The sequence below is a fragment of the Paenibacillus wuxiensis genome (assembly GCF_040195695.1).
GTDB lineage: Bacteria > Bacillota > Bacilli > Paenibacillales > Paenibacillaceae > Paenibacillus_B > Paenibacillus_B suaedae.
In genome coordinates, this window is record NZ_JBEFZI010000003.1 from 555813 (window position 1) to 600237 (window position 44425).

Sequence of the window (44425 nt, forward strand, 5' to 3'; positions counted from 1 at the left end):
CTTGCCAAGCTTTCCTTCGCATAATCCTGAATTTCACGGTAATCTGTAAACGCCTGAAGCGCATCTGCATCCCCTGTCGAGCTCAACTTGCTGAATTGTACAAGTGCACGCGCCGTAATCGTGAACATTTCCTGCCGTGTAATCTTATCGCTCGGGCCAAATGTCCGTGCGTCCCTACCTTGTACAATTCCATGTTCTTTCGCAGCAGCTACGGCATCTGCATAATAGGCATTCGTAGGAACATCCTCAAAGCCGCTCATCGACTGCACAGATTGCAGATTCAACACGCGTGTCAGCAGGACAATGAAGTCTGCACGTGTGACTTGCGTATTCGGAGCAAAGCGATCCGCTCCAAGACCCTGAATGATTCCTCTGGCAGCTAACGACTCAATAGCTGTTTTCGCCCATTCCAGCTTATTGATGTCATGGAACGTTACCGCAGAGAAGCCAACTGCATACGTACCGAGCTGCTTCACCGCAAATTGCACCGTTCCTGTCTTTGCATCATACTTTGCATTTGAAATGATAGTAGGACGTCCTTGCTCATCTACACCCCATACAACGATTGCTTGTGGACGAGCCAACTCGTCTGCGCTTGGCTGATACGGAATTGCTACCTGCACAGCTGTTCCGACTGCGATGTCTTTCAGCGCTTTTCCATCTACTCGTAGTTCCAACTGCACGGCCGGATGATTTGCAGTACGTCCAAGCAACTCTGTTCCCCATGCACTGCGATCCGGTTGAACGATGGCGACATCAATCGTCTTAGCTCCTTGAGGAGTTTTCCCATTCGTCACATTCGAAGGAAGCGTCACACCCGCATGAGGTGTAACGATCTCATATTGCTGCTTTAGAGAAGCATCTGTCAGTGACGAAGATGGCATGGATACGAGAATATCCCGTACCTCTTTGTCTGCCGATACTTCAATCCGAACCATCTTCACACCATTCGAGTCCGGCTTCAAGCCGTCTTCAGCCTTCTTAAGCACATCAGCAGGGATGACTGCCGTAGCTGTTGTACTGCCTGCATCCCGCTTCGCTTGTACCACAATCTTGCCATTCTCCAGCTTCGCTGCTCCTGGATCTGGCTTCGGCGGCTCTGGACGCTTGTTCTCTTCTTTGGAACTGTTCGAACTCGAATTGTCCGTTGACGGATCCGGAATATTTGGCTTATCTTCTAGTTCTACCTTCAGTTGGAAGTCTGCATACTTCGTTGCATCCGCCGCACTCATCGCTCGAATGACGGCTGTGCCCGGCTTCAATGCCTTCACAAGCCCATTCAACGTTACACTTGCAACTCCTTCTGAAGAAGAACTATACACAGACCATACAACAGATTTATTGCTTGCGTTGTCCGGCAATACCGTTGCATTCAATTTCAAGGTGTCTCCGACTTTCAGCGTTCCCTCGTTACGGTCAATTCGAACTTCCTCAATACGAACCTCTGGCAAACGATCGACCGTAATAAGACTATCTGCATACACCGATTCTACGACGCTCGTCGCCCGCACGATTGCAGTTCCCAGCTTAAGTCCGGTTACCACTCCATCTGCGCTTACCGCCGCAACGCCATCCTCTGACGATCCATAGACCGACCACGTAACAGAACGATCATACGCTTGGTCTGGCAGAACCGTTGCATTCAGCTTAACGCTTTCGTTCACAGCCAAATTTACACTCGGCTGATCAAGCACTACCGAAGTAGGAGGATTACGCTCCAGCTTCCGAATCGAAAACTCATCAATGACTACATCATTACTATTCTTCACGAGGAACTTCATCTCGTTGCCAACAACCTCAACGGCTACATAGATTTGCGCCTTCGTTCCATCTATTTTGTACTGCCAATCTTGTGGGACAACTTCATAGAACTTCGGCCCGGAAGAGCCTGCGACGATGTAAGTGGTGCCCTCTCCCTCACCGACGGGTTTGCCACCGCGGAGTGGATACGTACGCAGGTAAACATGATCATGGCCATTCAAGGCTACGTCCACATTAAGTTCATCAAATGCGGATGTCCAAGCTTCGCGAATACGCTTCTCATTATTCTTGCTGCCATATGGACCACGATGGAACGTGACGATTTTCCACGTTTTATCCGTTGCAGCCAAGTCACGGCGCAGCCATTCCTTCTGCTCCTCGAAGTCGTACTCACTATTCAGCACTGCAATATGAGCGTTATGATAATCAAATGAATAATTGCTGCCCTTTAAGCTGTCTATTCCATTCTGAGGATTGTTGAAATGGGCAAGGAAATCATCATTTTTCCGAGTACCCGTTACCTCGTGGTTGCCGACCACCGATACAACTGTCGTCTTCAAGAACGTATCCTGTACGGCCTTGAACCACATATTCCACTCGGCCTCTTTAAATCCGTTCTCTACCATATCGCCAGCCTGAAGGATAAAGTCATAATCAGGTTGATCGGTCACTGCTTTTCGTACAATATTGCTCCATAGTTTGAATCCTGCCTCATCTTCGGATTGGGAATCGCCGAAGAAGAGGAATTTTGTACGTGTACCGTCAAGCTCAGCCGTCTTGAATGCGCCCTGCTCACTCACTTTATCGCTGCCGTTGCCAACACGGTATACATATTCCGTTCCCGGCTCAAGTCCTTGCACAACTGCCTTGTGTACACGAACCGTACCGATATCCCACGTATGGAACATATTGCTCGTACCGTTCACACGAATGACATTCGCATTGTTAAAATCGACGAAGTCTTTCTTCTTCACGAGCTCTACTACTGAAGCATCCACGTTAATCTTCGAATGCCATGTAAATCCGCGAGAGGTTGCAGGATCCTCTCCCATCGACACACTGATGTTGTAAGGCAATTCGCTGCCCGCTAGCGGGGATACCTTGAACTTCACAACCGGACTGAAGCGTACTCCCTCGTTCGCTTGCAGCTCGTATTCGCGTACCGTCCCCGTCAGTTTATTCGTGGTAAGCCTGCCGTCAGCGCCCGTTACACTTAACTCTATTCCATCACGTGTCACGATACGCGCTCCCTGCACCGGAGCACCAGCCTCATCTACAACCCCAAGCACAGTGTCTTGCCCCTCAGCTACACCGTCTGCATTCCAATTCAAGCGTAAATGATACTGAATAGCTGCGTGCATAGGCAGGCCGAAGAAGCTAAAATCGGTATTTCCCTTATCTGCCAATGCAATGCTTCCGGATTTAAATTCAACCTTAAATGTGCCCGACACATCCGATTTCAGGTGATATTCAATCCGCGCAAGCGCTTCGTCATCCTTCAAGTTCAACTGATTCACATCAGACAGCTTCAGGTTCACTTTCCCATCTGGGGCAATATGATGCTCGATATTAGCAGGAGCAAGTTTATCGCCTGCAACTACTTCTATCTTCTCTATCAAACTTGGATCAACCTCAAATCCAATTTCAGCACGTTTAATATTGGAAGGCTTGAATCCTTTAACCTCCACCTTGTAAACATTGCCTGCATAAGCATTGTCTGCTCCCGTATATACCAGCCTCGATGCGCCAGTATCGACTGTGAACATCCATTCTTTCTCTGCTCGATTCCCGTTTAGGTCACGAATTTTGACCATCACGACATGAACCCCGTCTGCCAAAGGTACACTTGGTGTGTAGTGAATTTCGCCCTTAGGTGGATAAAATCCATGCTGCACCAGCTGTCCGTCCACATACATGCGTACCTTATCAGGATCAATTAATGTTGTTCCCGGATGCTTAATCGGATCATATCCGAAATCTTCCCCGTACACATGAATTCTTGGAGTCGAGGTATGAATCGTGCTGCCGTCAACTGGAGAGAAGTCCTTTAGCACTGGAGGATCCATGTCATCCGTGTTCGGGCCATACAGCGCTCGAATTTGATCGATATAGAGAGTCCCATCGTTCTTGTTTGTATTTTTCGTCTCCATATATCGAATCGGCATGGAAATTTGAAGCGGAAGAGGTCTTCCCTTTGGAACCGCTGCCTCGATATACTTCCATCCTTTGAAATCAAGACCCGTCTTCTCATCCGTATAATCAATATCTACTGCAGCCCCATTGCCGTCTCGCAGCTGGCCGCGCAGCCAGTGCTTTTGACCGTCACCATACACCCATACGCTGATTTTTTCCGGATAGCCAGGAATCTCAATATATTGATCCTTACTTTTTGTATTGATGTATGCGCCTGATATCCCCACTGTATCCGTGAAGTCATACTTCAGCTTTGCTGCTTTGCTGCCGAATCGAACATATTCCTCATCCGTCGTCTCGCTGAGCTCCACGAGCTTGTATCTTGCACCACTTTCTACAAAGTAACGATCCAGACCATTCTCGAAGTCTTCCAACACGATGGGCTTCAGCCCTATATTTACATCCATTGATGCCTCGACATTACCGTACTTGACGATAATCCTGCCGTTCTTATCCGTTTCCGACGTCGCGGTAAATAAACCGTTAGCATCAATAGAACCAATCGGGCCCTCGACCTTCCACTCAAACTGGCGATTATCAGAGACTACGACTTGCCCATCTCGAACAGCCGTGACCTGCATGCTTACTTGTTCGCCAGAAGAGAAAGCCTTTACCTTGTCAGGCAGTATGAGGTCTGTCAAATCCTTCACAACCTCGACTTGACCTTGCCCCCTCACGTTACCTGTTGCTGCTTCCACATTTGCGATCCCTGCAGTAGATCCAGCAGTAAACTTGCCATCCCCTGCTATCACTCCAAGTGAAGGATCAACTGTCCACTGCAATGCACCTGCATAGGGAGCAGGATGTCCATTTGCATCTACCCCAGCTGCTGCGAATTTGAACGTTGAACCAACGAGCACTCGCTCCATATTCGGCTGTACGAACAGCTTCGATGCAGTACCTTGCTCTGGTGCCTTATTTACGAGCAGCAATCCGTTTGCCGTCTTGCGCTCACTGCCGTCAGATGGACGATTTAGCACCTTGCGAGTTAGTTCACCCGGCAGCTTCGCTACGAACGTGGACGAGCCGCCACCATCTAGGCATAGCGCATTGACGACACCCATGTCCTTCAGCACCTTGCCGAAGTCATCATAGGATACACCTTCGCTAAATCCAGGTGCACGACCGTCGATCACCATCATAATAATGGAACCGTCAGCCTTCGTTCCGATTGCTACTCGTGGATAGAGCGCCTTATCTGTATGCTCTTGTGCCACGCCGTCCTTGACCAGCATGAACACACCGCCGACTGCCATTTTAACGTCTTTCCACTCATCCTCCAGCTCGAAGCTTGCGGAGATTTCATCTCCTACCTTCAGCTGACCGAGGATTTTGCGGTTCTCTGTTCCGGAAGCAGACAACACAACCTTGCCCGAGGCAAGCGGGGAGTCCCCTTTGTCTTTGCGTATTTCCGCGACCTTGAGTTTTAAAGTGCTGCCACTCTTCACTTCTCCCGACAACACATCGAGGATAACTTCGTCGCCTATATTATTTGTTTTGGTTGAAGTATGGAATGCGGATGTGAATAAGGACAGCTTGTCCGCATTTTCCCTCATCCGATTAATTTCTGATATTTCATAGTCTTTGCCGCCAATGTGGAGGGTACGCTTCAACTCAGGACTCAGTCCATATATGGACGTTCCGTCCTTCTTCAATCCATAAGCATACCAATCCCATTTAGGCGGCGGGCTCACTAATATTTCACCGTCTCCCATGAATAATCCAAGAGGCACGCCTGTCGTCATATCATAGAAGTCGCCGTTAATGGCTGCGATGACCCGATTGCCTGCCTTGTCGGCATTATCGGCCATCTTCGTAACACCCGTCATACCGTACACTTTTCCGTCCGTCATTCCAGGCTGCAAATCCAAGGAAGGATTCTTCGGATTGAACTCCACGTAATGAACCTTCTCTTGCCCTTGTGGAAGCTCCATATTGTTCCACGTGTAGTTCGCCCCTGGCGCAAGTTCCATCTTGCGCTCATCCGTAACTTTGGCGAAGCTCCCCGAAGCAGCGCTAGACGCCATCGCCATACTAGTCCCTGTCGAGGCAATCGTGGACCAGATCATACATAGTGATAGAACAACCGCCAATCGTTGTCGAATTTGTTTCATACGTAATGCGTTCCTCCTACCATTGAAATGTTCGAGAGGCCTTGTCCTCTCTATAACATGACCTAGTATAGTCGGCTGTCTCTGCAAAGTAATGAAACATATTTATCATTTCTTCGCCGATTCTACTCTTTACGGAATATCAAAAATTGCTAGATACCGAACTGCTTCCGATACTCAAGCGGCGTCATATTTACGATCTGCTTAAATACCCGATTGAAATACTGCAGTGTTGTATATCCAGCAGCATGTGCAACCTCATAGACCTTGAGATGTGGGTTCAATAGAAGTTCCTTCGACTTCTGTATACGAACCCGATTCACATAATCAACGAAGGAATAGCCATATCCGCGCTTGAACTGAGCACTGAAATAAGAGATGCTCATCCCGTACCGCTCACTCAATTCAGATAGTGTCAGTTCCTTATAGTAATAGCTTTGAATATATTCGCCTGCCCGTTGTATAAGCAGCCCCGCATTGTTCCTCCGCAACATATTCGTACGAGCCGCCCAATGCTCAGCCATACGCTGAAAATGGGGCACAATATCCGCTTCCCGCTCCGGCAGCAGATCCGAATAAGTGATTTCATGCTTGCGGAACAAGCACCGCCACTGGGCATCCAGTTCCCGTAAACATTGGAATCCAGCTCATCTGCGGTACGAGCATTTCGCATTAAACCCTGTACCAGTTGCTGCTGCTCCTGCAGCATGTCGACAGCTGTGAGGCTTCCGAGTCGGTGGAAGAACCGATAGATGTGCCCATATTGGGTGTGATATACACGATAATATCCTGCCAGCTTGCTGGCTCTTCGGAGCGCATCACTAACCTCATCACGCTTCCAAGGCTTCGGCAAGAACGCAATGGCGCCATATCGCATCGCTTGAAGCACGAGCTGGTGATCCGACGAGCGCCCTGTGAGCACCACCACAATCGGATGCTCCCTCTCAGATAACCCTCTAGCAAGAGTCAGACCGTCTATCCCGAATCCTGACGTATCAGCGATTACGACTTCAGGCCATAATTTCTCAACCTGTTCCCACGCTTCCGGCTGGCTCCCCGCTTGTCCGACGACTGTATATCCTCCCTCTTCCACCATCTGCACGGCTTGCCTGCGCTCAATAACATCTTGATCCGCCAGCATGACCCGCAACATCAATATCAATGTCCCTCCTTCGCTACTTCTACTTGGTAATCAACGTTAGCATAGTCCGTTGCAATCTGGTCATGTTCACCCCAATCTTATCCAAATCTTAATAGTTTGAGACGAACCACCAGGAGCGCAAATTCCCAGCACCAAGCTAATAGGCCCAGTCCTCCTCCATCCAATTGACTCACATGACTTTACCGATAATCCTCGGATCCCCGGTTTGCAAGCGCTTACTTAATTGTTGAAATTGAAGTCTGCTGCTTGCACCAACGTTGACTAATCGCCATTTCATCAGTTCCTCCTGTCCTTAATTTTGGGGCATCACCTCCTTTATCGCATGTTTCCTGCCCGAACTACGCACAATGATAGCAATGCTGTCAATTTTAGAAATGAACGGGAGAACAGCCTTCTATGAAATCCATCATCAACCTGTATGTAACTGATTTGAAACGCATTACGAGTAACTGGGCTGCCGCCATTGTCATCACTGGCCTTATCGCCCTGCCATCCCTATATGCATGGTTCAATATCCTGGCATCCTGGGATCCGTACAGCAACACCAAGGGGATATCCATTGCTGTCGCCAATAACGATACCGGCGATACACTCCTCGATAAGCCTATTAACATTGGCAAACAAATCATCGAATCGTTAAAGACAAACGAGGCCATCGGCTGGACATTCATGGATGAAAAAGAAGCACTGCGCCGTGCCGAGCGCGGACAGGTGTATGCCGCCATCATCATTCCAGCCGATTTCTCTGCGCGTATCGGTACCGTACTAACAGACAATCCCCAGAAGGCCGAGATCGTCTATTATGTAAATGAGAAAATCAATGCCATCTCGCCCAAAATTACGGGCAAGGGAGCCTCGGGCGTGATCCAGCAAGTCAGCTCCAACTTCGTTCGCGAAGCGAATCGAACCATTTTCAAAATATTTAACGAGGTTGGCGTAGAGCTGAAGAATGAGCTGCCCACCATTGAGAAGGTCAAGAACCTTGTCTTCAAGTTGGAAAAAGGATTCCCCGAACTCATACATGTGGTCGATGTGGCACTTCGCGATACGGCAAAAGCAAATGACATTGTCGCTTCGGCCCAGCGCAATCTTCCACTGGTATCCCAAGTTGCCGAGGAAGGCGCCCGCTTCTCTCGAAGTGTCGGCGATCTGCTCAATTACAGCGAGCAAGGGATTGATACGATTTCTCCCTTTATCAAGCAGGATCTTAACTCCATCCATCAGACTGCACTGGCTATCCAAGACCTGACCTCCATTCTGCAGGATGCGGGCAGTGATCCTTCTATCGTGAAGGAGGCACTTAATCGTGCAGAAGGACGGCTGGATACGGCCGTCACCCTTGTGAATGGTCTGAACAACTGGTTCAATCGGCTCAACGGGCTTGTCCCAGGCGATCGCTTCGGCAGCACCATAGACCGTCTGCAATCTATACGTGACAAGCTGGAGCGACAGTTAGCGATTGTTCGACAGATCTCAGGCGCGGTGGAGCGCGGTGAACAGGTATCGGCAGACCTGATCAATCAATTGAATCGAATATCCAAGGAAACAGCAGATGCCACCGGCAGCTTACTGAATCGATATGATGATGAGATTAAGCCAAATATCGTTCAGGGCATCCAGACAGCCAAGCGTACCGTAGGCAATGCCCAAACCGTCCTTCAGGATGCGTTGAAGCATATGCCTGACGTGAAGACGATCCTGAACGATGCAGCCAAGCTGATTACAGTCGGCAGTGAAGAAATTAAGAATATACAGCAAAGTCTGCCTGAAGCACATTCCAAGCTAACTAACATTGCAGATCGAATTCGCGCACTGGAGGCACGCGGTGATATCAACGAGATTATTGATTTGCTGAGAAATAACTTCGAGAAAGAGAGTGAGTTCTTCGCCGAGCCCGTCGTGTTGAAAGAACATAAACTGTTTCCAATACCGAACTATGGTTCGGCCATGTCACCATTCTTCACTACATTATCTTTATGGGTCGGCGCCCTGCTCCTGGTGTCGCTTCTGACGGTGGAGGTACATGAGGAAGGCGCTGCGTATAAGGATTATCAAGTATACTTCGGCCGCTATCTCACCTTTGTAACGATTGCCCTGCTGCAGTCTTTACTTGTGACCTTAGGCGATTGTTACCTGCTGAAGGCATATGTGCTGAATCCATTCTGGTTCGTCATCTTCGGCATGCTGCTTAGCGGCGTATTTATGCTAATAGTATATACGCTCGTATCTGTTTTCGGCAACGTTGGCAAGGCGCTGGCCATTGTGCTGCTTGTCCTCCAGCTTGCGGGATCTGGGGGCACCTTCCCGATTCAAGTAACGCCGCCGTTTTTCCAAGCGATTCATCCGTATTTGCCTTTTACCTATGGCATTAGCATGATGCGTGAGGCTGTTGGTGGGATCCTGTGGGATGTGGTGCAGCGCGACCTGCTCATGATGTGTGTCTATATTGCGATCACGCTCGTCATTGGTTTGTTGTTAAAAACACCTCTCAATCGCTCTAGTGCCAAGTTCGTGCGCAAAGCGAAAGAGAGCAAGCTGATCCACTAGTACATGTCCAACTGCAATCCAACGATCAGTACATTCAGAATGGTCGCCAATAACCCTTTAACCATATTAGCGGTAGCAGTACAATTACTCTCCCCGTGAGTCCTAAATCGAACATTTCACCCCCTTCCTTGTTCATCGAACCATGATACAATGGAAGATGCCAACATGGACAATCGGGGGAACGCTCATGCGCTTATATCAACAAGTATGGACAGACGTGAAGCAATGGGATCGGAACATTAAGCTGTTTTTTGTCGCCAACTTATGCTTCCAAGTGGGCGGTGGCATGTTCATGGTGCTTTATAATTTGTATATTCAATCACTCGGGTATAACGATGATATGAACGGGACGCTCATCAGCCTGCAATCTCTTGCAACGGCTTTAATGTTTGTCCCGATCGGCTTTTTAGGGGATCGCACGAGCCGGAAGAAGGTTCTCATTTTCGGCGCACTGCTGACAGGAATAGGATTCATTGGACGCGCCTATGTCGAATCTGTGATGAGCTTGAACATGCTCGCGATTTTCTCAGGACTTGTCGCTTCGGCTTTCCAAGTCATCGCAGTCCCATTCCTTGCGGAAAATGCGCAGAAAGAACAGCGACTACAGCTCTTCAGCTACCACTTTGCGCTAGGCTTAGCCGCTCAAGTGCTCGGCAGCATGGGGGGCGGCGCATTGGCCGACATACTCCAATCCGTCGGATGGAGCAAGGTTGCAAGCTTGCAGACGGTATTGATGTTAGGAGGAACGGCTACATTAGCCGCCTTTCTACCGCTGCTCGCTGTTAAGGAGGCTCGCAAGCAGGACGTTCCTGGGGTAGAAATAGAGGCTGAAGATATGAATTCAGCACAAGCAGCGGCTTCAGTAGCAGCTCCTGCACAAGCTGAGACATCCCCGATGCCTCAACCGGCTGCAGAATGGCGCGATATCCGCCGCCTCACCTTCTGTCAGCTGCTTGTAGGCTTAGGCTCAGGACTCGTTGTCCCTTACTTGAATTTATATTTCACGAATCGATTTAACGCTTCTATTACCGCTGTCGGCTTCCTGATCTCACTTGGGCAGATCATGACGATTATCTCCATGCTCATTGGACCAACACTGGTGAAGCGGATCGGACAGGTGCCTGCGATCGTCGTGTTCCAGATGCTGTCCCTCCCCTTCCTGCTGCTTACAGGATTTACAAATGCAATCTCCATCGCCATCGTGAGCTTCCTGTTCCGGCAAGCGCTTATGAATGCGGCGAATCCGATTCAATCAGCGGTCATGGTTGACCGTATCTCGGATTCACGTCGTGGAATTGCCAACTCCTTAACACAGACAGCCTTCATGCTTGGCTGGGCGAGTATGGGAACCGTTCAATCGTTTCTGGTCACCACTTACGGTTACTATTGGGGCTATGCGCTAACCTTCAGCATTACCGGTGTCCTGTACGTAACCTCATCCATCTGTTATTTCACGATGTTCCGAGAGAAACGGATTCCAAAGGGTCTTCAGGCAGAGGGAGTCACTACATAAAGCAGGATCAACAGCCTCCTCGCTCTGGACAACATCCGTAACAATAACAAAATCGCTGCCTGATAACCCAGGCAGCGATTTTTATATAATCTATATGATGATTGCATAATACGACTATTTACCATTTACCCTAATAAAACCTCTTACTGTTCCACTACAAGACTATTCGCCTGCAAATCTACAATCTACAAGCCTACAACAGCTTACTTTCCTTCGCTTTCTTCAAGAACTTATCGCTGTTCTTATTAATTGTCTTCTTCAAGCCTATACCAAGTACAAAGGCAATTCCGATATAGATCAGTAGGATAAGTACATGCTTCGTCACAACATCCCATAGAATTCCTCCCACTGCCTCACGCATAATGCCTATCGCATGTGTGAACGGCAGGAACGGATTCAGCTTCTGGAAGAACTTCGGCGTCATTTGAATCGGGAATGTACCACCAGAGGCCGCCAATTGGAACACAAGCAATACAATGGACAACGCCTTACCTACATTACCGAATACCGATACCAACGTATAGACGATGCTGACGAATATGATACTGATGAAAATCCCGAACGCGAAGAACCAGAATTTATGCACGACATAGGTTTTGAGCAGGAACATGTCTCCCAGTGTCACGATCATACTCTGACATATACCGATCGTCACAAAGGTCAGCCAACGTCCGAAGTACACTTGGTAGCTCTTATAGTCATGCTTGTTCTCGATGTCTACAATCAGCATGGAGATGAGCAGCAAGCCCCCGACCCACAATGCCAATGTCGAGAAGAACGGTGACATCGCTGAACCGTAATTCGGTACAGGGAACAGTTCATGCTGATTAAGCAATACCGGCTCCGCGAAGAACTGGCTTTCCTTAGCCGCATCCTTACGAAGCAAGTCAATGACTTGATCCAGATCACCTTTTTCTTCGAATTCACGGATTTTGGATGCAATATCTTTTACTTTCTTTTTGATTTCTGGGAATTTGTCACTGAATTCATCCAGTCCATCTTCCCCCGTGTGAATCTTGCCCTTCATATCAGCCAGTTGGGTCTCGACCTCTGGAATCATTGAGAACATTTCTTTTTTCACGTTCTTAATGAAATCCAAGCCTTTGCGAGAATCTTTGACACCCTTGTCGAAGGCAGGTACAACATCCGAATCGATCTTTCCGATTACTTTATCAATGGACGCGCTCGTATCCTTCGAGGAATCATATATCTTCTGCAGCGCATCCTTCGTCGGTTGATTCGCTTTGCCAGCCGCTTCACTCGCACGCTTCAGCATATCCGACAAATCTGCCAGTTTCCCTTTTACCTTATACATACTATCGACGATGTCTGTAATGGCACCATCATCCACAGTCTGCTTCATTTTCTCTGTTGAGGCGATAATTTTATCCGCCAGGTTCTGCCCGTTACTGATGTGGTTCTTTGCATTATTGATTTGATCGATTACCTTATCCGCCGTATTGCGGTTCATGATCTTATCTGTCATTTCAATGACATTGCGAGTGCTGTTCTGCATCTTATCGATCATCTTCAGAGCATCGCGATTCAATGCCTGCATATCTCCGCGGATTGTATGGAATCGCGGTTTAATTCCATTATCATAATCGCTAACGAGCTGAGCAACGAGTTCACTTGCTCTTGCTGCCGCTTCTGCGCCAATCTGCTTGCCGCCAGCCAAGCGATCCTGCAGCAGTGTGAGCTTCGTCTCCATGCCCTTCAATTGAGCAATCAACAGATCAGTGTCTATGCCTGTCACTTGAGCCAGCTTGTTCAGCTGATCCTTGTACTTCTCTAAGGAGCCTAATGTGAGCTTCAACTGATTCGTCATATCCTCGACAGCTGCATTCAGCTTGTCGGTTAATGATGCATCCGTCTCACTGCCCTGAATAAGCTTGTTGACGCGATCAACTTTCTCCTGCAGCTGACCGAGATGCTCTCGATACGTCTTGCCTAATCGTTCTGCATCATCGAATGCCTTCGCTACCGTCGGCGCAACCTGTGAATTCAAGCTTGTTCTCGCTTTATCCAAAATCGAGTTGACTTCGATTGCCTTATTGCGAATATCCCTCAGCTTATCATCTGCAATCGACTTCGCAGACTCTACGGTTTTTTGTGCTTCATCCAGACGCGTCTTCAGATCCTCCGCGCCCCGCTTCGCGTCATTCAAGGACGTGAGCACATTATCAAATAGACCATTATTCTTCAAATTCCGATCTACATCTTCAACCGTCGTAATGAGGCGCTGTAAGGAATTCATCCCAGACTCCACTTCGACACTCTTCTTGGCCAGCTCTGTCTCTACCTTGCCAAGATCGAAGTCGGAGTTCATGATATTCTCCACGACCTTCGATGTATCCGTTGCGACACCCTGAAGCTTCCGCAGATTGTCTTTGACAACCGGCACTTCCTTATGGAAGGAATCACTGCCCTTATTGAGCATATTCTCCGCATCTGTAATTACCGAATCCGGTCGGTTCTCGTAGCGCTTGATGACACGGATGGCAGACTCTGCCTTGCTAATGAAGTCCTTCGCCTTGATGATGTCAACTTGGCCTGTCTTCATCAGCTTCTCGATCTCCGGCAGCTTCTCCTCCAATTTGAAGATGTTATCTCTAAGCTTCTTAATGTCCGGCTCATTCGTTTCAAGCTTAAGGCCGACATCATTGAAAATATCGAATATCGCTTTGTTCGCTGTTTCTACGAAGTTGCTGCTAATGTTCGACACCAGCGTCGAGGCTCCTGCCCCCGCAACCTTCGGCGAGATCGCATTTATCTTTTCATTAATATAATAATCAAGCTGTGCCTTCTCTGGATGATCCGAGATGACGGATGAGATCTTCTCAGAGAAATCCTCTGGGATAACAATGGCTGCATAATAATCGCCATGATTGACCCCATTGATTGCCTCATCCTTCGTAACAAATCTCCAACCTAACTTCTCATTTTCCTTTAACTGTTCAATAACCTTTTCCCCAACATCAAGATCCTTGCCTTCTACCTTGGCACCCTTATCCAAGTTCGCAACCGCAACCGATACATCCTTCGTATTGGAGTACGGATCCCATGACGGGAGAATGTTGAACCATGCATATAGGGAGGGCAGGATCACTACTGCTAAAATAACAATAATTGCAGCAGGATTTGTAATAATGTTGCGAAGATCCGTTTTATAAATGTGTAAGATGTTCTTCATCCCACTGCCACCACCGTTCTACTTATAATATGTAATGCGTTATCCAATTCGAGCAATACCCTTCTGAGCTGCCCCATTCAGCAAATAAAATTCAAGCAAATGAGGAATTTGATCCTGATGGATAGCCTTCGCACGCTTCGGCCATTCTACGACAAGCGCTGCGTAAGTCTTAATAAATAGGAAAGCAGTCAGCTCAGCATCACAATTCTGCAGCTCGCCTGAATCAATAGCTAGTTCTACCTGCTCTTTCACAAAGTGCTGAAGCGCATCTTCCACCTTGCTCATCTCAGACATCACAATCTCGGTCCCCATCTCCCGCATCTCGTGTGTGAGAATAACCATCATCTCATGCTTTGAGCGGAATTCCAACACATTGTGCAGAGTACGGTGCAAGTTCTCTGTGAAGGTTCTCTCTGGATGAACGGATGACTGTGCAACTTCCAGTATGTCTTGAATGAATCTATTCATAATGGCTTCCAACAGCTCTTCTTTTGTTGGGAAAAAACGATAAATCGTCCCCTTGCCCACATGTGCAAGTCTCGCTATCTGATCCATTGTACTGCCTTTATAACCATATAATGAAAATGACTGTGTTGCTGCCTCTATAATCCTCGTTCTTCGATCTACGATCACACGGATTCCTCCTTTCTGCAAAGAGGCGATTACGAACAGGTTCTAGAACTACAGAACTAAATGTGAATTTCGGTCATTCATTCTTGCTATTATACTTCCAGTAAAATGAATTTGCAAGAAATGACACGTTTTAGACACAAAAAAGCGCCCTATCTCATTGACAGAACGCTTGTAACCGTTTTCTTATGGGTGAATTGCATCCGTTTGTAAGTAGTTCGATAAAACACCACTACCAATCGAAACTTTATTTTCATCTATGTTTCTTCTCTCAACATCGTGCTTCATTGGCCACTTCACTTCGTCCATTCTACTTCACAGCTTTGCCGCTCATAGATACCACTCCCCACTTCCGTTCTGCTTCCTGAATGGCACAATCCATTTGAGATGTCGGCTTCATAAGCATCACCCCATGTCCTACTGCGAGCAGAGTAGGCTGTAACGCCCTTAACTTGATTGCGCTTGCCAGCGCAGCCTCGTTATTCCAAGTCGCCATAGCTGGGAATGGGAACAGCGGCTTAAGCATCCCCGATACTGCGATTCCTCCTCGAATTTGAAAAGCATCGCCAGCAATCAGCGCACCATCTCTCGTATCATAGAAGGCCATCATGCCTGGTGTGTGCCCTGGTGCAAGCACGGCACGCAGAGATCCCACCATCTGACCGTCTTGAAGTAGAACATCCGGCTTCGTACGAATTGCCCCTTCCTTCGGCACATCTCCACGAATAGGCGTTGCTGCCTCACCATCTTCCAATGAGCAGTTCCCCTGCAGCAGCTTGGCATCACGCGCTGAAATCATCACCTTCACATGAGGAAGCTCCTGCTTCAAGGCATCCAATGCTCCGATATGATCACCATGTGCATGAGTAAGCAAGATACGTGTAATTGGCTTTCCAATTTGCCTAGCCGCCTTCAAGATACGAGCAGCACTATAAGGAAGAGCAGCATCCACTAGTGTCAGCTCATTCTCCTCTTCAACGAGATAACAATTCACAGGAAACAAGCGTGGCAGGAAAGACAGTTGAATAATATGACCTTGCTTACGCATACGCATGGATGACCACCCCTCTCTAACTAATGTTAATTACATAATAACTAATAGTATTAGTTTTTGCAAGAAGGAATTTCCTCATCGTGTTAAAAATCATACCTAATTATGTATAAAGCTTACCGTGCATATTCAATTTACAATAGACGAATCTGTCGGTATCCCGATTATTTATCGTTTTCCACTATCCACATGTGGATAATTGTATTTTACCGTCCAAACGCCCCTTATCCACATATTCATCCACGTTATCACCAACCCTGCGCAGCATGTTCATAAGTTGTTCAATGCTCCCCTATTCACTCGCTTTTCCTTCACTTGCCACATGACAGAACTGTAAGGCTGTGTTGGGTAAATCGATTTGTCCTGTTCTTTGTTGCTGTTATGATAAATGCTAGAACTACGTAAACTCGGAGGTATCTGCATCATGAAGAGACTAATTGCTTTATTCGCAGTCATCACATTGTTTGCAAGCATTCTTGTCGGCTGTGACTACAATCGAAACGGCAAGCAGCAATATTATGTTCAAACCGTTGGCGATCCTAATGACAATGGAGAATATACCCTACCCGCATTCGATGAGAAAGGTAATGAGCTGAAGCTTACCTTTATGAAAACAGGGGAAAACCGCAAATTTAAAGAGCATGCGTTTTTACGCGTATATGTAAAAGATACGGATCGTGTAACCGCCTACGAAGAAGTAAGCAAGGATGAGCTTCCTACTAAGGTGAAGGATAAGCTGAATATCAAATAATAACGAGCTTCATTTGATTCCATATGGAACAACGCAAAAAAACAAGGGCGCATCCCCACCTCGGGGGTGTGCCCTTGTTCTATACACGCAATTGAAGTGTATGAACGATTGTGCCCGAACCTTCATGAAACGGACAGGATCATTCATCCTACGACAAGATTACACGACTAGAAACTTCGCCTCTTGCTCGCAATCCATACAGCACTTGATTGGCCGTTCCCAATCACTGAATTCAACGCCATCCAGATCGACAACGTCGGGGGCATCTTCGAACTCATCTACAAAATTGTCAATTGCCAATTCTACATGCTCTTTACAGACTACGTACATGTCGTTCCCTCTTTCTCGCTTATCTTGCTGTCTTATTACGTCCATCATAACATAAATAGGCCCGGTACGGGTGAAGACATTTGATTTTCCCATCTTTGGATATCACTTAGTTTATCCGGCCTGCTGCGGCTTATCCTCAAGCTGCACAGTCGTCATCATCAGCTTGCCCTCGCGATAGAAGTGAACTTCCATCGTCTCGCCGACCTTCTTCTTCTCATATAAATATTTGCGCAGATCTCGGGTCTGACCGATCGTTTCATTGTCGAAGCGGACAATCACATCATTCAGCTTCAGTCCTGCCTTCTTCGCCGGCCCCGTAGCCTCCAGTACAATAACTCCGTTCTTCACGTCTTGCGGAAGCTTGAGATCATTGCGCTGCTCCTCCGTAATCGGAGCATAAGGATTCGTCAGATCGACCGTATATACACCTAGATAAGGCCGAATAACCTTGCCATTCTTCATAATCTCGTCTACTACGGTCATCACTTCATTCGTAGGAATCGCAAATCCGAGGCCCTCAACGCCAGTCGTCGCGATCTTCATCGTATTGATGCCAATAACCTGCCCCTGTAAGTTCACAAGTGCTCCGCCGCTGTTGCCCTCATTAATTGCCGCATCCGTCTGAATGACCCTCTGCTCCCAGTCATATACACCATCTTGGTTCAAGGATACCGGGATAAGTCGATTCGTATAACTAACGATGCCAGCTGTCAGTGAACCGCCTAAGCCAAGTGGATTGCCGATTGCGACGACGGTTTCCCCGAGACGCAGAAGGCGTGAATCGCCAATCTCTGCCACCGTGGATACACCTGCATCATCAATAAGAAGAACGGCAATATCCATTACCCGATCCTTGCCAATGAGTTCTGCATTTTTGCGCTGCCCGTTCGAGAGCACCACCTCTAGCTTATCCGCCCCCTGTACGACATGTTCATTCGTCAGGATGAACGCCTTGCCGTCATCGCGCTTAATAATGACACCTGAGCCTAGATTTGTGTCCTTCTCATTATCAGTCTCTGCTGCCACTCGCTTCTGCTCATTGACGATGCTGACCACCGCAGGCCCAACCTTATCGGCTACAGTCACAATACGATCATAGGGATCAACCGTCCCCGTTCGGTTAATGGTCACAGGCTGTGTGACTGAACCTGTTCCCACAATCCAGCTATATAAAATAACGGCTGACAAGGCACTAATCACCGAGCTCACAATAGCCACTTGGACGGTGGACCACCTGCGGCCGGATTGAGTTGTCTTGCCCAGTGTCCATCCCGTTCCTGTCTCTCGCTCCTGCCATCTGCGCTTTACCTTGCCAGATACCTTTGTCGAGAAAAAATCATCATCAAACAAGCTCATCCGAACAACTCCCCTCAACCCTCCAACCGGGATCGATCCACGGGTTGAACCACTGCCTTCGCAGCATCATTACACCACGGAATGATATGGCTGAAAATCGTCAACACTATATATTAATGCACACTATGAGCTTGTCATGTAAAAGAAATGTAATAGATTTGCAAGCTTGTACATATTCTATCATACAAACAGGGAATTGAGAGAAACAATCTCCCTCCCCTAATAGAAAGGAGAACTAGATTTATGACGACTTCAAGCACAATCTGGTCGGACATCGACCTAGTCGGACAACTAGCTGATATGAAGGAAGATCAATACCGTCTCACCTTGGCTTTATCCACCCTCATGGAGCTTCTCGTGGAGAAAGGCTTGATTACGCAGGAAGATATCTCCCAGAAGGCCAACGATCTGGATAGATGGCTTACAGACGAACCACAGACTTCGCATGAACCATATCCCATGCCGTAGGCTTGTCATAATACGTATCTTTTAATTGCAGTTCACTCTCTTTGTAAAAATGGCCGTTGTCCTCCATAACTCCCTTTACCGTCATGCGGGCGAGATCCATCATATTATGATCCCGGCTTAAATGCGCCAAGTATACGCGGCGGGTATTACCCGTAGCAATCTCACACAGCGCCTCGCCTGCCGCATCATTGGACAAGTGCCCCATATCTCCTAGAATCCGTCGCTTAATATTCCATGGATACCGCCCCATACGAAGCATCTCCGTATCATGGTTCGATTCCAGCACAAGCACATCCGAATCGATAATCTCATCTCGAACCTTATCGCTCATATAACCTAAATCCGTTGTCACACTCAGCTTTGTCTCGCCTTCATAGAACTTATAACCCACCGGCTCGGCAGCATCATGAGAGATACCGTATGATTCTATGCGCAGATCCCCGAAATCGCGCGCTTCCCCCGTTTGCATGACAATCCGATTTTCGTCTGCAATTTCACCCACATGCTTCTCTAGTGCTTCCCATGTGTTCTCGTTGGCATAGATCGGCACGTTGTGCTTTCGTGAGAAGGCTCCAAGGCCCTTAATGTGATCAGAATGCTCATGCGTGACGAATATGGCGTCAATCTGCTTGCCCGAGAGCCCCTGTTCCTCCAGAAGCTGCTCTGTCCGCTTGCAGCTTAGACCAACATCGATCATCACAGTTGCGTCTTCATTTTGAATGACCGTTGCATTGCCTGTTGATCCACTCGACAGTACTGAAAATCGCATACTCATCTATCGTTCTCCTTCTTTCCTTCTTGCGGAGTATCAATTGCTCCACTTATCGCATTCACATAATACACTTCATCATTTTCCAAGAGGATGCGCCAAGACGGCGCTGCCACCTGTGTATTGGCCGCATCGAATATTTGACCATGGTAGCCAAGCTGTACATCCTTGACGACGGCCCCTGACATTAAGGCGCTCAAGATCACATGCTCCAATGCTTGAGAAGCCGGCAAGATCTTCTGCTCCTTGCTCTCCTTAGCTTCAATCAACTCTACATACTGCTGCCGGAACCCCTTAATCTTCTGCTGGCTGTGTGCCAGCTCCAATGTCACTTCGAATATCGGCAGGCCATTAGGCAGTCGCTGATACAAGACGAATGTTCCATTTCTACCTGTCAACGCGTCATATCGGTACATCTCAATATGAGGAATATCCCCTTGCAGGGACTTGATCAAATCATTCTCCATAAATACGATCTTCGTATCCTGCGGCTGCTTGAGCGGTTCCATCTGATCGCCCCGCTTCACGAATCGGTACGTGATTTCACGTAAGGCGGGTGTCTCTGAAGGAATCTTGGCTGTAACTTGAATCTTTTTTACTTCCATCATCTTCTTCGCCGCATCAGACAGGGAGGTCCAATCCAGCTCGGAATGCATTTGGTCGCGTACCTCTTGCCAGAGCTGATAGCCCAGCACAATATTGAGCAGCAGAAAAGCATAGATCAATATATTCTTCGCCCGACCCCAATCCATTTGACTCCTCCCTTCTGAGATACGATCTTACGTTCATTTCTTAACAGACCCATCGAGCAATGCGGTCGACCCATCCTTATACTTTACCTGCCATGCAGGCAGCAGACGAACCGTCTCCTTCCCTAGCTCAGGGATATATACCGGGTCAACTCCTACGATTGGCTTCTTCTGACTGAGTGCACTCAATTTTTGAAGTAAGGCATCTCCAACCACCAGTTGGCGCATTTCCTTCTTCTCTGCACGCTGATGAAGTTGTACAAGAGAACGCTCATAACTCGTAACCGTGCCCTCTTGCATCGTAACCTGCATATACCCGAACCGGAAGCGACTTGTATTGACAATCGGGTAAGAGCCCCAATATTGCTGGAATCGAAAGGCTGTCCCTAATCCACTGGTTGCTCCGTTCAGCACATCCTTCTTCTCATTGTCCGGCAAGGTGACACGATATCTGCCATTCCAGCCTCCATGCTGGTTAATGAAGCGGACTGCTGCCGTGACATCAGAAGCAATATCCTGCTGCCCTTCCGTCTGCACGACAGGATCGGAGTAGATAAGCCATTGCAGGCCCCGATTCACTTCCAAGCCGCGCTTAACGTCGGTATAAATTTCCGAATTCCCAGTCTCTATATTTTTCGTAACGGTAGGATCATTGAACAGGCTGCGCTGCATCTGCTCTGCCGTAATTCGATCATAAGGAAGCGTAACCTCAAGCAGTTCAATCGGCTGTTCTGGAACATAATATGATCCGTTAACCAACTTATAAGGCGTCCAGGATCGCCCGAATTCGACCTGCTGCTTCACATCCTGCTCGGTCAAGTCTGCTCGGGTCGATTCATAGACAGCGTCCCCCTTCGCATTGAAGAAGAAGACACGGACTTCCTTCGTATCCTTCGTCGTATACAGCCATATTCGACGAATACTCTCATTCATAAGCGCAGAATCGTCACCAATCGGAAACACCTTCTGCAGCAGTTTCACTGGGATAGGCGCGTGGAAAAGCAGTTCCACTCCCTCATTCTCCTCGCGTATTCGATTCCAATCCACCGCAGAAAGCGAGCGGTATTGGAACCCATCATACGAGCGTCCCTGCAGCCGCTTCACAATAATGTTATAGAACGTCATGCCTGGATATAGAATGGTATGCTTATTTCCTCCGAGGTGAAGAACCAGCTGTTCCGGGAAGATTAGATTCTCTACCTTCTCCTCAGGCCCGAGCGGATCGGTCGTAATGTAGTCGCTGGTCGACTTTTTGCGTACATCGAAGTTCGGCATGCTATAGGCAAGGAAGAAGCTCTGCAGCAAGCTTAACAGCACAAGAAACGTTAGCAGCATCGTCTTAAATCGCTCTACCATTCGCTTGCCTCACTCCCTTCTGCCTTCATTGATGTCAACGGAAGCGAGAAGGTAATTTGCGTACCTGCGCCCCATTCCGACTCAATCCATATATCCCCACCATGCGTTCTCACAATTTCCCGGGCAATGGACAAGCCTAGTCCCGTACCGCCCATATTGCGCGAACGAGCCTTATCTACCCGATAGAATCGTTCAAATATTCGTTCCAAATCCTTCTGTGGAATGCCCAGCCCATTATCCTGCACTGATACATGAAGCATGCTGCGAGAAGAATCCAGAACCGCAACCAGCTTCACCTCGCCGCCGTCTGGCGTATACTTCACCGCATTGGACACAAGGTTATCCAGCAATTGATCGATCTGATCCCGATCGATCATCACTAAGCCTCCCTTGCCAATGTCCGGATCAATGACAACTGATGCAGCAATTCCCTTATTGCGGAACTGGAAGGAGAATCGGTCGATGACATCCTCCAGCATCTCCGTCATATCCGTCACCTGCTTGCGCAGCTTCGCCTGCTTCGAATCAAGGCGCGACAGATGCAGCAAATCCGTAACGAGACGAATCATGCGCTCCGTCTCGTTCTGTATAACGCCAACGAAGCGCCCTGCAAGCTGCGGCTCTTCCAGCGCGCCGTCGCCTAATGCCTCAACATAGCTCTTAATCGTCGTCAGCGGCGTCCGCAGCTCATGTGACACGTTGGCTACGAACTCGCGGCGAGACTGCTCCAGCTTCTCCTGCTCCGTCACATCCTGCAGCACGACAATTGATCCTGTCATACCTTCCCCACGGCGATGAACCGGGGTGAAGGATATGCGCAGGATTGTCTCGCTATCTTCATCACCCTCATGCTCTTCTGTTCGAGGAAGCAGCATCCAGTTCAGCTTGCCGTTCACCATCTCATCGATCTGTTCCTGCGGCACACGAAGCACCTCGGACATGGGACTGCCCTCTACCTCGCCTTGCTTGATACTTAGCAGCTTGCACGCCCGTCTGTTGACGAGAATAACCTGACCTTGTTCATCGGTCGCGACAACGCCGTCACTCATATTTGTCAAGATGGATGCCAGCTTCTCCTTCTCTTCCTCATTCGCATTCAGCGCTTCCTGCAAGCGCCTCGTCATATAATTGAATGCCTCACTCAACTGGCCGATCTCATCGGTGCCCATCACAGGAACTTGTCCTGCGAAGTTCCCTTCCGCCACCTTCGTTGCTTGCTTCGTTATCTCCTTGATCGGTTGTGTAATGGTATGGGCCAGAATGACACCCAGTACGGCCGTTAACCCAAGTGCAATCGCCATCCCCGAGAGGAAAATCCGATTGATCCCCTCAATTGTCGCGTACAGCTCCTTCATTGATGCGACAATGTATAGGGCCCCGACGAGCTTCCCATTGGAGTAGACGGGCTTCGCCAGCACCTGCTTGCGCACATTGTCCTCATCAATGATAACTTCCTGGTTGTCACGCATGCCCTGCAGGGCCCGATTCACTACTGTCTCTGTATTTTTGCGTCCTACATATTCCATATGGGTAGGCACAGATGTCGTCAATACCTTTCCGGTTACGTCCAATACCTGTATTTCCACGCCATTCATATTGATGAAGCTGCGCACGAACTTATTGAGCGCCTCCAGCGTCTGCTCATCGTCCAGGGTCTCATCGCCCTTCAGCGTCTGACCCGCGTAAATAGACATGAGCTCTGCTGTGTTCTGCAGCTCCTTCGTAAAGTTGGTCGTCTGCGTATGCTTCATCGAACTGACGAAGTAGACACCGATGAGCTGCATCGCAATTAAGATAAGCAGAACATAAATAATAATCAGCTTCGCCTGAATGGTGCGAAAAAATCGACCTAGCCCCCGCTTCACTAGAATCCTCCACTCCGCGGATTGCGCATCATATATCCCAATCCGCGCCGTGTAATGATATATTCCGGCTTGCTCGGATCATCCTCAATCTTCTCGCGCAGGCGGCGTATCGTTACATCCACCGTGCGCACATCTCCGAAATACTCATATCCCCATACTGCCTGCAGCAGGTGTTCGCGTGTCATGACCTTGCCAGCATTGCGCACCAAGTAGAACAGCAGTTCATACTCCCGATGCGTCAAATCCAGCATAGCTCCGTTCTTATAGACTACATACATGTCCGTATCAATGAGCAGTTCATGTAGCTTCATGCCCTGCTTCTCTGCGGCAGATGTCTCAGCATCCTCCTCTGGATCTGGAGTAGAGATTTTGTTTTGGCGCCGCAAGTGAGCCTTAACCCGAGCCAGCAGCTCTCTCGTGCTGAACGGCTTCGTCACATAGTCATCGGCCCCCAATTCCAAGCCTAATACCTTATCAAGCTCTGTGTCCTTCGCCGTCAGCATAATAATAGGCATATGCAAATGCTGACGTACCTCACGGCACACATCCATCCCGTCCTTCACGGGCAGCATCAAGTCAAGAAGCATAAGATCCGGCTTCTCCGATATTGCCAAATCAACGGCAGCTCCCCCATCGAAGGCGCAGATGACCTCGTAGCCTTCCTTCTCCAAATTAAACTTTAAAATATCTGCAATCGGTTGTTCATCATCTACAACGAGAATTTTGCCGTACACGAATCCGCACCTCTCCCTCTACCTTCACATTTCCTGCCACGTACTAATACAGTCACAAATTCCGTTCTGCATGCAGCCAGTCCTTATGTCACTCTATTTTACCATAATTGTCTCTACATCCCGAACCCAAACGTTGGAGAAGACGGCATAACGCGGCAATCTAAATATAAAAAAGACGGGACATCCGATTCGTCCCGTCTAGCTTGCGTTTATAAGTATTTAAGAGGATTCTGCACTTCGTCATTTTTAATAATTTCGAAATGCAAATGCGTACCTGTGGAATCGCCCGTATTGCCCATTACGCCAATATCTTGACCCTTCTCCACAATATCGCCAGCATTGATATTAATTTTGCTTAGGTGGCCGTACAAGGTTTTGTACCCATTGCGATGGTTGACGATGATGCAATTGCCATACCCGTTCTTCACACCCGCAAACAGTACGACGCCTTCATCAGCAGCCATAATCGAACGATCCGAGGATACCATGTCGATCCCCTTGTGCATGCGGCCCCAGCGCTTGCCGAATCCACTTGTCAAGGTTGCACTGTTCACAGGCCAATCGAAGGAGCCTGTCCCTTCGCCGCGCACGACCTTCGTACCGCGAATGACAATCTCCGGAATGGCAGGCTCGACAACCTCTTGCTCAATCCATTCCTCGTGGGATAGCTTGCCGTTGTCCTTCACCAGGCGATAAGACATGCGCTTTAATCCTTGTTTGCCCTTGCGGACAACCTTGGACTCCCCAGAGCGCATATTCGGATCTTCCTTGATCATCTTCTGCGGTTCAGTCACCAAATACTCGCTATAAGCTTCAACCGTCTTCACGGTAATAAGCGGCTTCGTATCCGTCAAATTAAGAATTTGTCCATCCTGCAGACGTTCCTCCCCGACAGTCGGGTTGTTATGGTAGATCGCATCCATAGAGACATTCATCTTATTTGCAATTGAAGAAACGGTATCTCCTGCCCTCACAATATATTGGAGCTTATTCGTGAGGCCTGTCGTCAGCTTGCTAATCGCCTCATCCTGCGTCATCAGTTGGTCTGGGCTAATATTGGCATTTTCCGTGCTGACACGCTCGCGGAAACTAACAGATTCCAAGCGTGATACGGCTTTCGTGGCCTTTGCAGAGCGCATAGGCGCAGCTAATACGCGCACTTCCTTCGCATTTCCTTTGTTCGATGCAGATGGAGTGTACTTCGCCTTTACCTGCTTCAATATTTTCTCGGCCGTAGCCTCGTCATTCACATATCCGACTGTCGCGCCGTTGATCTTCAGCTCTACACCCTCTGCATAAGCAGGCGTCAATTGATCGAGCTTCGCTAACGTTGCTTCCGTTGTCGGCTTCGCCTTGAATCCGGAATCCTCAATCGTTCGAATTCCCTCTCGATTTATCTTCATATGGGCGTTCGGATACTTAGCCTGTTCCTTCTGGAGCCGAGCTGCATAATATTGCTCGACTTCTTCTAGAGCAGACACCGTGCCCACCAGTTCATTCTTATGGTATACGTGATAAAAAGGTATCGTATTGGCTTGTACATAGGTAATGCCTCCCCATACTGCAGATGCAGCCAATGCCATGCCACTCATTGCGAATACAATCGTTCTTTTTCTCTTTGTCATCCATCGGGTTGCAGGATTCCTCGTCAACCGTTCCCGCCATGCAGCCGTCCATTGTTGCCATCGGTTGCGATCATTCATTTGTTCCTTTTCCTCCCGACGATTTCCGTTGAAACGTTCCATGATGGTCTCCTTTGCGAATACAATGCCTATATTCTCATACGTAATGTGATCTTTTTCTATGAAAATTTACAAAAGTTAACGTTTTGTCATCTTTTTTAATGTACCATAGGTCGAAAGTACATTGCAACTTGACCGAATTCGTCATTATTTGGACGTTGTTCATCCTTACACCCCTTACTTTCCCAAAACAAAAACGCGAAAATGTGCTCTCCTGAGGAGATAGCTACTTTCGCGTTTATTATGCAATCCTTTTAATCGGTTTATTCAGCATATGTTCTCACAAAGATGTTCTTCGTGAAGCCTATGAATCAGACTACGGTGTTCCCGTGCTTTCTGTCTTGCTTTCCTTCGCATTTGAACCATCCGTAGTGCTGGCAGTATCCTTCGTCTTCGATTCTCCCACCATCCACTCCCGCATCTCCTTATATTCCTCGTCATTCAGATGCTTCGCGAGAATCTGTTCGACTTCCATAACCTCACTGGAAGTCAATCCTCCCTCCATTAAGGTAGAGATGCGCTGCCAATCCTCTTGCGGGAGCTTCTTCATCAAGGTTGCAAAGATTTGATCCTTCTTCTCCTTCGATAACTCTTCCTTGCTCTTCGCTATCGCGTCAGGCGGCACTATTATTGCCTCTCGCCCCTTCGATTCCTGACCGGATGTTATGCCCCCCATTACCGGCAAAGCGCCATCAGGCGTTGGAGTTGATCCACTCTCGCCTTCATTTCCTCCAGCAGATGGGGATCCTGTCGTTCCGCCGCCATTCGTCTCAGTCGCTCCCTGCCCATTCCGATTCGATCCCGATTCCTGACTATTAGTAGTGGTTCTTTCTGTATGGTTTCCGCTATTTATCCCATCCTGACTCGTACCTGTAGACTTATTATTTGATTGACTAGCCGTTTGTACATCGGAGCCAAGCAGAACACCCCACATAGAGGTCAATGTCAGCGGCTTCCGTTCTATTGGGATATGGAAACTATCCAGAGCAGTCTGAATATATCGATCGACTACGATCGCTGTTGTTCCAACCGTTAATAGGCTAGATAATATACCTACGACCAAAATCGTCATTGCTAACCGCATCACACGCCACACTAAGCGCATCTATACTACCTCCCAGCCAGCTCTTGCTGCCACGCGAGGGCAATATGCCCTCTCACGTGCCCGAGTGCGTATAATAGAGTACTAGCAGCCTCCAATATGACTCTTCTTCCTCTATCTTGTATTCGGGATCCTTGCCAGCTCACAGTCATTTACTGTTTAGTATGCCCAATTATGTACAAAAAAAACGACTCTTCCCGAAGGAAAAGCCGTTTCGTTTCTATATTATGCTGCAATTAGCGGTAGATAGAACGCACTTGGTTCGTCTGCTCGCGGTTGCGGCCAACGGAGAAGATCGAGATCGGAATACCTGTCAGCTCCGATACGCGCTTCACATAGTTGCGTGTTGATTCAGGCAGTTCATCAAGCGTCTTGCAGCCTGTGATGTCTTCCGACCAGCCTGCCATTTCTTCATAAATTGCTTCGCACTTCGCAAGCATATCCAAGCTTGCTGGATAGTGCTCGATAATCTCATCGCCGCACTTGTAAGCCGTACAGATCTTAACTGTCTCCAGTCCAGTCAATACATCAAGCGAGTTCAGGGACAAGCCTGTAATCCCGCTCACACGGCGGGCATGGCGTACGACGACACTGTCGAACCAGCCTACGCGACGTGCGCGGCCTGTTACTGTACCGTACTCATGGCCAGCTTCACGGATGAAGTCGCCTGTCTCATTGTTCAGCTCTGTTGGGAACGGACCATCGCCAACGCGAGTCGTATAAGCCTTCGCTACGCCGATAACCTCTTCAATCTTGGATGGGCCAACACCAGAACCGATGCAGACACCACCAGCTGTTGGATTCGAAGAAGTTACGAACGGATACGTACCTTGGTCGATATCAAGCATAACGCCCTGCGCACCTTCGAACAATACCTTCTTGCCGTCATCGATTGCATCATTAAGTACAACCGAGGTATCAACCACATACTTGCGAATGAATTCTGCATATTCGAAGTATTCCTGCAACGTAGCTTCGATATCCAGCTCTTCGCCGCCATACATTCTGATTAACTCGTTCTTCTCATTTGCCAAGTGGCGGAATTTCTTCTCGAATACATCCTTGTCGAGCAAGTCGACAATACGAATGCCGTTGCGAGCTGCTTTATCCATATAACAAGGTCCGATCCCTTTGCGGGTCGTTCCAATCTTGTTCGGGCCTTTGCGCTCTTCCTCCAGACCGTCCAGCACCATGTGATACGGCATGATGACATGCGCACGATCACTAATGCGAAGATTATCGGTAGAGAAACCATTTTCGTGAATATATTCAATCTCTTGGATTAGTGCCTTTGGATTGATGACCATACCATTACCGATTACACAAATTTTGTTTGTGTAGAAAATACCGGATGGGATCAGGCTCAGCTTATATTTCTTATTATCAATCAAAATCGTGTGTCCCGCATTGTTACCACCTTGATAACGCGCAACCACGTCGGCGCTTTCGGCGAGGAAGTCAGTGATTTTCCCTTTCCCCTCGTCTCCCCATTGGGTTCCTACGACGACTACTGTAGACATATTCATACCCCCGTCGGGTGTTTACACACCGTTATTCACTGCTTTTTCAAGCATTCGCTCCAAGCAGCATACCTAGTTTATCAGTCAAATAGTGCAAAGTCAACGAAAAGCGAACGTTGATATCCGACCTTAACTAAATGTTCGGAAAACAACGTTCGCTTTCTTTTACGCTTATTATCCCGCAGAGGCGTCCTGATGATTCCTTTCGTAGCTGACGAATTTGTTGAAGTTCTTCAAGAACACCAACTCCACCGTACCTACTGGGCCATTACGCTGCTTAGCGATAATAATTTCGATAATATTCTTCTTCTCCGTATCCTGATTGTAGTAATCATCACGGTACAAAAATGCAACAATATCAGCATCCTGCTCGATGGAACCCGATTCCCGAAGGTCGGACATCATCGGACGCTTATCCTGCCGCTGCTCTACACCCCGGCTTAACTGGGACAAGGCAATAACAGGTACCTCAAGCTCACGCGCAATCTGCTTCAGTGTACGTGAAATCTCGGATACTTCCTGCTGACGGTTCTCTCCTGGTTTACCGCGTCCTTGAATCAGCTGCAAGTAATCGATCAGAATCATGCCAAGACCATGTTCTTTCTTAAGACGTCTACACTTGGCTCGGATATCCGCCACCGTTATCCCTGGTGTATCATCAATGTAGACCTCCGCCTCGGACAAGGCTGCGATGGACATCGTCAGCTTCTCCCAGTCATCATCCTCAAGCGCTCCTGTACGGAGTCGTCCTGCATCGACATTGGACTCGGCGCAGACCATACGTTGTACAAGCTGTGCCGCGGACATCTCAAGACTGAATATCGCTACCGTCTCCTTCGCACGAACGCCAACATTCTGGGCTACGTTCAAGGCGAAGGCTGTCTTGCCGACGGACGGACGAGCAGCCACAATAACAAGGTCACTGCGCTGGAAACCCGATGTCATCTTATCCAAATCAGGGAAGCCTGATGGAATTCCGGTCGTCCCCCCGCCTGTTTGCTGGCTCAAGGTCTCGACTTTATCATACACTTCCATCAACACATCTTTAATCGCGATAAAGCCGCTCGAAGAGCGGCGATTCGAAATTTCTAAGATACGTCGTTCCGCATCGCTAAGCAATCCAGAGACATCCTCGCCGCCTGTATAGCCTTCACTTGCGATTTGCGTGGCAGTCCGAATGAGACGTCGCATCATTGACTTTTCTTCAATAATTTGCGCGTAATAATCGACGTTGGCTGCGGTTGGCACCGCATTGGCCAGTTTCGTCAAATAAGACACGCTGCCGACGTCTTCCAACTGCTGCTTATCCTTCAGCTTCGCTGTAAGCGTTACAAGGTCAATCGGCTGGTTGTCTTCGCCCAGCTCGATCATTGCCTCATAGATCATCTGATGGGCCGGATTGTAGAAGTCCTCGGACTGTATCCGCTCCATCGCCGTGATCATCGCTTCGGAGTGGAGCAATATAGCGCCGAGAACGGCTTGCTCAGCCTCCAGGTTCTGCGGCGGAACACGATCGACATACATCTCGTTCATTCTATTCCTCCGTTACGTGCACCTTCATCGTCGCCTTGACTTCAGGATGCAGCTTCACGGCTACATTCGTAAATCCCAGCGTACGAATCGGGTCATGAAGTTCGATTTTACGCTTATCTATTTTGATCTTCATGCCTGCAAGAGCTTCTGCAATTTGCTTCGATGTGATGGCACCGAACAGACGGCCGCCTTCACCAGCCTTTGCCTTCAACTCAACTGTTGTTTCTCCCAGCTTCGCTGCAAGCATTTCCGCATCTATCTTTTCTTGTTCCTTGCGCTTATCTTCTGACTTCTTCTGTTGATCCAGGGTCTTAAGATTGCCGTCCGTCGCCGGACGAGCCAGTCCCTGCTTGATGAGGAAATTTTGAGCGTACCCTTCGGAAACCTCTTTGACTTGTCCTTTCTTGCCTTGTCCTTTTACATCCTGCAACAAGATGACTTTCATTCGAACAACCCCTCTTCTGCGTCGATTTCTTCCAGCACGCGCTTCAGCTTCGCTTCTGCCTCAACAAGCGTACCTTGCAATTGAGCTGCGGCATTCGTTAGATGTCCGCCGCCGCCCAGCCGTTCCATAACGACCTGTACATTCATCTGGCCCAGCGAACGCGCGCTAATCCCGATGAGTCCATCATTTCGCTCGCTGATAACGAACGAAGCGAGAACATCGGTCATATTTAATAGCGTATCAGCTACCTGTGCAATGAGCAACTGAGAAAATTTTCGTCCTGGCTCTGTAACCGCAATCGCAATATGTCCATACAGCATCTGTGCATGTCGGATGACTTCCGCCTTCTGAATATATTCATCCAGATCTTCTTTTAAGATGCGCTGGATAAGCAATGGGTCTGCACCTTGTCTGCGAAGGAAGCTTGCCGCATCGAATGTTCGCGAGCCTGTTCGCAGCGTGAAATACTTCGTGTCTACCGTGATCCCTGCCAGCAATGCCGTTGCCTCCAGCATGCTGAGATTAATCCGATTATGGATATATTGCAGCAATTCCGTAACGAGCTCAGCCGTAGAAGATGCATAGGGCTCCAAATAAACGAGAACCGCGTCATTAATGAACTCTTCGCCTCGGCGATGATGATCGATAATGACAATCCGATCCGATTGAAGCAGACGCGGCTCTTCTACCATAGAAGCTTTGTGTGTATCACATACAACCAAAAGGCTTGCTTCCGTAATCATTTCGATAGCTTCCGCTCGAGAGATGAACCTTGACCATAGAATTTCATCCTTCTTCAAATAGTCCACTAGACGATCGATCGAAGGATTGCTCTCTTCCAGCACGATATAGGCTTCAATTCCAAGCATTCGGCATGCGTTCAGCACGCCAATCGATGATCCAATCGAATCCGTATCCGGATTCTTGTGCCCCATAATGAACACAGCGTCGCTCTGCTTAATGAAATCTCGAAGCGCGTGCGCGATAACCCGTGCGCGAACCCGAGTCCGTTTCTCTACCGCATTCGATTTACCGCCATAGAACGATAATCGTTGTCCCATGCGAACCGCTACCTGATCTCCGCCACGACCGAGTGCAATATCCAAGCTTGACTGTGCCAGCTGACCCAATTCTGGGATGCTGTCCGCACCAGCTGCAATGCCCATACTGAGCGTTACTGGAAGCTTATTATCAAGCGTCGTCTCCCGAACCTCGTCAAGGATGACGAATCTCGTCTGCTCCAGTGCCTTCAGTGTCTGTACATCCATAATCATGAAGTGGCGATCAGAGGACAGCCGCTTCATCAATACACCATGCTCGCCTGCCCAGGACGTAATCTGTCCATTTACACGCGCGAGCAGGGCAGCCCGCTGCTGGTCGTCCAGCCCTTGGGTCGATTCCTCCAAGTTATCCATAATGACGACTCCGACTGCTATCCGTTCTTCGTCATAACGTTTGCGCAAGCTCCACAGGTCAGTAATGTCCGTAAAGTAGACAACCCGCTCCTCTGGCACAATATCCGCATGTACGATACGCCCACCGATGAACAATTCAGCGGAGCGATCCTTTTCTTTTCCCATATGAAGCTGTGGGAAGATATCCGTCAATTCCTCTCCAACTAACCCATCCTGTCCGGTTAGCTGAGATACATAAGGATTATGCCATTCTATGACACGATCCTCACGATACAAAAGGATGCCATACGGCAAGTCGATGATGGCCTCTTCCCCAGCCCGCTTTACTCGTAATCCAAGCGTTGATAAATACGACTCCGTCTCTTCCCGGAATTTACGTTCTGCCGTGAACGATGCCATAGCGAGCGCTGCAATACTGATCCATGCCAATACCCCGACTCCCCAGTTATACCAGGTCAGCACTAAGCTCATGGCGATCAATACAACGAATGTCCAGCTTGTATGCTTCGTATACCAACGTTGAAACAATAGTTTAGGCATGCCTTCTCACCCTATACTTTTGGTTTGGACAGGTACTTCCGCATCGGAAGGACGAGATCCACCAATCCTACAATTCGAAGTAGTGAATAGAGCAGTGGAATGAACAATGCAGCTACTGTAATGACAATCGGCAGCACCTTGCCCCATTTCTTCATGTGCGCAAAGAAGAAGAGAAAGGCAATCCCCTGCACTACGAATGCCAACTGCAAGAGCGGCGCCAAGTTCAATACAATCATCGTTAAGAAGCTGTCCGTTGACTTCGGGCCAACAAGGTCAAGAATCACAACGATGAAATAGTACACGACAAGAGACTTCGGAAGCATCCATTGGTGTACAGGTTTCATCTTCTGCACATCATGTCCTTGCGCGGTTAATAGACGACGGCTGATAGCGTACGTAATCGTACCCATATACAGCGCACTCACAATCATCATAAATGGAACCATCTTGCTCATGAGAAGCGCAAATTGTTGTTTCATTTCTGCTGTCACTTGCGTCGGGAATAGTGCAGACTGCTCAACACCAACCATCCCGTAGTTCAGCATCTCAATCACAAATTCATACACATTGAAGTCTAGTACCCACTTCGCTACGACGAAGAGGACAAGGGACTCAACGAGAAAGGTCACGGTTCCAGCAACGAACACGTTGAGTGCAGGCTTTCTGCTTTTAAACATGTGGCCAATGACAATGCCCGGAATAATAAAGTACAAGGCGGTTACAGCAACAATCATGCCTGCCTTCCCCATTAACAAGTAGACGACGGCAAGCACGGCAGCAGTGATAAGAGCGAATCTCTGCTTTGATTGCGTTGCATACAGCATCACAAATGGAACCGCCATAAAACTCATCGTCAACACCTGTATCGGCTGCAATATGGATAATAACAATACGAGCGCTACAATCGCCCATAATAAAGACGATGACCAGCGGTTTTTCAATACGTTCACCTCTTGCGCATTCAATCTTTTTCCCCCGGAAAGAACCCCCGAGACCGCTTATTCCGCGGGTATATCCCTATATCTTCCATATTTCTGAAAAGGGCGTCATTTTCATTATACCATAATTACTTCACGTCCATAGCTTTGGTGACGAACTGCTCGCAATATTCGATAATTTGACTGCGCCTCACGATGCCAATAAAACGGTTCATATCATCAACCACCGGGACAAAGTTCTGCACCTTGGCCAAATTAATAAGATCCTCCATATTGGAGTCAATTCGTACTGATTTATTATGCATATTCAGCGAAACTTCTTTCAGCAAGGATTTTGAAGCGTTCTCAAACGTAATCGCGCCATTGGAATTTTTCATGTGCCATAACAGGTCTCCTTCGGTAACCGTTCCTACATATTCCCCTTCATCATTCAAAATCGGAACAGCCGTGTACCGATGATATTCCATTCGTTCGAGTGTTTGTCTCAATGTTGTATTCAATGTAAGACTAACAACCTCATGTTTCGGTGTTAAGAAAAAAGCAATGTTCATCCGTTAGGTCTCCTCCTCAAACGACTCCAGCGAGATGATCGCTGTAACTCCCTAACAATAAATTAACACATTTAGGCATACAAAAACAAAAAGTCAGCCGTAATAAATACGACTGACTTTCCGGTTTCTATACCATTAATCTTCTTTCACTTGGCGTGGTTCCATTAGATTCTCTTTGCTCGTCTTCGGATCCAGCCAGTTGTCCAGCAGAGTCTTAATATAATCCAGATCCTCATCCTTCACCATGTAATACCAGCCGTTGCCAATCATCTTGCCGTCACCATGCAGCATATAGCTGCTAATGCTTGGTACTCCGTCATTCGTGAACATCGTCTTGGCCAAATCAATCATATACTTCGGTCGCATATCCGTTGTAAAATTCTCACCCATAATTTCAATAAGCTCTGGAATGCGTCCGATTTTATCCATTTCGATGGTACGCTGCATAACCGCGTTCAAGAATATGCGGTGACGCATCGTACGGTTCATATCCGAATCCTCACGGTAACGTACGAAGTACAATGCTTCTTGACCATCATAGATCGGCTTGTTCGGCTCAATGCGGAACTTTTCATGATCGGGATCTTTGTTGACGATTGCCTTCGTTATCGGGAGTTTAACGCCATCTAATGCATTGACGACATCCTTCAATCCCTCGAAGTTAATTGTCGCATAATGGTCAACCTTATGCTTGAGCAGATTATCTACCGACTCCATGCTCATCTTTGCACCACCATAGGCATAAGCGTGATTGAGCTTCGTTTCAAATCCCTTGCCGATGATTTCCGTATACGTATCACGTGGAATCGACAGCAGCAATACTTTGTTATCTTGTGGTCTTACAACCGAATATATAATGGTATCAGAACGTCCAATTTCCTTGCCTCGCTGGTCAACCCCCAGCAGTAGTACTGAGAATGGCTCCGTCACTTTGCGAATTACTTCTTCTTTGCCTTCAATTGGTTTATAAGACTTATCAAGCGTCTCTTCTACATGCCCGGATAAGAACATATCGAAGGCCAGAACCGCTAGCTGCTTGCGGAATATAAATCCGCTAAGACCAACAATCGCGATGATTGCCAGGGCGATTCCCCATTTTTTATATTTATTTTTTTTCATTCGTAATCCTCTTCTTCCTTTATGTGATGCAATCATGTCCAGAATCCATTTACTAACCGATAGTTCTTATTTCATACATATAAGAAGCATTTTTGTTGCCTTCCATACCTGTTTCAGTATAGCTCTTAGGCATTTTCCGCATTGACCAGATGAAAAACATTATGCTGCGCATGGCTATCCCCGTCAATCTGATTTCCCTATACGCATACGGTGTTTCAATTTTCCTCATGTGTGTAAGCTTCGGTTCGCTCTAATTCGAAATTAGCAGCACATCACACCTGCTTCACTTCTCAAAGATACCCGCCCCATCCGAACGACACGAATTTCCTATACTAGCAGTACCTATTCCCCTAGAAAGTTTCGCATGGTGATTTTTCTCAAAAAAGACCAGCCATGCTAGCTGCTCATCGTTTTACTTCTCATTTATTCGAAACGTAATAATTGCGGCTTTGATCATGCGATCGTGCACTTACTCTATTCGTTGAACATGAGCTTCACACCGCTTAGTACCTGCCTAGAACAGTATGTGACGATGAATGTAAAAGACATGCTCACATTCTACACTGACAGCTTCATAACCCAATATTGGAATATCCACGTTCCCTTATGGTTAAGCTGTATCAGATATAGGATGAGCATGCTCGGTCGATTTTATCTGTTTGTAACGACCGGTAATCAGAACCCTCTTTGACAAATTTCTTTGATGATTATGCATGAAACAATATTTTTATTTTACATGCAAACGATCAAAAAGGAAAATACAGATTTCATGATCCGGATCACTATTTTGACAGAAGTACCAAAAAACCGCCCATTTTTGGGCGGTTTTCACACAGGATATGGAATAATGATTATCCGAACCAGCTCTTTACCCAACGTACAACATCTAACGTTAATGGAATGAGTCCAAACCCATGATTGCCTATAGCGACGACACCATACGCATATTGACCGATAGCGACGACTCCTAATGCAACGTTGCTAATTACAACAGCACCGATGGATAAGACACTGCTCACGGCTACAGCGCCAATGGACAGCCAATCACTAACCGCAATCGCCCCTACTGCAAACAAATCACTGAATGCAATAGCACCCACTGCTGCCAGCAGTCCTAAGGATATGACACCAAATGCAAACAGACCAACACTTATCATTCCTCCAGCGATGAGACCGATTGCGATATCCCCAATCGCGATAAGGCCAATTGCGACCTTACTGTGTCGGCCTACTCGGCTAGCGCCACTGCTCCGGATGCTAATGATCGGAAGCTGTGGGGATGGCCATTGATAGTCGATTTCTTGCCCCTGCCAACGTTTACTGAATCGTTCGTGCCATCTCATGATCTAAACCTCCGTACCGAATCCATTTTCATCCTTCTCCTGCTATCCATTGTATCACTGCAGCCATATGAAGGAATCCGCCTCGAGACGGAACCCCCCATCCAACTGGAGCAGCATTTATTCATTTGCGAAATCAAGATTGAATGGGATACAGGCATGGTAAATGTATTTTCTTAGGGGAATCGTGCTATTGGCAGGTGCGGGGAATGTAAATATGTCGGAAGTGGGCGAATTTGTCCATGAAGATGCCTAGCGGATATATCAGTAAAAAGGGCAAAATCTACGTTCCTCTAGTATTAAAAACGCATGAATCAAGCTCAGACTCCGCTTCCATTGTCGCGGGGAATTCGCTCCTCTTGCGAATGGAACAGCGTTACCAGGCTCGATTGTAGCCCCTGCTTCCCTTCAATCCGTAGAGGAGCTTCATCTCTCTCTAGGCCATGTCAACCGCACGGGTATCATTCCACTGTATTGGAAAGTCATGTGGCAGAAGGAATTATTCCAGTTATGATTACATATTTGATCAGAAATCCATAAGATCAGCAATTCAAGAATCGAACACGATGTGAGATAACGAAAACGCCCTCTGTCGATAAATTAAAAAAGACAATAAAAAAGACAGCTGATATCATATCAGCTGTCTTCTGCACCATCATTACTCCGTAGTGTACGGAAGCAATGCTACTTGGCGAGCGCGTTTTACAGCGATCGTCAAAGCACGTTGGTACTTCGCGCTTGTACCTGTTACACGGCGTGGCAAGATTTTGCCGCGCTCGCTGATGAATTTCTTCAACAGGTCGATGTCTTTATAATCAATGTGAGTGATTTTGTTCACTGTGAAGAAGCACACTTTACGGCGCTTGTTACGACCTCTACGGCCACCGAATTTACGGCCTTCGCGTTCGCCGCCTTCATTTTGCTTAAAGCTCATTCATGTCAGTCCTTTCCGTTCTAGAATGGCAAATCATCATCGGAAATGTCGATAGGTCTACCGTCATCAGAGAAAGGATCTGCTGCTGCTTGTCCGCGAGAATTGGAATTCCCACCACGTGCTGGAGCATTGTTGTATTGCGGTGCTGGTGCACCGTAATTGCCGCCGCCCATATCATCACGTGTTCCCCCGTTATCACGGTTCGATTCCAAGAAACGCACATTATCAGCAATAATTTCAGTCACGTATACACGTTTACCTTCGTTATTGTCATAGTTGCGCACTTGAATGCGTCCTTCTACTGCTGTAAGCCGACCCTTGCGCAAATAATTTGCACATGTCTCAGCTAGCTGCCGCCAAGTAACGACTGGAATAAAGTCCGCTTCACGCTCCCCACCTTGACTCGAGAACGGTCGATCAACCGCTAACGTAAACTGCGTTACTGCCACTCCAGATGAAGTGTAGCGCAATTCAGGGTCCCGTGTAAGACGTCCTATCAATATCACGCGATTCAACATGCTATCCCCTCCTTCGACGTATCCTTTACGAACTTACGATAGTTTTGGCTATTAAGCCACGTCGCTAACGACAAGATGACGGATGATTTCGTCAGAAATCTTAAGTTGACGATCCAATTCCGCTACTACTGCAGGTTCTGCAGTAAAGTTCACGAGAACGTACACGCCGTCGCGGAACTTCTTGATTTCGTAAGCAAGACGACGCTTACCCATCACATCGTGCTTCGTAATTTCTCCACCGCCGTTAGAGATAACGCCTTGGAATTTGTCGACTGTTGTTTGAACAGCTTCTTGCTCTACGTCAGGACGAATGATGTACATCAATTCGTATTTGCGCATTTCACGTTCACCTCCTTATGGACTTCAGGCCTCTGATCTTGTCAGAAGCAAGGAGCGAGAAAACTCGCACTAAACTAGTGTACCAAAATGAAGGATGACATGCAAGTGCATCTTCGTGTCCGCATACAAGCACTTTTCTCCATTCATTAAGGGATACCCCTGCGCACACACTACATAGGCAAGCGATCTCGTTACGCTTCTGCATCTATACAACATGCTTTCAGGAGGTTACACAATGGGCGAGAAAACAGAATTCGAACCGGGAGACAAAGCACCCAATGATGCCATTTATATGGAAGTCGGTGAGAAAAGCTTCCATACTGAGATTCAAGATCCAAAACAAATTAAGTTGAAGAAGGGCGACACATTCCCAGAAACAACGAACAAAGACCGAAAGTGGAAGAAAAAGCGCCATGCTTTGACGCACTGATTCAATCGTTTCACTTTTTTTATTATCCGTGTATAGAAACGTGATAATGAGCCATAATAACAACTGACGGTGCGAAGCGAGGTGTGGTTCCGTTGAACAATGGAGCGAAGAAGCCTAGTGGAGACATTTAACTTTACGACATAAGAGAAGCGAGGGGTTGTGCTAAAGACCATTTGTCTGCAACACACTTATCGTAATATGGATACCGTAAAGGTTCCATGTGATGTAGGAAGCCTAAGCCATCTGAACATTGTGAAGATAGAAGTCGAATAAGCACCGTCAACCAGGAAGGGATTTCGCGCAAGCGAGATCCCTTTTCTCATTTGCTGTACCCTTTTTATTTTTTCTCGGATGTATAATTCCGCAATAACGATCCATAATAACAACTGACGGTGCGAAGCGAGGTGGGTTCCGTTGAACAATGGAGCAAAGAAGCCTAGTGGAGACATTTAACTTTACGAAATAAGGGAAGCGAGGGGTTGTGCTGTAGAGCATTTATCTGTAACACACTTATCGTAATGGAATTTTTATATGGTTCCATATGATGAAAACCTAAGCCATCTGAATTGTGAAGATAGAAGTCGAATAAGCACCGTCAACCAGGAAGGGATTTCGCGTATGCGAAGTCCCTTCTCTTATTTATTTCAGCATTTGTTACAACAACACATACATCGTCATCAACAGCTCCAGAGGCGGCAAAAATTTGCCTATAATATGCAAAAAACTCCGAAGCCTAAGCTCCGGAGTTGTCATATCCAATAAGTGGCGGAAAGGGTGGGATTCGAACCCACGCACGCCTTGCGACGCCTAGCTGATTTCGAGTCAGCCCCCTTGGACCTCTTGGGTACCTTTCCATAGCAAGAGTTATCTTACCATAGTCCACACTATATTGCAACATATTTTTTACAAAATTATCTTACTCGGAATCAGGTTGAGCAGAACGAACCACCTTCTTCATGCTCTTCTCGAACTTCGCGCGCGGGACGAGCACACTATGCTTGCATCCAACGCACTTAATGCGGATATCCATGCCCATTCGAATAATCTCCATCTCATTTGTACCACAAGGATGAGGCTTTTTCATTTGAACGATATCACCCAGTGCGAAGACTTTACGTTCCATTACATATTCCCTCCTTGTTCTGCTCGTTGATACGTAACGAGGCGCGGGTATGGAATCTCAATTCCCTCTCGCTCTAGAGCCCGCTTCATATCTGCATTAATCATACGAACAACACCTGCTTGGGTAAATGGACGGCATTCGGCAATAACCCGAATCGTCACTTCTGAAGGCCCAAGCGTTTGAACGCCCAAAACTTGCGGCGTCTTGACTACATTCTCATTGTGCTCTGGCAATGCTTCAAGCGCTTTATTCATGACTTGAATAGCCTTCTCTACATTCTCCTCATAAGCAATTGATACATCCACAACAGCAATCGAGTTGTTTAGTGAATAGTTGGTTACCTCGGTAATGCTACCGTTTGGAATGACGTGAACCTCTCCAGTCCAGCTATGGATCCGAGTCGACCGCAAACCAATCATCTCTACCGTACCTTGGAAGGATCCAACCTTAATGACATCGCCTACCGCGAAATGATCCTCCAATATTATGAAAAATCCGGTCATAACATCCTTCACCAAGCTTTGAGCACCAAAACCAATGGCCAAGCCGACGACCCCTGCCCCCGCTAACAGTGGTGCCAAATTCACATTGAACTCCGATAAAACTACAAGGATCATAATAAAATTCATTGCAAGCGAGGTCATATTTTTAAGCAGCTTTCCTACCGTAACAAGCCGCCTCGGTTGTCCGTTCAGGCGGGATTTCTCCTGCTTGGCAATCGTATGATTAATCATTCGATGAACAATGCGAATCACGATTCTGGTTACTAATATAATCAGTACAATTTTAATGGTTTTTACTAAGAGCATTTCCCAAGTTGCCATATCGGTTACCCAGTTCCATATCCCTTGCTGCCATTTCTCGAATACCGACAGCGTCTGTTCAATATTGTCGGTTACTTCTTCTTGCTTATCTGCCGCTGCGGCCCATAACATCTTCATTCCCCCTCTATTACTATCTAGCGTTATCAATGTTAGGACACTTTATTATAAAATAGGAACTTATTCTCGTCGAAGTATAAAAGTTTTCTTGCTTCCATATACTAGATAGTACCTTTAGTAGAAAACGGAGGCTGCTTGTGATGACATTTTCTTTGTTCAAACGCCCGTCAACCCATGAATGCCATCCATGTAAAGTGGTTTATGATGCACCTAACGCACTATCTTCCCTAATTCATTCCTGCCAACACCATTTGCAAATGCGAGCTTCTCACCAGTCAACAACGGTTATCTGCATTGGAACCGATCGTTCAACGGGCGACTGTCTCGGCCCTCTCGTCGGGACACGGCTGTCGAAGTCCACTTCCCGTCACTTTCAAGTTCTCGGGACACTACAGCAGCCTGTTCATGCCATGAATTTGCAAGAGACGATAGATTCACTGCAAGCGAGCGATCCTCATACCTTCATTATTGCAGTTGACGCTTGTCTTGGCCAGAGCAGCAGTGTGGGTTCCGTTCAAGTCGTTGAAGGGCCGGTCCGTCCTGGGGCTGGGGTAAATAAACAATTGCCCCCGATCGGAGATATGCACATTACAGGCATTGTCAACGTCGGAGGCTTCATGGAATATTTCGTATTGCAAAATACTAGGCTTCATTTGGTCATGGGTATGGCCGAGGTGATCGCGGATACAATCGAACAGTCACTCACTTCCTTAGCCCATCGATAAGTACACGGATTAGGAGCCCTTCTTTGCCTCTGCAAGCTCCATTGCTTGCTTCTCTTCCGGGGACAAGGAATAGGAAGACTGTCCATTCTCTATGGGCTTCGCATATACATAAGAGTGATCCCGTCCGTGGATGCCTGTAATGACAACCCCATCCTGCTCCTCATTTAACCATGCAATCGAGAAGCTTAAATCACTCCCGCGCTCTGCAAATGCATTGTAACGCTGTATGCCGACGTGGGATTTCATCTTTTTCAGAGCTTTTTTCGTTTGCTCCATGTCAGCATGATGCTGTTCCGTCTTCCCTTGCAGATGTGCAATATCCTCATGCATGCTGGACAATACAACATCCAAATTTTCAATACCACTTTCCCCCATAATCGCCTCATATTTGCGGCGAAGCTTACGGAGCTGTGACCCTTGGAGAAGAACAATAATAAGTAACAACAATAACAATATGCCGATGCCAGCGGCAATGAGCGGCAACCAATCATTCTGCAATTCATTCATCATAAGTCTTTGTTCTCTCCTGCCTATAACGTGTCCCGTACCTCAAATGCACGGACTTCCTCATCCTTGCGTTTCCCCATTAGTTCGCTTGCTGTCTATCAATATTTATTATCTATAATGGGCAGCTATGATGCGAGCTGGCCGAATGATGAGTCATATTTTCTGTATGTATTTCGTCCATCCTTAGTATAAATTTTTTCATCGGACTCATACAATACTTTTTCCCCACCATTCAATTTGAAAAATCTGCGTTTTTCTACCCTATATCAACTTCCAAAGGCTGCGATGAAGCTGAACCTGTTTATGGTCATTGATGGTATTCGGAAATATGTCCTTTTAACGGATCTCTACATTTAGTTATAACACGATCTAACCGAATGAAGAGACAACAAAGTTGTAACCTTTTGCTTCAATATTTTGTAAATAACAAGCCGTTTATCGTTGCCTTGTCCTTCTGGCTGTTTGTTCTATCCCAACACAAAACTGGCATGCTTAGTGTAATCCCCTCTTGCTTCGGATAACAACCAAGAATGCCAGTTCATGTACAAGAATCCCAACTAAGGCTTTATTGAGCCGACAACGATTGAAGCAATTCTAATAATCGCTCCAGATCCTGCTTGTTAAAGTACGATATCTCAATTTTCCCTTTATCTTTGCTCTGTTTAATTTTAACTGTCGTACGGAATCGTTCACGCAAACTTTCTTCCAATTCATCTAAGTAAGGATCTTTGCGGACAAGCTTCGTTTTATCAATTGACTTCCCTTTTTTGTTCATCTGCTGGATTGCTTCCTCCAACTGACGAACGCTCCACCCTTGTTCAATGGAAGATTTAGCCAACTGTTTCACCTTTGCCTCGTCCTTTACCCCTACAATTGCACGCGCATGTCCCATTGATAGTGTTCCACGTGAAACACATTCCTTTACTTCTTCTGGGAGCTGCAACAGACGCAGAAAGTTAGCGATATGTGAGCGCGACTTACCTACTTTAACAGATAGTTCTTCTTGCGTTAACGTGAACTGATCCATTAAAGCTTGATAAGCAACGGCCAATTCAATGGCGTTTAAATTTTCACGTTGTAAATTTTCAATCAGGGCAATTTCCATGACTTGTTGATCGGAGAAGTTGCGAACAACTGCTGGAATATGCTGCAAACCAAGCTGCTGAGAGGCTCGGTAGCGGCGTTCTCCAGCAATAATCTCATATCCCTTTAAAACACTCCGCACAATAATGGGCTGAATGACACCATGCTGCTTAATTGATTCTGCAAGCTCCTGAATAGACTGCTCATCAAAATGTTTTCGCGGCTGATATGGATTGGGACGCAGCTGTTGTAGAGATACCTCTACTACCTTATCGTCATCATTGACGGATAGTGACGGAATGAGCGCGTCTAATCCACGTCCTAATCGCTTACTCATACGAAATCACTTCCTTCGCAAGTTCCAAATATACTTCCGCACCCTTAGATTTCGGATCGTAGGTCATGATCGACTGACCATGTGACGGTGCCTCACTAAGGCGTATGTTACGGGGAATAATCGTTGTATACACCTTCTGTTGAAAATACTTTTTAACTTCATCAATGACTTGTATGCCCAAGTTCGTACGTGCATCAAGCATCGTAAGAAGAACACCCTCAATCTGCAGAGAGGTATTCAAATGCTTCTGAACAAGTCTGACCGTATTCAACAATTGGCTGAGTCCCTCTAACGCATAGTACTCACATTGAATCGGTATAATGACCGAATGGGATGCTGTTAAGGAATTGATCGTCAATATCCCAAGTGAAGGTGGGCAATCAATTAATATGTAATCGTACAAATGTGCTACAAGCTGAAGCGATTTCTTCAATCGTACTTCACGTGATATCGTCGGAACCAATTCAATCTCAGCACCCGCCAATTGTATCGTTGCCGGAATAATGTGCAGACCTTCGACCATAGTCGGAATCGTTGCGTCCTTCGGATGAACATCATTAATAATCACGTCATAAATGCAATTCGTTACATCTGCTTTGTTAATCCCGATACCACTCGTGGTGTTGCCTTGTGGATCAATATCGACAAGCAGCACCCGCTTCCCTAATAACGCCAAACCTGCACCCAAATTTACCGTCGTCGTT

General features: G+C 47.3%; 37 protein-coding genes and 1 tRNA gene (1 of these 38 running past the window's edge). 6 read left to right on the top strand and 32 right to left on the bottom strand.

What is annotated here, in order from left to right; genetic code table 11:
- The 3 genes from ABN764_RS08785 to ABN764_RS08795 all read right to left on the bottom strand — a co-directional run.
- Nucleotides 1-6068, bottom strand: partial view of a phosphodiester glycosidase family protein gene (locus tag ABN764_RS08785; protein ID WP_446671620.1) — the 5' portion only. The gene continues 118 nt to the left of window position 1, outside the view; only the first 6068 of its 6186 coding nucleotides appear in the window; the start codon lies at nucleotides 6066-6068; its stop codon lies beyond the left edge, outside the window.
- Nucleotides 6069-6217: 149 nt separating this feature from the next.
- Entirely contained in the window at nucleotides 6218-6589 is a 372-nt protein-coding gene (locus tag ABN764_RS08790; RefSeq protein ID WP_446671621.1) for a helix-turn-helix transcriptional regulator, read from the bottom strand.
- The gene (locus ABN764_RS08795; protein WP_446671651.1) at nucleotides 6481-7218 is read right to left on the bottom strand and encodes a response regulator; all 738 of its coding nucleotides are present in this window, start codon (nucleotides 7216-7218) and stop codon (nucleotides 6481-6483) included. The genes ABN764_RS08790 and ABN764_RS08795 overlap by 109 nt, the downstream gene beginning before the upstream one ends.
- 405 nt (nucleotides 7219-7623) lie before the next feature.
- Between ABN764_RS08795 and ABN764_RS08800 the strand changes: the two genes are divergently transcribed.
- Nucleotides 7624-9774, top strand: coding sequence for a YhgE/Pip domain-containing protein (locus ABN764_RS08800; protein ID WP_268624344.1), 2151 nt, complete (start codon nucleotides 7624-7626; stop codon nucleotides 9772-9774).
- 187 nt (nucleotides 9775-9961) lie between these two features.
- Complete coding sequence (locus ABN764_RS08805) at nucleotides 9962-11287, top strand: MFS transporter (RefSeq protein WP_446671622.1); 1326 nt, start codon at nucleotides 9962-9964, stop codon at nucleotides 11285-11287.
- Between the two features lie 193 nt (nucleotides 11288-11480).
- Here ABN764_RS08805 and ABN764_RS08810 read toward each other — a convergent pair whose 3' ends face one another.
- From ABN764_RS08810 to ABN764_RS08820, 3 genes are all read right to left on the bottom strand, one after another.
- Nucleotides 11481-14480, bottom strand: a complete 3000-nt coding sequence (locus ABN764_RS08810) for a YhgE/Pip family protein (RefSeq protein ID WP_446671623.1) — start codon at nucleotides 14478-14480, stop codon at nucleotides 11481-11483.
- Nucleotides 14481-14519: 39 nt separating this feature from the next.
- Complete coding sequence (locus ABN764_RS08815; RefSeq protein ID WP_072730935.1) at nucleotides 14520-15113, bottom strand: TetR/AcrR family transcriptional regulator; 594 nt, start codon at nucleotides 15111-15113, stop codon at nucleotides 14520-14522.
- Nucleotides 15114-15420: 307 nt separating this feature from the next.
- Complete coding sequence (locus tag ABN764_RS08820; protein ID WP_446671624.1) at nucleotides 15421-16164, bottom strand: MBL fold metallo-hydrolase; 744 nt, start codon at nucleotides 16162-16164, stop codon at nucleotides 15421-15423.
- A gap of 421 nt (nucleotides 16165-16585) precedes the next feature.
- On the opposite strand from ABN764_RS08820, the gene ABN764_RS08825 reads away from it, so the two are divergent.
- On the top strand, nucleotides 16586-16912 hold the full coding sequence (locus ABN764_RS08825) for a YxeA family protein (protein WP_021257521.1): 327 nt from the start codon (nucleotides 16586-16588) through the stop codon (nucleotides 16910-16912).
- Nucleotides 16913-17071: 159 nt separating this feature from the next.
- Here the strand turns inward: ABN764_RS08825 and ABN764_RS08830 are convergent, their stop codons facing one another.
- Both ABN764_RS08830 and ABN764_RS08835 read right to left on the bottom strand, forming a co-directional pair.
- Nucleotides 17072-17242, bottom strand: a complete 171-nt coding sequence (locus tag ABN764_RS08830) for a CxxH/CxxC protein (RefSeq protein ID WP_005545397.1) — start codon at nucleotides 17240-17242, stop codon at nucleotides 17072-17074.
- Nucleotides 17243-17353: 111 nt separating this feature from the next.
- Entirely contained in the window at nucleotides 17354-18598 is a 1245-nt protein-coding gene (locus ABN764_RS08835) for a S1C family serine protease (RefSeq protein WP_072730933.1), read from the bottom strand.
- Between the two features lie 243 nt (nucleotides 18599-18841).
- On the opposite strand from ABN764_RS08835, the gene ABN764_RS08840 reads away from it, so the two are divergent.
- The gene (locus tag ABN764_RS08840; protein ID WP_065291076.1) at nucleotides 18842-19066 is read left to right on the top strand and encodes a hypothetical protein; all 225 of its coding nucleotides are present in this window, start codon (nucleotides 18842-18844) and stop codon (nucleotides 19064-19066) included.
- Here ABN764_RS08840 and ABN764_RS08845 read toward each other — a convergent pair.
- The 18 genes from ABN764_RS08845 to rpsF all read right to left on the bottom strand — a co-directional run bounded on the left by ABN764_RS08845 (nucleotide 19020) and on the right by rpsF (nucleotide 38575).
- Complete coding sequence (locus ABN764_RS08845) at nucleotides 19020-19841, bottom strand: MBL fold metallo-hydrolase (protein ID WP_446671625.1); 822 nt, start codon at nucleotides 19839-19841, stop codon at nucleotides 19020-19022. The genes ABN764_RS08840 and ABN764_RS08845 overlap by 47 nt on opposite strands.
- Entirely contained in the window at nucleotides 19838-20587 is a 750-nt protein-coding gene (gene yycI / locus ABN764_RS08850) for a two-component system regulatory protein YycI (protein WP_072730931.1), read from the bottom strand. The genes ABN764_RS08845 and yycI overlap by 4 nt, the downstream gene beginning before the upstream one ends.
- Before the next feature lie 33 nt (nucleotides 20588-20620).
- Complete coding sequence (locus ABN764_RS08855) at nucleotides 20621-21940, bottom strand: YycH family regulatory protein (RefSeq protein ID WP_268624350.1); 1320 nt, start codon at nucleotides 21938-21940, stop codon at nucleotides 20621-20623.
- On the bottom strand, nucleotides 21934-23724 hold the full coding sequence (gene walK, locus ABN764_RS08860) for a cell wall metabolism sensor histidine kinase WalK (RefSeq protein ID WP_394358424.1): 1791 nt from the start codon (nucleotides 23722-23724) through the stop codon (nucleotides 21934-21936). The genes ABN764_RS08855 and walK overlap by 7 nt, the downstream gene beginning before the upstream one ends.
- Before the next feature lie 80 nt (nucleotides 23725-23804).
- Nucleotides 23805-24539, bottom strand: a complete 735-nt coding sequence (gene yycF, locus ABN764_RS08865; RefSeq protein ID WP_021257527.1) for a response regulator YycF — start codon at nucleotides 24537-24539, stop codon at nucleotides 23805-23807.
- A gap of 209 nt (nucleotides 24540-24748) precedes the next feature.
- Nucleotides 24749-26284: a peptidoglycan DD-metalloendopeptidase family protein gene (locus tag ABN764_RS08870; protein WP_028533238.1), complete on the bottom strand. Its 1536-nt coding sequence runs from the start codon at nucleotides 26282-26284 to the stop codon at nucleotides 24749-24751.
- 313 nt (nucleotides 26285-26597) lie between these two features.
- A complete protein-coding gene (locus ABN764_RS08875) occupies nucleotides 26598-27386 on the bottom strand; it encodes a spore coat protein (protein WP_446671626.1) in 789 nt (262 codons plus the stop codon).
- 233 nt (nucleotides 27387-27619) lie between these two features.
- Entirely contained in the window at nucleotides 27620-28903 is a 1284-nt protein-coding gene (locus ABN764_RS08880) for an adenylosuccinate synthase (RefSeq protein WP_268624354.1), read from the bottom strand.
- A gap of 174 nt (nucleotides 28904-29077) precedes the next feature.
- On the bottom strand, nucleotides 29078-30436 hold the full coding sequence (gene dnaB / locus ABN764_RS08885; RefSeq protein ID WP_021257531.1) for a replicative DNA helicase: 1359 nt from the start codon (nucleotides 30434-30436) through the stop codon (nucleotides 29078-29080).
- 1 nt (nucleotide 30437) lies between these two features.
- The gene (rplI, locus tag ABN764_RS08890; RefSeq protein ID WP_021257532.1) at nucleotides 30438-30881 is read right to left on the bottom strand and encodes a 50S ribosomal protein L9; all 444 of its coding nucleotides are present in this window, start codon (nucleotides 30879-30881) and stop codon (nucleotides 30438-30440) included.
- Entirely contained in the window at nucleotides 30878-32836 is a 1959-nt protein-coding gene (locus tag ABN764_RS08895) for a DHH family phosphoesterase (RefSeq protein ID WP_028533234.1), read from the bottom strand. Before ABN764_RS08895 ends, rplI begins: the two co-directional genes overlap by 4 nt.
- 11 nt (nucleotides 32837-32847) lie before the next feature.
- Entirely contained in the window at nucleotides 32848-33801 is a 954-nt protein-coding gene (locus ABN764_RS08900) for a YybS family protein (RefSeq protein ID WP_227775004.1), read from the bottom strand.
- Between the two features lie 101 nt (nucleotides 33802-33902).
- A complete protein-coding gene (locus ABN764_RS08905) occupies nucleotides 33903-34325 on the bottom strand; it encodes a CBS domain-containing protein (protein WP_021257535.1) in 423 nt (140 codons plus the stop codon).
- Nucleotides 34326-34460: 135 nt separating this feature from the next.
- Complete coding sequence (locus ABN764_RS08910; protein ID WP_021257536.1) at nucleotides 34461-35444, bottom strand: LCP family protein; 984 nt, start codon at nucleotides 35442-35444, stop codon at nucleotides 34461-34463.
- A gap of 851 nt (nucleotides 35445-36295) precedes the next feature.
- The gene (locus ABN764_RS08915; RefSeq protein WP_446671627.1) at nucleotides 36296-36787 is read right to left on the bottom strand and encodes a hypothetical protein; all 492 of its coding nucleotides are present in this window, start codon (nucleotides 36785-36787) and stop codon (nucleotides 36296-36298) included.
- A 655-nt stretch (nucleotides 36788-37442) separates the two neighbouring features.
- Nucleotides 37443-37718: a 30S ribosomal protein S18 gene (gene rpsR, locus ABN764_RS08920; RefSeq protein WP_021257538.1), complete on the bottom strand. Its 276-nt coding sequence runs from the start codon at nucleotides 37716-37718 to the stop codon at nucleotides 37443-37445.
- A gap of 20 nt (nucleotides 37719-37738) precedes the next feature.
- Entirely contained in the window at nucleotides 37739-38236 is a 498-nt protein-coding gene (gene ssb / locus ABN764_RS08925) for a single-stranded DNA-binding protein (protein WP_021257539.1), read from the bottom strand.
- 51 nt (nucleotides 38237-38287) lie between these two features.
- Complete coding sequence (gene rpsF, locus ABN764_RS08930; protein WP_021257540.1) at nucleotides 38288-38575, bottom strand: 30S ribosomal protein S6; 288 nt, start codon at nucleotides 38573-38575, stop codon at nucleotides 38288-38290.
- A 235-nt stretch (nucleotides 38576-38810) separates the two neighbouring features.
- On the opposite strand from rpsF, the gene ABN764_RS08935 reads away from it, so the two are divergent.
- On the top strand, nucleotides 38811-39005 hold the full coding sequence (locus ABN764_RS08935) for a YjzC family protein (protein ID WP_072730922.1): 195 nt from the start codon (nucleotides 38811-38813) through the stop codon (nucleotides 39003-39005).
- A 763-nt stretch (nucleotides 39006-39768) separates the two neighbouring features.
- Here the strand turns inward: ABN764_RS08935 and ABN764_RS08940 are convergent.
- The 3 genes from ABN764_RS08940 to ABN764_RS08950 all read right to left on the bottom strand — a co-directional run bounded on the left by ABN764_RS08940 (nucleotide 39769) and on the right by ABN764_RS08950 (nucleotide 41063).
- Nucleotides 39769-39859, bottom strand: a tRNA-Ser gene (locus ABN764_RS08940).
- Between the two features lie 62 nt (nucleotides 39860-39921).
- On the bottom strand, nucleotides 39922-40128 hold the full coding sequence (locus ABN764_RS08945; RefSeq protein WP_446671628.1) for a DUF951 domain-containing protein: 207 nt from the start codon (nucleotides 40126-40128) through the stop codon (nucleotides 39922-39924).
- Nucleotides 40128-41063 (bottom strand): mechanosensitive ion channel family protein, encoded by a 936-nt coding sequence (locus ABN764_RS08950; RefSeq protein WP_446671652.1) that lies wholly within the window; start codon nucleotides 41061-41063, stop codon nucleotides 40128-40130. The genes ABN764_RS08945 and ABN764_RS08950 overlap by 1 nt, the downstream gene beginning before the upstream one ends.
- A gap of 146 nt (nucleotides 41064-41209) precedes the next feature.
- Between ABN764_RS08950 and yyaC the strand changes: the two genes are divergently transcribed.
- On the top strand, nucleotides 41210-41794 hold the full coding sequence (yyaC, locus tag ABN764_RS08955) for a spore protease YyaC (RefSeq protein WP_028533229.1): 585 nt from the start codon (nucleotides 41210-41212) through the stop codon (nucleotides 41792-41794).
- 9 nt (nucleotides 41795-41803) lie between these two features.
- Here yyaC and ABN764_RS08960 read toward each other — a convergent pair whose 3' ends face one another.
- The 3 genes from ABN764_RS08960 to ABN764_RS08970 all read right to left on the bottom strand — a co-directional run.
- Entirely contained in the window at nucleotides 41804-42304 is a 501-nt protein-coding gene (locus ABN764_RS08960) for a DUF4446 family protein (protein WP_021258404.1), read from the bottom strand.
- 562 nt (nucleotides 42305-42866) lie between these two features.
- Nucleotides 42867-43721, bottom strand: a complete 855-nt coding sequence (locus tag ABN764_RS08965; protein ID WP_072730920.1) for a ParB/RepB/Spo0J family partition protein — start codon at nucleotides 43719-43721, stop codon at nucleotides 42867-42869.
- The coding region (locus ABN764_RS08970; protein ID WP_446671629.1) for a ParA family protein at nucleotides 43714-44425 on the bottom strand (712 nt) is incomplete at its 5' end. The genes ABN764_RS08970 and ABN764_RS08965, both read right to left, overlap by 8 nt.

Excerpts from the sequence above, each read along its gene's own strand:
- ABN764_RS08790 (WP_446671621.1), bottom strand. The coding sequence starts at position 6,589 with ATGGCTGAGCATTGGGCGGCTCGTACGAATATGTTGCGGAGGAACAAT.
- ABN764_RS08795 (WP_446671651.1), bottom strand. The coding sequence starts at position 7,218 with ATGTTGCGGGTCATGCTGGCGGATCAAGATGTTATTGAGCGCAGGCAA.
- ABN764_RS08800 (WP_268624344.1), top strand. The coding sequence starts at position 7,624 with ATGAAATCCATCATCAACCTGTATGTAACTGATTTGAAACGCATTACG.
- ABN764_RS08805 (WP_446671622.1), top strand. The coding sequence starts at position 9,962 with ATGCGCTTATATCAACAAGTATGGACAGACGTGAAGCAATGGGATCGG.
- ABN764_RS08810 (WP_446671623.1), bottom strand. The coding sequence starts at position 14,480 with ATGAAGAACATCTTACACATTTATAAAACGGATCTTCGCAACATTATT.
- ABN764_RS08820 (WP_446671624.1), bottom strand. The coding sequence starts at position 16,164 with ATGCGTATGCGTAAGCAAGGTCATATTATTCAACTGTCTTTCCTGCCA.
- ABN764_RS08825 (WP_021257521.1), top strand. The coding sequence starts at position 16,586 with ATGAAGAGACTAATTGCTTTATTCGCAGTCATCACATTGTTTGCAAGC.
- ABN764_RS08830 (WP_005545397.1), bottom strand. The coding sequence starts at position 17,242 with ATGTACGTAGTCTGTAAAGAGCATGTAGAATTGGCAATTGACAATTTT.
- ABN764_RS08835 (WP_072730933.1), bottom strand. The coding sequence starts at position 18,598 with ATGAGCTTGTTTGATGATGATTTTTTCTCGACAAAGGTATCTGGCAAG.
- ABN764_RS08840 (WP_065291076.1), top strand. The coding sequence starts at position 18,842 with ATGACGACTTCAAGCACAATCTGGTCGGACATCGACCTAGTCGGACAA.
- ABN764_RS08845 (WP_446671625.1), bottom strand. The coding sequence starts at position 19,841 with ATGAGTATGCGATTTTCAGTACTGTCGAGTGGATCAACAGGCAATGCA.
- yycI (WP_072730931.1), bottom strand. The coding sequence starts at position 20,587 with ATGGATTGGGGTCGGGCGAAGAATATATTGATCTATGCTTTTCTGCTG.
- ABN764_RS08855 (WP_268624350.1), bottom strand. The coding sequence starts at position 21,940 with ATGGTAGAGCGATTTAAGACGATGCTGCTAACGTTTCTTGTGCTGTTA.
- walK (WP_394358424.1), bottom strand. The coding sequence starts at position 23,724 with ATGCAGCTCATCGGTGTCTACTTCGTCAGTTCGATGAAGCATACGCAG.
- ABN764_RS08870 (WP_028533238.1), bottom strand. The coding sequence starts at position 26,284 with ATGGAACGTTTCAACGGAAATCGTCGGGAGGAAAAGGAACAAATGAAT.
- ABN764_RS08875 (WP_446671626.1), bottom strand. The coding sequence starts at position 27,386 with ATGCGCTTAGTGTGGCGTGTGATGCGGTTAGCAATGACGATTTTGGTC.
- ABN764_RS08880 (WP_268624354.1), bottom strand. The coding sequence starts at position 28,903 with ATGTCTACAGTAGTCGTCGTAGGAACCCAATGGGGAGACGAGGGGAAA.
- dnaB (WP_021257531.1), bottom strand. The coding sequence starts at position 30,436 with ATGAACGAGATGTATGTCGATCGTGTTCCGCCGCAGAACCTGGAGGCT.
- rplI (WP_021257532.1), bottom strand. The coding sequence starts at position 30,881 with ATGAAAGTCATCTTGTTGCAGGATGTAAAAGGACAAGGCAAGAAAGGA.
- ABN764_RS08895 (WP_028533234.1), bottom strand. The coding sequence starts at position 32,836 with ATGCCTAAACTATTGTTTCAACGTTGGTATACGAAGCATACAAGCTGG.
- ABN764_RS08905 (WP_021257535.1), bottom strand. The coding sequence starts at position 34,325 with ATGAACATTGCTTTTTTCTTAACACCGAAACATGAGGTTGTTAGTCTT.
- ABN764_RS08910 (WP_021257536.1), bottom strand. The coding sequence starts at position 35,444 with ATGAAAAAAAATAAATATAAAAAATGGGGAATCGCCCTGGCAATCATC.
- ABN764_RS08915 (WP_446671627.1), bottom strand. The coding sequence starts at position 36,787 with ATGAGATGGCACGAACGATTCAGTAAACGTTGGCAGGGGCAAGAAATC.
- rpsR (WP_021257538.1), bottom strand. The coding sequence starts at position 37,718 with ATGAGCTTTAAGCAAAATGAAGGCGGCGAACGCGAAGGCCGTAAATTC.
- ssb (WP_021257539.1), bottom strand. The coding sequence starts at position 38,236 with ATGTTGAATCGCGTGATATTGATAGGACGTCTTACACGGGACCCTGAA.
- rpsF (WP_021257540.1), bottom strand. The coding sequence starts at position 38,575 with ATGCGCAAATACGAATTGATGTACATCATTCGTCCTGACGTAGAGCAA.
- ABN764_RS08935 (WP_072730922.1), top strand. The coding sequence starts at position 38,811 with ATGGGCGAGAAAACAGAATTCGAACCGGGAGACAAAGCACCCAATGAT.
- ABN764_RS08945 (WP_446671628.1), bottom strand. The coding sequence starts at position 40,128 with ATGGAACGTAAAGTCTTCGCACTGGGTGATATCGTTCAAATGAAAAAG.
- ABN764_RS08950 (WP_446671652.1), bottom strand. The coding sequence starts at position 41,063 with ATGTTATGGGCCGCAGCGGCAGATAAGCAAGAAGAAGTAACCGACAAT.
- yyaC (WP_028533229.1), top strand. The coding sequence starts at position 41,210 with ATGACATTTTCTTTGTTCAAACGCCCGTCAACCCATGAATGCCATCCA.
- ABN764_RS08960 (WP_021258404.1), bottom strand. The coding sequence starts at position 42,304 with ATGATGAATGAATTGCAGAATGATTGGTTGCCGCTCATTGCCGCTGGC.
- ABN764_RS08965 (WP_072730920.1), bottom strand. The coding sequence starts at position 43,721 with ATGAGTAAGCGATTAGGACGTGGATTAGACGCGCTCATTCCGTCACTA.